35 protein-coding genes (1 of these 35 running past the window's edge) are annotated in these 57,671 nt (G+C 73.6%); 23 read left to right on the top strand and 12 right to left on the bottom strand.

The genetic code is table 11. The annotated features are described in order from the left end of the window. Nucleotides 1-1,209, top strand: partial view of a cytochrome P450 family protein gene (locus POF43_RS13770; protein WP_282704572.1) — the 3' portion only. Its footprint begins 42 nt before the window's first position; only the last 1,209 of its 1,251 coding nucleotides appear in the window; the start codon falls outside the window, past its left edge; its stop codon occupies nt 1,207-1,209. 378 nt (nt 1,210-1,587) lie between these two features. Here POF43_RS13770 and POF43_RS13765 read toward each other — a convergent pair whose 3' ends face one another. Continuing rightward, the gene (locus POF43_RS13765; protein WP_271322804.1) at nt 1,588-2,424 is read right to left on the bottom strand and encodes an SDR family oxidoreductase; all 837 of its coding nucleotides are present in this window, start codon (nt 2,422-2,424) and stop codon (nt 1,588-1,590) included. A gap of 76 nt (nt 2,425-2,500) precedes the next feature. On the opposite strand from POF43_RS13765, the gene POF43_RS13760 reads away from it, so the two are divergent. Further along, entirely contained in the window at nt 2,501-2,941 is a 441-nt protein-coding gene (locus POF43_RS13760) for a MerR family transcriptional regulator (protein ID WP_271314971.1), read from the top strand. 185 nt (nt 2,942-3,126) lie between these two features. Here the strand turns inward: POF43_RS13760 and POF43_RS13755 are convergent, their stop codons facing one another. Continuing rightward, nucleotides 3,127-3,936 (bottom strand): LysR family transcriptional regulator, encoded by an 810-nt coding sequence (locus tag POF43_RS13755; RefSeq protein ID WP_271322805.1) that lies wholly within the window; start codon nt 3,934-3,936, stop codon nt 3,127-3,129. Nucleotides 3,937-4,003: 67 nt separating this feature from the next. On the opposite strand from POF43_RS13755, the gene POF43_RS13750 reads away from it, so the two are divergent. Further along, the gene (locus tag POF43_RS13750) at nt 4,004-4,894 is read left to right on the top strand and encodes an NAD(P)H-binding protein (RefSeq protein ID WP_271322806.1); all 891 of its coding nucleotides are present in this window, start codon (nt 4,004-4,006) and stop codon (nt 4,892-4,894) included. Then, nucleotides 4,891-5,580, top strand: coding sequence for an SDR family NAD(P)-dependent oxidoreductase (locus POF43_RS13745; RefSeq protein WP_271322807.1), 690 nt, complete (start codon nt 4,891-4,893; stop codon nt 5,578-5,580). The genes POF43_RS13750 and POF43_RS13745 overlap by 4 nt, the downstream gene beginning before the upstream one ends. Before the next feature lie 107 nt (nt 5,581-5,687). Here the strand turns inward: POF43_RS13745 and POF43_RS13740 are convergent, their stop codons facing one another. Together POF43_RS13740 and POF43_RS13735 are read right to left on the bottom strand one after the other, a co-directional pair. Continuing rightward, the gene (locus tag POF43_RS13740; RefSeq protein ID WP_271322808.1) at nt 5,688-6,878 is read right to left on the bottom strand and encodes an FAD-dependent oxidoreductase; all 1,191 of its coding nucleotides are present in this window, start codon (nt 6,876-6,878) and stop codon (nt 5,688-5,690) included. Between the two features lie 194 nt (nt 6,879-7,072). Then, a complete protein-coding gene (locus POF43_RS13735; RefSeq protein WP_271322809.1) occupies nt 7,073-7,789 on the bottom strand; it encodes a TetR/AcrR family transcriptional regulator in 717 nt (238 codons plus the stop codon). 559 nt (nt 7,790-8,348) lie between these two features. Here POF43_RS13735 and POF43_RS13730 point away from each other — a divergent pair. Next, nucleotides 8,349-8,540, top strand: coding sequence for a hypothetical protein (locus tag POF43_RS13730; protein ID WP_271322810.1), 192 nt, complete (start codon nt 8,349-8,351; stop codon nt 8,538-8,540). Then, nucleotides 8,537-9,298 (top strand): (2Fe-2S)-binding protein, encoded by a 762-nt coding sequence (locus POF43_RS13725; RefSeq protein WP_271322811.1) that lies wholly within the window; start codon nt 8,537-8,539, stop codon nt 9,296-9,298. Before POF43_RS13730 ends, POF43_RS13725 begins: the two co-directional genes overlap by 4 nt. A 117-nt stretch (nt 9,299-9,415) precedes the next feature. Here the strand turns inward: POF43_RS13725 and POF43_RS13720 are convergent, their stop codons facing one another. After that, a complete protein-coding gene (locus tag POF43_RS13720) occupies nt 9,416-10,717 on the bottom strand; it encodes an FAD-dependent oxidoreductase (RefSeq protein WP_271322812.1) in 1,302 nt (433 codons plus the stop codon). A gap of 630 nt (nt 10,718-11,347) precedes the next feature. Between POF43_RS13720 and POF43_RS13715 the strand changes: the two genes are divergently transcribed. The 13 genes from POF43_RS13715 to POF43_RS13655 all read left to right on the top strand — a co-directional run bounded on the left by POF43_RS13715 (nt 11,348) and on the right by POF43_RS13655 (nt 45,194). Then, a complete protein-coding gene (locus POF43_RS13715) occupies nt 11,348-11,968 on the top strand; it encodes a helix-turn-helix transcriptional regulator (protein ID WP_271315689.1) in 621 nt (206 codons plus the stop codon). Between the two features lie 150 nt (nt 11,969-12,118). Next, nucleotides 12,119-16,117 (top strand): type VII secretion protein EccCa, encoded by a 3,999-nt coding sequence (gene eccCa, locus POF43_RS13710; RefSeq protein ID WP_443732101.1) that lies wholly within the window; start codon nt 12,119-12,121, stop codon nt 16,115-16,117. 58 nt (nt 16,118-16,175) lie between these two features. Beyond that, nucleotides 16,176-17,570 (top strand): type VII secretion integral membrane protein EccD, encoded by a 1,395-nt coding sequence (gene eccD / locus POF43_RS13705; protein ID WP_271322814.1) that lies wholly within the window; start codon nt 16,176-16,178, stop codon nt 17,568-17,570. Nucleotides 17,571-17,583: 13 nt separating this feature from the next. After that, nucleotides 17,584-18,921: a type VII secretion protein EccB gene (gene eccB / locus POF43_RS13700; protein WP_271322815.1), complete on the top strand. Its 1,338-nt coding sequence runs from the start codon at nt 17,584-17,586 to the stop codon at nt 18,919-18,921. A gap of 4 nt (nt 18,922-18,925) precedes the next feature. After that, complete coding sequence (locus tag POF43_RS13695) at nt 18,926-22,468, top strand: hypothetical protein (protein ID WP_282704570.1); 3,543 nt, start codon at nt 18,926-18,928, stop codon at nt 22,466-22,468. Continuing rightward, nucleotides 22,465-25,932, top strand: a complete 3,468-nt coding sequence (locus POF43_RS13690) for a right-handed parallel beta-helix repeat-containing protein (protein ID WP_271323690.1) — start codon at nt 22,465-22,467, stop codon at nt 25,930-25,932. The genes POF43_RS13695 and POF43_RS13690 overlap by 4 nt, the downstream gene beginning before the upstream one ends. Before the next feature lie 149 nt (nt 25,933-26,081). After that, nucleotides 26,082-26,417 carry a WXG100 family type VII secretion target gene (locus POF43_RS13685; RefSeq protein WP_271312404.1) on the top strand — a complete coding sequence of 112 codons (336 nt, stop codon included), beginning with the start codon at nt 26,082-26,084 and terminating at the stop codon, nt 26,415-26,417. A gap of 56 nt (nt 26,418-26,473) precedes the next feature. After that, nucleotides 26,474-26,761: a WXG100 family type VII secretion target gene (locus POF43_RS13680; RefSeq protein ID WP_271312405.1), complete on the top strand. Its 288-nt coding sequence runs from the start codon at nt 26,474-26,476 to the stop codon at nt 26,759-26,761. Between the two features lie 6 nt (nt 26,762-26,767). After that, entirely contained in the window at nt 26,768-27,331 is a 564-nt protein-coding gene (locus POF43_RS13675) for a hypothetical protein (RefSeq protein ID WP_271312406.1), read from the top strand. Nucleotides 27,332-27,463: 132 nt separating this feature from the next. Then, the gene (locus POF43_RS13670) at nt 27,464-30,292 is read left to right on the top strand and encodes a hypothetical protein (protein ID WP_271323691.1); all 2,829 of its coding nucleotides are present in this window, start codon (nt 27,464-27,466) and stop codon (nt 30,290-30,292) included. 86 nt (nt 30,293-30,378) lie between these two features. Further along, nucleotides 30,379-30,828 (top strand): YbaB/EbfC family nucleoid-associated protein, encoded by a 450-nt coding sequence (locus tag POF43_RS13665; protein ID WP_271323692.1) that lies wholly within the window; start codon nt 30,379-30,381, stop codon nt 30,826-30,828. A gap of 93 nt (nt 30,829-30,921) precedes the next feature. Continuing rightward, entirely contained in the window at nt 30,922-31,290 is a 369-nt protein-coding gene (locus POF43_RS13660; protein WP_271323693.1) for a WXG100 family type VII secretion target, read from the top strand. Continuing rightward, nucleotides 31,287-45,194, top strand: a complete 13,908-nt coding sequence (locus POF43_RS13655) for a WXG100-like domain-containing protein (RefSeq protein WP_282704569.1) — start codon at nt 31,287-31,289, stop codon at nt 45,192-45,194. Before POF43_RS13660 ends, POF43_RS13655 begins: the two co-directional genes overlap by 4 nt. Nucleotides 45,195-45,226: 32 nt before the next feature. Here the strand turns inward: POF43_RS13655 and POF43_RS13650 are convergent, their stop codons facing one another. Next, nucleotides 45,227-46,585, bottom strand: a complete 1,359-nt coding sequence (locus POF43_RS13650) for an acyltransferase (RefSeq protein WP_271322308.1) — start codon at nt 46,583-46,585, stop codon at nt 45,227-45,229. A gap of 306 nt (nt 46,586-46,891) precedes the next feature. On the opposite strand from POF43_RS13650, the gene rfbH reads away from it, so the two are divergent. Continuing rightward, complete coding sequence (gene rfbH / locus POF43_RS13645; protein WP_271322307.1) at nt 46,892-48,193, top strand: lipopolysaccharide biosynthesis protein RfbH; 1,302 nt, start codon at nt 46,892-46,894, stop codon at nt 48,191-48,193. 76 nt (nt 48,194-48,269) lie between these two features. Here the strand turns inward: rfbH and POF43_RS13640 are convergent, their stop codons facing one another. Next, nucleotides 48,270-49,478 (bottom strand): macrolide family glycosyltransferase, encoded by a 1,209-nt coding sequence (locus tag POF43_RS13640; protein WP_271322306.1) that lies wholly within the window; start codon nt 49,476-49,478, stop codon nt 48,270-48,272. A 53-nt stretch (nt 49,479-49,531) separates the two neighbouring features. Then, nucleotides 49,532-50,137 (bottom strand): dTDP-4-dehydrorhamnose 3,5-epimerase family protein, encoded by a 606-nt coding sequence (locus POF43_RS13635; protein ID WP_271312414.1) that lies wholly within the window; start codon nt 50,135-50,137, stop codon nt 49,532-49,534. 185 nt (nt 50,138-50,322) lie between these two features. Between POF43_RS13635 and POF43_RS13630 the strand changes: the two genes are divergently transcribed. Continuing rightward, the gene (locus POF43_RS13630; protein WP_271322305.1) at nt 50,323-51,306 is read left to right on the top strand and encodes an NAD-dependent epimerase/dehydratase family protein; all 984 of its coding nucleotides are present in this window, start codon (nt 50,323-50,325) and stop codon (nt 51,304-51,306) included. Between the two features lie 22 nt (nt 51,307-51,328). On the opposite strand, the gene POF43_RS13625 is transcribed toward POF43_RS13630, so the two are convergent. The 4 genes from POF43_RS13625 to POF43_RS13610 all read right to left on the bottom strand — a co-directional run bounded on the left by POF43_RS13625 (nt 51,329) and on the right by POF43_RS13610 (nt 54,781). After that, the gene (locus POF43_RS13625; RefSeq protein ID WP_271312416.1) at nt 51,329-52,090 is read right to left on the bottom strand and encodes an AfsR/SARP family transcriptional regulator; all 762 of its coding nucleotides are present in this window, start codon (nt 52,088-52,090) and stop codon (nt 51,329-51,331) included. A 20-nt stretch (nt 52,091-52,110) separates the two neighbouring features. Then, a complete protein-coding gene (gene rfbB, locus POF43_RS13620) occupies nt 52,111-53,133 on the bottom strand; it encodes a dTDP-glucose 4,6-dehydratase (RefSeq protein WP_271312417.1) in 1,023 nt (340 codons plus the stop codon). A 118-nt stretch (nt 53,134-53,251) separates the two neighbouring features. Further along, entirely contained in the window at nt 53,252-54,499 is a 1,248-nt protein-coding gene (locus tag POF43_RS13615) for an activator-dependent family glycosyltransferase (RefSeq protein ID WP_271312418.1), read from the bottom strand. 45 nt (nt 54,500-54,544) lie between these two features. Then, nucleotides 54,545-54,781 (bottom strand): ferredoxin, encoded by a 237-nt coding sequence (locus tag POF43_RS13610; RefSeq protein ID WP_271312419.1) that lies wholly within the window; start codon nt 54,779-54,781, stop codon nt 54,545-54,547. Nucleotides 54,782-55,059: 278 nt separating this feature from the next. Between POF43_RS13610 and POF43_RS13605 the strand changes: the two genes are divergently transcribed. Together POF43_RS13605 and POF43_RS13600 are read left to right on the top strand one after the other, a co-directional pair. Continuing rightward, nucleotides 55,060-56,292, top strand: coding sequence for a cytochrome P450 (locus tag POF43_RS13605; RefSeq protein WP_282704568.1), 1,233 nt, complete (start codon nt 55,060-55,062; stop codon nt 56,290-56,292). An 87-nt stretch (nt 56,293-56,379) separates the two neighbouring features. Beyond that, nucleotides 56,380-57,573, top strand: coding sequence for a cytochrome P450 (locus tag POF43_RS13600; RefSeq protein WP_271312421.1), 1,194 nt, complete (start codon nt 56,380-56,382; stop codon nt 57,571-57,573). The last annotated feature ends 98 nt before the right edge of the window (nt 57,574-57,671 follow it).

The following is a 57,671-nucleotide window of genomic DNA, read 5'->3' as shown; positions in this document are numbered from 1 at the left end:
ACCGCCCGCGCCGCCCACGCGGAGGCCGCCGCCCTGCGCGCCGAGGGCCCGGCGGTGCTCGTCGAGCTTCCGGGCGGCGTCCGGGCCTGGTCGGTCACCCGGCACAACGTCATCCAGGCCCTGACCGGGGACCCGCGCGTCTCCCGGGACTTCCGCCAGCACTGGCCCGGCCTGGCCGACGTCCCCGAGGGCTGGCCCCTGGCGCCGGTCGCCCTCCAGCAGAACTTCCTGAACGCCTACGGGACGGAACACCACAGATTACGCAGGAGTGTCGCGCCGTCCTTCACACCGCGGCGGGTGGAGGAGATGCGCCCCCAGGTGCAGGCGACGGCGGACCACCTGATCAGCACCCTCGCCGAACTGCCGCCCGGTGAGAGCGTCGACCTGCGCAAGGCGCTGTCCCTGCCGCTGACCATCACGGTCATCTGCGACCTGTTCGGCGTCCCGGACTTCCTGCGCGGACCGCTGGGGGCCGCCATCGACGCGGTACTGGACACCGCGGCCGACCTGGAACGCGGCCTGGCCATCCAGACCGAACTGCACCGCCTGCTGACCCGGTTGCTGCGCCACAAGGAGTCCCACCCGGGCACGGACCTGACGAGCGATCTGATCACCGGGTCGGCGGCGGACGGGCCGCCCCTGTCGGAACCGGAACTGCTCGACACCTTCTTCCTCATGCTCGGCGCGGGCTACGAGACCGCGGTCAACCTCATCACCAGCGCCGTCCACGCCGCGCTCACCCACCCCGAGCACCTCGGCGCGGTCCGCGAGAACACCATCGGCTGGGGCGACGTCATCGAGGAGACACTGCGTCACCAGGGCCCGGTGAACTACCTGCCGATGCGCTACGCGGTGGAGGACATCGACCTGGGCGACGGCGTGCTCATCCGCCAGGGCGATCCGATCATCATCGCCTTCGCCGCCGCCGGACGCGACCCCGAACTGCACCCGCAGAACCCCGACGAGTTCGACCCCACCCGCGCCAGCAAGGAACATCTCGCCTTCGGCCACGGCCCGCACTTCTGCCTCGGCGCGCATCTCGCCCGGCTGGAGGCGCACATCGCCCTGGCCACGCTGTTCACCCGCCTGCCCCACGTCGCCCTCGCCCACCCCGAAGAACCGCCGTCCCCCGTCCCGTCGTTCATCGTCAACGGTCCCTCCTCCCTGCACGTCGTCCCGACACCGGCCGCCGCCGGACAGCGGGAGTGAACCGCCGATCGCGGCCCGCCCCGGCGCGTTGAGGCGGCACTCCCGCGTACGCGAGCGCGGTCCCCGGTACGCGAGCGCAGTCCCCGGTGCGCGAGCGTGGCACCGGGGCCGATCGCCGCACCGGGAGGGTGTCCGCGGCCGGGTGCCCGGCGCCGGGGCGGCATCCGGCTGCTGCGGCTGTCCGGCGGGCGGGCGGCCTGCCGTCCGGCGGCGAAGGCGTGCGAGGTGCGCACGGCGGTCGCCGGTCGCCGGTCGCCGGTCGCCGGTCGCCGGTCGCCGGTCGCCGGTCGCCGGTCGCCGGTCGCCGGTCGCCGGTCGCCGGTCGCCGGTCGCCGGTCGCCGGTCGCCGGTCGCGTAACGGGAGGTTGACGGTCGCGGTTACGCGAGCTCGTCCGTCACGACGGAGTACGCGACGTCGCGATGCGCCTCGTGTTCGGCGAGCCGGGCGACGAGGGACGCGCGCACGTCGTCATAGGCGTCGGACCCGAGCGGGAGCCGCAGCGGCGCCGCGCCGGTGTCGACGAGGTCGATGATGGCCTTCGCGATCTTCTGCGGGTCGTTGGGGAGGGTGAAGTCGCCGCCGGTGATCGCGCGCCGCACCTCGCCTGCCGGGGTGTCCTCGTATTCCGGCATGACCGGCGCGGTGGCGAGGGAGGAGCCGAACCCGGTCGGCGTCGCACCGGGCTCGATGATGGTCAGCCCGATGCCGAACGGGGCGATCTCGCGGGCCACCGTCTCGCAGAAGCCCTCGATCCCCCACTTCGAGGCGTGGTAGTAGCTGAAGTTCGGGTAGGTGGCCTGGCCGCCGGCGGTCGAGACCTGGAGGATGCGGCCGCGTCCCTGGGCGCGCAGATGCGGCAGCGCGGCGCGGATGACGTGGATCGAACCGAGCAGGTTGGTGTCGATCACCCGTCGGATCTGCTCGTCGGCCGCCTCCTCGACGGAGGCGAAGACGCCGTAGCCCGCGTTGTTGACGACCACGTCGATCGTGCCGAGCGCCTCGAAGGCGTCGTCCACGACCCGGTGCGCCTGTGCGGCGTCGGTGACGTCGAGCACGGCGGTCCACAGGCGGTCGCCGTGCTCGGCGCGCAGGTCGTCCAGCGCTTCGGGCCGGCGCAGGGTCGCCGCGACGCGGTCGCCGCGTGCCAGCAGGCGCTCGGTGAGCAGACGCCCGAAGCCGGAAGAGGTGCCGGTGATGAACCATGTGGTGGGCACGGTGTTCCTTTCGTCGGTTACGTCATGGACGCTAGGAGTTCGAGTCGACTTGAAGTCAACCTCGTACCCTGGAGGCATGACGACTGAGGAGACCGCCCTGAGTATCGGCAAGGTCAGCGCGCTGACCGGCCTGACCACGCACACCCTGCGCTTCTACGAGCAGGAGGGGCTGTTCGCCGCACCCGTACGGCGCAACGCGGCGGGGCGGCGGGTGTTCACCCAGGAGGAGGTGGAGTGGCTGAGGGTGTGCACCAAGCTGCGCTCGTCCGGGATGCCGCTGCCCGAGATCCGCCGCTACGCCGATCTGGCACGGGAGGGCCCCGGCAACGAGGCCGAGCGCTTCGAGATCCTGCGCCGGCACGAGGCCAGGGTGCAGCAGCAGGTGGCCGACCTCCAGGAGGCCCTCGGCATCATCCACACGAAGGTCGAGATCTACGCCCAGCACCTCACCGCCGGCACGGCCGACCAGCTGTGGCGGGACGGACCCGAGTGCGGCCCGGCTGCCGACGCCGGGTAGACCACGGTCGCCGCGGGGTTGCGGGGCCGAGGGTGCTGCGGGGACCGCGGGAGCCGCGGGGCTGCCGGCCGTGCTGGTGGGTGCGCCGGCACGCTGCCGTCCGTGGCCCGGCCGCCGAGGCCGACCACCGACCACCAACCACCGACGGCTGACGGCTCACGGCTCACGGCTCACGGCCGAACCGCTCAGGCGTTCCGCAGCGTCGTGGTGGCGACCTCCAGGAAGTCGCGCAGCAGCTTCTCGCGCCGGTCCGCGAGGGCGACCAGGCACGTCTCGATCCCGGGGACGTCCGCGACGGGGAGGTGGACGAGGTCGGGGCGGGAGTAGGAGCGCGCGACGCTCAGCGGGACGAGCGCGACGCCGTGCCCGGAGGCGATGAGCTCGAACTTCTCCTCGAGTGACGACGTCCGCCGCGTCGGCGTGTCGAGCATCCGCTCGTCGGCGAGGTCCGCGGAGGTGAGCTCGCCGCGGCACGCCAGCGGGTGCGCCGCGGGCAGGCAGGCGACCCTGGGCTCGTGGCCGATGGGGATGGTGTGCAGCCCCGAGTCGTCGAACGGCCGCCGCAGGTACCCCACCTGGGCCCGGCCGTCCCGCAGCGGCGCGTCCTGCTCCCACCAGCGCGTCGGGACGACGTCGGTCCGGACCTGGGGGTGGCGTCGGGTGAACGCCCGGATCGCGTCCGACACGTGCAGCCCGGGGGAGAAGGCGACGACGAGCCGTTGGACGCTGCGGCCGACGTCGTTCACGCGTCGCACCGCCGCCGCGACGGACGCCAGGATGCCCTGCGCCTCCTCGTAGAGCTGCTTCCCCGCGGCGGTCAGCTCCACGCTGCGGGTGGTCCGCACGAGCAGCGTGCACTCCAGCTCCTGCTCGAAGGCCCTGACCTGGCGGCTGAGCACCGGCTGGGTGATGTACAGCTGTTCCGCCGCCCGGCCGAAGTTGCGGTGCTCGGCCACCGCGACGAAGTAGCGGAGCTTGCGCAGGTCGAGATCCATGCCTTCAGGGTATCAATCGCCGGGAAGGGCATTGGACGCCGCAGGTGGTGGCGCCGAGACTCGAAGCATGATCGTCATCACCACTCCCACCGGCCAGATCGGCGGCCGGCTCCTGGACATCCTGCTCAACGAGGCCCCCGCCCGGGGTGAAGAGCTGCGCGTCATCGTGCGCGACCCCGGGAAACTGCCCGCCCAGACCCGCGACCGCGTCGACGTCGTCACCGGCTCGCACGGCGACGCCGAGGTCGTCGACCGGGCCTTCACCGGCGCCGACGCCGTCTTCTGGCTCGTCCCGTCGAACCCGCGGGCACCGAGCCCGGACGCGGTGTACTCCGGGTTCACCCGCACCGCCGCGGAGGCGTTCAGGACCCACGGCGTGGGACACGTCGTCGGCGTCTCGGCGCTCGGCCGCGGCACGCCGGCCGCCGGCCGCGCCGGGCTGGTGACGGCGTCGCTGGCCATGGACGACCTCATCGCGAGTACCGGGGTGGCCTACCGGGCGCTCGCCAATCCGACCTTCATGGACAACCTGCTGCGGCAGGTGGCGCCGATCCGCGACCACGGCGTGTTCACCGACACCGTCACCGCCGACCGCAAAGCCCCGGCGGCCGCCACCCGGGACATCGCCGCGGCCGCCGCCGGCCTGCTGCTCGACCGCTCGTGGACCGGGACGGGCGAGGTCCCGGTGCTGGGCCCCGAGGACCTCTCGGCGGACGACATGGCACGCATCATCTCCGACGTGCTCGGCCGCCCGGTCCGCTACGAGCGGCAGTCGCTCGACGACTTCCGCGCCGTACTCCACGGGATCGGGAACGCGATCGCCGACGGCTACGTGGACATGATGCGCGCCAAGGACGACGGCCTGGACGACGGCGTGCGGCGCACCCCGCGGACCGCGAGCCCGACCACCTTCCGCGCCTGGTGCGAGGAGGTCCTGAAGCCGGCGGTCCTGGCATGAGCACCAGGACCGCGCTCATCGTCGGGGCGTCCCGCACCCTCGGGCTCGGCCTCGCCACCGAGTACACCCGCCGCGGCTGGGACGTCATCGGGACCGTCCGGGGCGGTGGCCGCACCGGTCTGCACGAGCTGGCCGAGGCGTCCGGGGGCAGCGTGACAGTCGAGTCGCTGGACATGACGAAGCCGGACCGGATCACCGCGCTGCGCGACCGGCTGGCGGAGCGCACCCTCGACCTGCTGTTCGTCAACGCGGCCATCACGAGGGGCGACATCCCGATCGGCGACGTGCCGGAGGAGATGTTCACCGAGGTCATGGTCACGAACGCGCTCAGCCCGATGCGCGTGGTCGAGTCCTTCCGCTCGCTGGTCGCGCCGACGGGGACCATCGGCGTCATGTCCTCGACCCAGGGCAGCGTCGGTCTGAACACCAACGGCGGTCAGGACGTCTACCGCGCCAGCAAGTCCGCCCTGAACCAGCTGATGCGCGGCTACGCCGCCCGGCACACCGACGCCGCGCACACCCTCCTGCTCATCTGCCCCGGGCACGTCCGCACCGAACTCGGCGGTCCGGACGCACCGTTGAGCATCGACCAGTCCGTCCCGGGCGTGGTGGACACGATCGACCGCCACAGCGGCGAACCGGGCCTGAGATTCCTCAACCACCAGGGCCGGCCGGTGCCCTGGTAGGGGCGCCGGCCAGGAACGCCGTCACCAGGGCGCGGGCGAGATCCGCCGCGAGGACCGTCATCTCCTGCCCCGGAAACGGGATGCGGGCGCGGGAACGGGGCGCGGTGTCAGCCGGTCCGGTCGCGCAGGCGGTCGTACCGGGCGAACTGGTCGAGCAGGGGCTGCGGGGCGGTGTCGCTGAAGCACAGGACGAGGTTCGCGGCGGACTCGGCGGCGGCGGACTCACCGCGCGGGAACAGCGCCTGCTCGTAGGCGGCGAGCGCCTTCTCCTGCTCGTCCGGGTGGGCGGCGAGTGCCAGGGCGAGTTCGGCGCCGTCGAGCATGGCGAGGTTGGCCCCCTCGCCGGCGAAGGGGGACATCAGGTGGGCGGCGTCGCCCAGCAGCGTGACCCCGGGTGTGCGGTCCCAGCGGTGGCCCACGGGCAGGGCGTGGACCGGCCGCGCGACCAGCGTGCCGTCGGCGTCGACGACCAGCGCGCGCAGGCTGGGATGCCAGTCGGCGAAGTGCTCCAGCAGCGCGGCCTTGGCGGCACCGGTGTCGCCGGTGCCGACGCCGGAGGACCACTCCTCGGGCACGGTGAGCGCGGCGTAGACGTGCAGTCGGGCGTCGGGCTCGCGGTGGGCGAGGAAGCCCTTGCCGGCGCCCAGCGCGAAGAGCATCCCGCCGCCGATCAGCTCGGCCGCCTCGCGGTGGCGGGTGTCGGCGTCCCGCAGGTCGAACTCCACGAAGGACATCCCCGTGTACCGGGGGACGTCCCGCGAGACCAGGGGCCGGATCCGCGACCAGGCCCCGTCGGCCCCGACCAGCAGGTCGGTGGTGAACCGCGTCCCGTCGGCCAGGCTCACCTCGTGCCGCCCCGGGCCCAGCGGGCGGGCGCCGGTGACCTTGCGGCCCCAGCGGACGGTGCCCTCGGGCAGTGCGCCGAGCAGCAGGTCGCGCAGCTGCCCGCGCTCGACCTCGGGCCGGCCGCCGTCGCCGTCGTCCTCCTCCCGCCGGCCCACCACGGCGTTCCGGTCGAGGACGCGCAGGGCCTCGCCACCGGGCAGGACCAGCGCCCGGAACTCGTCGTACAGGCCGGCGGCCCGCAGGGCGACCTGGCCGGAGTCCTCGTGGATGTCGAGCATCCCGCCCTGCGGACGGGCGGTCGCGGAGGCGTCGAGGTCGAACACCGCGGCCTCGATACCGTGGGCGTGCAGGACCCGGGCCAGCGTCAGACCGCCCAGTCCGGCGCCGACAACGGCAATCGGGTGGTGCTCGGCCTCGGGATGCTGGTCGGGGCTGGGGTGCTGGTCGGTCATGGGGGCGCTCCGTGTGGTGAAGGTCGTGGGGCCGGGAGAGGCGGGAGATCGTGACGTCGCGGCAGTCGTCAGGCCGAAGTCGTCGGGCCGGGAGATGCGGGAAGCCGGGGGCGCGAAAGCCGGGAGGCCGTGCCGCCCCAAGCCCGTGAACGGTGGGTGCCGCCCCAAGCCCGTGAACGGTGGGTGCCGCGGGCTCAGGACCGGCGGCCGGGCGGGCCGGTGGTGTCGGGTACCGGCGTGGCCAGGAGCCCGCTGATCAGCGCCTGGAAGCCCCAGGTCAGGCGGGCGGGGCCGGTACCGCTGAGCAGGGTGTCACCGAGAGCGGCGATGTGCGGATGGCGGTCCGCGGAGGCGGCACGCAGGACGCCGGTCAGCGCGTCCCAGTCGTCCTGGGCGCCGGCGTCCTGGTCGCGGGTGGACTGCTCGGCGGCGGTCGAGGTCGCGAACAGCAGCAGCAGGTCCACGCCCCAGGCCGCCCGGGCCGGGGCCACCCCGCCCTCCGCCAGCAGTGCCAGGACCGCCTCGACCAGGTCCAGGTAGTGGTCGCCGCTGGGGCGGGCCACCAGCGCGGAACGGGCCAGGGCCGGGTGTTCGAACAGCACCTCGATGTACGAGGTGAGCACCCCCAGCAGCCGGTCGCGCCAGTCGCCGCCGGCGCGCCCGGCGGACAGGTCGACCGCGCCGAGCAGCTCGTCCAGGATCGCCGCGTGCAGTTCGGCGGTGTTGGCGACGTACACGTACAGCGAGGCCGGACCGGTGTCCAGCTCCTGCGCCAGGCGCCGCATGGTGACCCGCTCCAGACCCTCGGAACGCATCACCTCCACGGCTGCGGCGACGATCCCGGCGCGGGTCAGCGCGGGCTTGGCGGGCCGCTCGCGACGGCTGCGGGGCTCCTTGGCGTCTGCTCTCATGACCCGACGGTAACGAACATGTTCGTTACGAGCAAGTTCGACGCGAACGCGTTCGTCAGACAACCGGACGCCGAGCGAGGGGGCAGGGAGTCTTCGCCGCGCCTCCCACCCGGCGGGCTCGTCGCGCCCGTATCCCGGCTCGCTACGCGCCGCTCGACGCGGACGCCGCCCCGCGCGATCGCCTGACGGGTCGGCGGACCACCGACCGGTCGCGCAGCACGTGGGCAAGCACGGATCACGGATCGCGGGGAAACCGCGGCCGATCCTCGGCACGGCAGAGCCAGTTCGGCGCGGCGTCGGTACCCGATGACGACGCGGCGTCGGTACCCGACGGCGGTGACGAACCCCAAAGGTGGGACCTTTGGCGGCCGTTGACGCCCCCCGCAACGCGTCCTTAGGCTTTCGGGACCAGTGGTGGCACGAGAAAGCCGGTGGGAATCCGGCGCGGTCGCGCCACTGTGAACGGGTCACCCCGAAGCGGGGACCCGAAGCCGGGCACTCCGCCGTCACGGCGCTCCAGCGTTTGAGGGACGCACGATCCCCTGAAGGAGACGTACTCGTGAGCAGTTCGTCCGCACCCGGCCTCCCCGCACCGGTCGCCCCGCCGGCGTCCGGAGCGGTCCCCCGGCCGGCCGACGGCGCCCCGGCCGCGCTGAGCCTCGCCCCGCCGGCCGACCGGCTCCTCCAGCCCGTCGGCAGCGCGGCGCGGCGCACGGCACCCGTTCGGCCGGAAACGGCCACCACCGCATGACGAACCCGTCGGCCGCGGTCCCGGACGAGATCGCGGCGCTCGGCCCGTACTTCGCCTTCGCCTCGCACGACGGCGGCAGCGCGCCGGGCGGACCGTGGCGTGTGATGAACGAGGTGGTCGACGGGCGTTCGCCGGCGCTGCGCGACCGGGTCACCGCCGTCCGCGGCCACCTCGCGGCGGGCGGCGGCAGGCCACCGCAGGGCGTGGAGCTGCGGGTCGCCGCGTCGGTGGCCCACCTCGGACTCACCGCACGGCTGATCTCACCGCTCCTGGCCCTGACCGCGCTGTACGGGCGACCGCCGCTGCTGGACCTGGCGCGGACCTGGTGGCAACCCGAGCTCGGCGGGGTCTTCCCGCTGTCGTTGCCCCGGTGGACGGCCGGCCCCGGAACGCCGCGGGACGACGCCGGGGCCGTGCTCGACGGTCCCGTCCGTCAGCTGGTCGACGCCGTCGCCGCCGTCCCCGTCTCCCGCCACATCCTGTGGGGCAACGTCGCCTCCGCCGTCAACGGCGCCGCCACGGTGGCCGGCGCGTCGGGCACCGACCTGGGCCGGCGGGTGCGCGAGACCGCGACGAGGCTGCTGAACCATCCGGACCTGCGCGACGCGCACACCCGCTCCGGTGCGAACGGCGCCTTCCGCCGCGGAAGCTGCTGTCTGATCTACCGCGCCGCACTCAGCGCTCCCGGCGCGCCCGTCCCCGCGGGAGCCCTGTGCGGGGACTGCGTGCTGGCCGGACGCGTCGGGCGGAACGGCTGAACCGGTCCGGCCCGCCGACGAACCGCCTGAGTCCCGCAGGTCGTCCGCCCCGCTCGCCCGTCCGCCCGCACCCCACCGCCGGGGGCACGAGCGGACGGCATCCGTGACGGGGACGCCTCAGCGCTGTTCGGGCAGCGGGTTCTGGGCCATCCGCTGTTCGCCCGTGCGCGCCGCTTCCCGTACGACGGAGAATCCGTAGGCGGTCATCTCGCGCTCGTAGGCGGTCAGGGCCTCGGCCAGGGAGGTCCGCCCGTCGGCGGCCTTGGCGAGTTCACGACCGAGCAGGACGCCGTCGCGCATCGCGATGTTGGCCCCGCGGCCCAGGGTGGGCGTCATCGCGTGGATCGCGTCGCCGAGAAGGGTGACGTTGACCGGCGTGTCGAGCGCGGCCGGCACGCTGGTGCGCATCTCGACGAGGAAGAACGAGGCCGGGTCGGCGCGGCGCACGAGTCCGGCGGCGCCGGCCGGCCAGTCCTGGAGGGTCCGCGCGGCGATCTCGCGCAGTTCCTCCCCGGAACGGGCGCGCGCCGTACGGCCGGTGTCGGAGGCGGAGGCGGGGTCCGGGGCGGAGGCAGGGGCGGGGTCGGTGTCGGAGACGGTGTCGCTGTCACCGCCGGCGAAGAACTCGTGGCGACCGCCGACGATGCACACGACGTAGTCGTCCTGGTGACGCATCGGGATGCCGGGGGCGTGGCGCTCGGCGGCCTCGGTGGGGGATGTCGCGAAGCGCACGGACCCGAGCCCGAGGAAGACCTTCCGTTCGTCGGTGGCGACGGTGAAGATGTCCTTGAGGGTCTCGGCGGGCACGAGCGGCTCGGCCGTGGCCATGGGCAGGCGCCCGTAGATCGCGGTGATGCCCGCGTCGACGGTCTCGCAGTACGGGGCGCGTTGCCTGCGGACCGCCGACCGGATGCCGTCCGCCCCGACCAGGACGTCGCCGTGCGCCGTCGACCCGTCGGCGAAGAAGGCGGTCACGCCCTCGGCGGTGCTCTCGTAGCGTTCGAGGGTCCGGCCGAAGTGCACGGCGTCGTCCAGGCCGGCGAGCAGGATCTGGCGCAGGGTCGCCCGGTCGACGTTCGCGTGGACCGCCGTGCCGTCGTGCCCCGGCCACACGTCGCCGTGCTCGTCGTGGGTCGGCAGGCGCTTGATGACCGACAGGTCCGGCGCCAGGATCGTGGTGAACGGCTCGGTGTACTGGGCCGTCGCCTCGAACACGGCACGCAGGTCGTCGGGGAGGACTTCCCGGGCGGCGTTGATCGCGTCGGCGTCCAGGTGCAGGCGGTAGCCCTGCGGACGGTCCCAGGGGCTCGCGTCGCGCTCGAAGACCGCGACGTCGATCCCGTGGCCCCGCAGCGACCGGGCGAGCGTCAGGCCGCCGAGACCGGCGCCGGCGATGAGGACTCTCAGCTGTGCAGACATGGTGGTCCCTTGTTCGAGATGCAACAAAGGACGCACGGGTGGCCTGCGACCAGGCGCTTGTACGAACGCTCTCGCGTTACCCGGACTACCTACCGGGCAGTGACTTTCGTACGTCGCCGCCGACGCTAACGACCGGCTGACGCGCTCGTCAAGTCACCCGTCCGTGGCGCGAACGGCCGCCGGTTCACGCGACGCGCCAGCGTGCGCGGGGCAGGTTCCGGGCGAACGCGGCGCCGGCGACCCGGTGCTCGCGGTGGTCGCCGTCCCCCGCCGTACGGGCCGCGTCCGGTCGACCGTCGCGCGGTGCGAACGTGCCGGCGCGGGCGGCGGGCGGGGCCGGCCGGGCGGCGGCGTGGCCGCGGTCTCGCGCGGACGTGGCGGAAGGCCGACCGGTTGCGTTCCGGGCCGGTTCGGGGGCGACGCGGACCGCGCATTCGGCACGAACGGGCAAGTAGGGGCCCCGATGGGGCATCCGGCGACCGGATGATTATATGAATAGGCCACGTACTTCGAACGGCCACGCGGCGCAGCTCAGCAGGGCTTCGCCGCGGGTTCGTCGCACCTGGGCGCCGGTCGCGCCCCCTCCGCGACGCCGGCCCTCCTTGACCTGACCGAACGAGTGGGAGACGCATGGGCGCGGTGAGTGTGGCGGTGCACGCCGCCGATCCGATCACCAGGCACGCGCTGGTCAGTTTCATCCAGCAGAAACAGCAGTTCGTGCTCTCCCGGCTGGGGGACCCCGGAGCGGCCGACGTGGTGGTGGTCGAGCTGCACAACGCCGACAACCAGGCCATCGAGGGCCTGCGCCGCCTGACCTTCCTCGGCACGAGGTTCCTGGTGCTGGTCAACGGCACCTGGAACGCCGACCTCAACACCGCGCTGGAGGCGGGGGTGCGGGCCGCGATCCTGCGGCCGGACTTCGCCTGGCAGCGGTTCAGCGACGCGATCCGGGCGGTGAGCGAGGGGCACGGCGACCTGCCGTCGGCGTTGCAGGGGCGGTTGATGGACCAGTTGCAGCGCACCAACCGGGAGGTGCTGCAACCGCGCGGGCTGACCGCGTCGGGGCTGACCGTGCGGGAGATCGACGTGGTGCGGCTGGTGGCCGACGGCACCGACCTCAAGGACATCGCCGAGGTGCTCGGTTACTCGGAGCGGACCGTCAAGAACGTGCTGTACGGGCTGATCAAGCGGCTGGGGCTGCGCAACCGCACGCACGCGGTCTCCTACGCCATCCGCAACGGGGTCATCTGAGGCGCGGGCGGGGGCCGGACGGCAACAACAGGCAGCCCGGGCTGCACTGACAGGCAAAGTCGCCCGCTCGCGACCGGATCAGGCCGGTACGGCTGCCTATAGTCGGGTCAATGTCATGAACGCGCAGGAAAGAGTTCGCGATTGAGCACCGTGGTCGCCAAGCGTTCCCCGCGCGCCGAGGGTCCCCGGATGCCCGAGGGACAGGTCGAGTTGGCGGAGCCGCCCGTGCTGGGCGAGCCGGCCGGCGCCGACTTCGGTTCGGCACTGATGTACCTGCCGATGGGCATGGGCACCGGGGCGATGGTCCTGATGTTCTCCATGCGCGGCGGCGGCCCGACGACGTACATGATGTCGGGGATGATGGGCGTCGCCATGATCTGCATGACGCTGACGCAGATCGGCCGCACCTCCGGGGAGCGGCGCCGCAGGATGCGGGCCGAACGCCGCGACTACCTGCGGTACCTCGCGCAGCGGCGCCGGCAGGCCCGGCAGGCGGCGGAGCAGCAGCGGGCCGCGCTGCTGTGGGACAACCCGGACGTGCGCGACCTGTGGGCCGTGGCGGCCGGCGACCGGCTGTGGGAACGGCGGCCGGCGCACCCGGACTTCGGGCGGGTGCGGATCGGCCTGGGCCGGCGGCGGGCGGCACTGGAGTTCGTACCGCCGCAGACCAAGCCGGTGGAGGACCTGGAGCCGCTGGCGGCGGTGTCGCTGCGCCGGTTCACCAAGGCCCACCAGAGCGTGCCGCAGTTGCCGATCCCGGTGGCGTTGCGCCGGTTCACCAGCGTGGAGTTCGCCGGCGGGGGTGAGGCGGCGCTCGGCCTGATGCGGGCCATGGTCGCCCAGCTGGCGGTCTTCCACTCCCCCGACGAGCTGCGGATCGCGTTCCTGGGCGGCGAGAGCGGCCGTGCCGAGTGGGACTGGCTCAAGTGGCTGCCGCACAACGGGCATCCGGCGGAGCAGGACGACGCCGGGCAGGCGCGGCTGGCGGCCGAGGACCACGACACGCTCATGGATCTGCTGGGCACCGAGGTGCGCGACCGCCCCGACCACGACCCGGACGCGGCGCCCGGTGCGGGCGAGCCGCTGGTGGTGATCGTGGCGCAGGGCGTGGCGGTCCCGGCGTCGTCGCGGCTGCTGGCCGGCGGGCTGCGCAACGTGGTGGTGCTGGACGCCACCGGTGCGATGCCGGGCGGCCCGAAGGTGCTGCGGCTGGTGGCGCGGGACGGCTCGGTGGAGTTCCCGTCCGGCGACGAGGCGGTGACGGCGGACGCGGACGCGCTGAGCCGGCCGGGGGCGGAGTTCCTGGCGCGGCGGCTGGCGCCGATCCGTACCGGTGGCAGCGTCGACCTGGCGGACGCGCCGCTGGAGTCGGACTTCGACCTGACGGCGCTGCTGGGCCTGCGCGACCCGCGCACCTTCGACGTGCAGGCGACCTGGCGGCCGCGGCTGGCGCAGTCGGCGCGGCTGAAGGTGCCGCTGGGGGTGACCGAGGACGGCGAGGTCGTCGAGCTGGACCTGAAGGAGTCGGCGCAGGGCGGCATGGGGCCGCACGGATTGCTGATCGGCGCGACCGGTTCCGGCAAGAGCGAGCTGCTGCGGACGCTGGTGATGGGCCTGGTGGCCACCCACTCCTCCGAGGTGCTCAACCTGGTGCTGGTGGACTTCAAGGGCGGTGCGACGTTCCTCAACATGGACCGCCTGCCGCACACCTCGGCGGTCATCACCAACCTGGCCGACGAGATCCACCTGGTCGACCGGATGCGTGACTCCATCAACGGCGAGATGATCCGCCGCCAGGAGCTGCTGCGCGAGTCGGGGTACTCCTCGCTGTTCGACTACGAACGGGCGCGGGGGGCCGGCGCGGACATCACGCCGTTGCCCTCGCTGCTGATCATCGTCGACGAGTTCTCCGAACTGCTGGCCAGCAAGCCGGAGTTCGTCGACCTGTTCGTGTCGATCGGCCGGCTGGGCCGCTCGCTGGGCGTGCACCTGCTGCTGGCGTCGCAGCGGCTGGACGAGAGCCGCATCCACAAGGTCGAGGGCCACCTGTCGTACCGGCTGGCGCTGCGGACGTTCTCCTCGATGGAGTCGCGCAGCGTCATCGGGGTCTCCAGCGCCTACGAGCTGCCGTCGGCGCCGGGCAACGGGTTCTTGAAAGTCGACACGACGAACCTGGTGCGGTTCAAGGCCGCCTACGTCTCCGGCCCGGCGCCGGAGCCGGTGAGCGAGGCGGAGGTCTCGGCGCGCGAGGCGCGGGCGGAGCAGGAGGTCACCCCGTTCGACCTGCGGCGGCAGGGCCGTTGGCTGTCGGAGCGGCTGGAGGAGGAGCTGGCGGAGCTGGCCGCCCGTTCCCGGCGCCCGGCGCACCGCGACGAGCCGGCGGCGGCCGGCGCCGGGGCCGGGGCCGAGCAGCAGAACGAGGAGAGCCTGCTGGAGCTGCTGGTGGGGCGGCTGGAGGAGAGCGGTCCGCCGGCCCGCCAGGTGTGGCTGCCGCCGCTGACGTCCTCGCCGAGCCTGGACCAGCTGCTGCCGGGCATCGTGCCGGACCCGGTGCGCGGCATGAGCGCGGTGGACTTCCCCGCGACCGGGGCGCTGCGGATGCCGCTGGGCATGGTGGACCGGCCGTTCGAGCAGTCGCGCGACCTGCTGGCCGCCGACCTGTCGGGCGCCGACGGCCACGTGGGCCTGGTGGGCGCTCCGCAGACCGGCAAGTCGACGATGCTGCGCACCTTGATGCTGTCGCTGGCGCTGACCCACACCCCGCAGGAGGCCCAGTTCTACTGCCTGGACTTCGGCGGCGGCGGCCTGGTCTCCACGGCCGGCCTGCCGCACGTGGGTTCGGTGGCAACCCGGCTGGAGCGCGACCGGGTGCTGCGGACGGTGGCGGAGCTGACGTACCTGCTGGAGAAGCGCGAGGCGGAGTTCACCGAACGCGGCCTGGAGTCGATGGCGGCCTACCGGGCGCTGCGGGCCTCCGGGGCGATCCAGGACGCCTACGGTGACGTGTTCCTGGTGATCGACGGCTACTTCACGCTGCGGCAGGACTTCGAGGACCTGGAGCCGCGGGTCATCGAACTGGCCGCGCGCGGGCTGTCGTTCGGCATGCACGTGATCATCTCGGCGGTGCGCTGGTCGGAGATCCGGCCGCGGCTGCGGGACATGCTGGGCACCAAGTTCGAGCTGCGGCTGGGCGATTCGATGGAGTCGGAGGTCGGTTCGCGGATCGCGGCGGCGGTGCCGCACCAGCCGGGCCGCGGCCTCACACCGGCCGGGCACCACTTCCTGTCGGCACTGCCGCGGCTGGACTCCTCGTCGCGCACCGATGACCTGACGGCGGCCACCAAGGCGGCGGTCGCCGAGATCGACACGTTCTGGACCGGTCCCCCGGCGCCCGGGGTGCGGCTGCTGCCGACCCGGTTGCCGGTGGACCGACTGCCGTCCGCCGAGGGCGATCTGCGGTTCTGCCTGGGCCTGGACGAGCAGCGTCTCGAACCGGCCTGGCACGACTTCCGCGCCCAGCCGCACCTGATGGTGTTCGGCGACGGGGAGACCGGCAAGACCAACGCGCTGCGCCTGGTGATCCGTTCCATCGTCGAGCGCTACACGCCCGAGCAGGCCCGCATCATGGTGGCGGACCCCGGGCGCGGGCTGCTGAAGTCGGTGCCGGAGGAGTACCGGGTCGGCTACGTGGTCGACGCCGACGCGCTGGGGCAGTTGGCGAACAACGCGGCGATCTCGGTGGGCAAGCGGGTGCCGGGCCCGGAGGTCACCCCGGAGCAACTGGCCCGCCGGGACTGGTGGAGCGGGCCGCTGCTGTTCGTGCTGATCGACGACTACGACCTGTTCTCCGGCACGCCGGGCGCCCCGTCGCCGATGACGCCGCTGGTGCCGCTGCTGGCGCAGGGGCTGAACATCGGCATGCACCTGGTGGTCGCCCGCAGCACCTCCGGCGCCATACGCTCGATGATGGACCCGGTACTGCGCCGGCTGTGGGAGCTGGGCAACCCGGCGCTGCTGTTCTCCTACCCCAAGGAGGAGGGCAAGTTCCTCGGCGAGGCCAAGCCGCGCACCCTGCCGGCCGGCCGCGCCCAGCTGGTGACCCGCCGTTCCGTCAAGCTCGTGCAGACCGGGTGGGTGGACGCCCCGTGACCGTCCCCGCCGCGCGACCGCACCGCACATCCCCACGTACCCGCAACGGAGCCGCCCGATGACCACTGCGTACGCCGCGGCCGACTCCGGGCCCCGGGTCTGCCGGATCACCGTCGTCGGCCCCGAGGGCCGGGCCGATCTGGCGGTGCCGGCCGGCACCCCGCTGTCCGCGCTCATGCCGGTGCTGGTGCGGCACGTCGCGCCGGGGCCGGCCGAGCCGGGCACGCCGTGGGTGCTGCAACGGCTCGGGGAGGACCCGCTCGACCCGGACGGCACGCCGGACAGTACGGGCCTGCGCCACGGCGACCTGCTGTACCTGCGGCCGGCGCCTGCGGTGTTGCCGGCGTTGCAGTTCGACGACATCAGCGACGGGGTGGCGCTCACCGTGGGCGCGTTGCCGGGCCGGTGGCGGCCGGCGCTGACCCGGGGGCTGGCGCTGGCGCTGGCGGTGGTGGCGCTGGCGGCACTGGCGGCGGCGCTGCTGGGCGCGGGGCCGGGCGCGCGGTCGGCGGTGCCGGCCGCGGTGGCGGCGCTGGTGCTGGGCGCCGGGTGCGTGGCGGCGGCGCGGGCCGGGGCGAACCGGGGCGCGGCGGTGACGGCGGGGCTGGGCTGTCTGGGGTTCGCGGCGCTGGTGGGGCTGACGTTCCGGCACGGGCCCGGCGGCGGTTACGCGCCGGGGCTGCCGGGGCTGCTGGTGGCCGCCGGGTGCGTCGTGGTGTGCGCGGTGGCGCTGCTGGCGCTGCGGGCGCTGCCGCCGGAGATCCCGGGGACCGCGCTGCTGACGGCGGTGGCGGCCGGGATCGCCACCGGGCTGATGACGGTGGTCGGCTGGCACGGCGGGCAGGCGGCGACCGTGGTGGCGGTGGCGATGTTCGCCGGCGGGCACTTCGGGCCGCGGCTGACGCTGCGGCTGGCCCGGCTGCGGGTGCCGCTGCTGCCGCGGGACGCGGAGGAGTTGCAGCGCGACATCGAACCGGAGCCGCAGGAGCGGGTGGAGCGGCGGGTGCGGATCGCCACGCTGTGCCTGGACGTGATCAGCCTGTCGTCGGCGTTCGTGTACGTGGCGGGCGTGTGGTTCATGACGCACGCGGACGGCTGGATCGGCTGGGTGCTGCCGCTGCTGTTCTGCGCGGCGGTGCTGCTGCGCTCGCGGGCGCTGACCGGCACGTTGCAGCGGCTGCCGCTGGTGGTGGCGGGCGCGGTCGGGCTGGTGACGCTGCTGCTGGTGCGGCTGGCGCCGGACGGTCCGGACGCGCGGATCGCGGTGACGGCGGTGCTGCTGGCGGCGGTCGGCGGGCTGCTGGTCGCGGCGTGGCGGCTGCCGTCGGGGCGGCTGCTCCCGGTGTGGGGGCAGAGCGGCGACACGCTGGAGATGGTGACGGCGATCGCGCTGCTGCCGCTGCTGTTGCAGGCGTTGCACACCTACGCCTACTTCCGGTCGCTGGCCGGCTGAGGGGGCGGGCGCGGTGCAGACACGGCGTGATCATCTCCAGGCCTACCAGTTCGCCACCGGGCGGCTGTCGAGCGCCCTGGTCAGCGGCGACCCCGGGCGCGGCGAGAGCCCGCTGAAGCGGACGGCGCTGGGCACCTTCCTCGGCGCCTGCGTCGTGGTGCTGCTGTGCGCGGGCTTCGGCATCTACGGGCTCGTCTCGCCCGGCGGCAACACCTCCTGGCGCACCGCGGGCACCGTGGTGGTGGAGAAGGAGACCGGGACCCGGTACCTGTACACCGGCGGGAAACTGCGTCCGCTGCGCAACTGGGCGTCGGCGCTGCTGATCGTCGGCAAGGGCGCGCCGGTGACGTCGGTCTCGCGCAACTCGCTCGGCGCGACCCCGCACGGCGCACCGGTGGGCATCGACGGCGCCCCCGACTCGTTGCCGGCGGCGGCCGGCCTGCTGAACGGGCCGTGGACGCGCTGTCTGCGGCCGGGGGTCGGCGACGGGCAGGTCGTCGACTTCGCGCCGGACGGCACCGCGGCGGTGCCCGCCGGGCGGCAGGTGCTGCTGTCCGGGCCGGGCGGCAAGCGGTACCTGCTGTGGCGGGGGGTGCCGTATCCGGTGCCGTCGCTGTCGGTGCTGGTGGCGCTGGGGCTGGACGGGGACCGGGCCGTCGCGGCGCCGGCGGACTGGCTGGCGTCGCTGCGGTCCGGGACGCCGCTGACGGCGCCGATGATCTCCGGTGCGGGCCGCCCGGCCGGGAAGGTCGCCGGGCGGCCGGCCCGGGTCGGCGACCTGTTCACCACGGCGGTGGCCGGCGGCGTGCACCACTACGTGCTCACCGCGCACGGTTTCACGCCGGTCGGCGCGACGGCGGCGGCGCTGCTGGCGGCGAAGCCGGGGGCGACACCGGCGCTGCGGGTGTCGGCGCAGGACCTGGCGGCGGTGCCGGAGGCCGCTTCGGGGCTGCCGGCCGACCCGCTGCCCGACGTGCTGGACGCACCGCAGGCGGCGCTCGGGCAGCGGGCGGTGTGCCTGCTCCAGCGGTCGCAGGGGGCGAAGCTGACGACCCGGGTGGTGCTGGAGGGCGGTGCGGCGGCCACCGGGCGTTCACCGGTGCTGGTGCCCGCGCTGCACGGCCTGGTGGCGGTGGACCGCGACCAGGAGCTGGCCCAGCGGTCGAGCCCGGCCGCGTACCTGATCACCGACCAGGGCATCGCGTACCGCGTCGACGACCAGGCCTCGGGACAGGCGCTCGGTCTGGGCAGCGCGCCGGCGACGGCGCTGCCGGCCGGCCTGCTGCACGACCTGCCGCACGGCCCCGGCCTGGGGATCGGGGCCGCCCGGGCCACCGTCGGGGGGAGTTGAGGCCATGCGCCTGAAGACGAGGACGGGGCGCACGGCGGGTTCCGGGCAGCGCTGCCAGCTCACCCCCGCCGGCCACGCCCTGCTGGTCCACCCCCGGGGCGAGCCGGACGGCGCGGCGCTGGCGTTCGCCCGCGGTCTCGCCCCCGACGCGCAGCACACCCTGGTGGTGGCCGACGTGCCGTTCGACGCCTTCGACGCGGCGTGCGAGGGCGTCGCGCGGGCGCTGGCCAGGACCCGGGGCAGTCTGCGGCTGGTTCCGGTACGGGCCACGCCGCCGCAGACCCGGCGGGCGGGTGCCCGGCTGGCGGAACTGCTGGGCCGGCTGGTGGTCGTACCGGACGGCGAGGCGCTGCCGACCGCGGGCGGCGGGCTGTTCGTGCCCAGCGACCGCGGCGCCGGCTGGCTGCGGTACCGGCCGGGGCGGCAGCCGGACCGTGACTCGCAGCGGTTCCCCAAGCCGCGCTGGGAGTTCTCCACCTTCGACCGGCCGTGGGTGACCAGCGACCACGGCGTCGTGGAGCCGGTGCCGAGCGGGGTGTGGGTCCGCAGCCCCGATCCGGCCGCGTTCGCCGCCGGCCGCCAGTGGCTCATCGACCGGCTCCCCAGCCATCCCGACATCCTGACCGTGGTCCTGGGCACGCCGGGCGGTCCGCCGGTGCCGTTGTCGGACGTCGCCCGCTTCTGGGAGACGGTGCTGCCGTCGGCGCGTTCGTGGGTGCGGTTCGTGCACTTCGGGCCGGTCGCGCGGCGGGCGATGGACACCGCGCTCGGCCAGGAGCTGGCCGACACCCTCCAGCAGCAGGTCGTGCTGTACGCGGGCGTGCCGGTGGGCCGGCGCACCGGGCTGGACTCGCCGGACGTGGCGGTGCCGCGGGCCGACGGCTCGCCGGGCCGCCGCCCGTTCGTCAGCGAGCTGATGTACTTCCCCCGGGCCGGCCAGGAGGCCGCCCCTCCCTTGCTGTTCGGGGTGCGCGACCCGCTGTTCGGGGTGCCGCGGGTGTCCACCGGGCTCTACGAGTACGCGGCCGACGCGGTCGTGGAGGTCGTGCAGAGCGGGCTGTGGATGCGCCCGCCGACCGAGCCGGCCAACGCCGACGAGGTACGCCGGGTGCCGGCCGACCCCGGGTACGCGGCGATCCTGTACGACCGCGGCACGCCGCAGACCGCGGAACGCATGCGGGCGCTCGCGGAGGACCTGCTGTGGCGCATGCCGCCCGACAGCCGCGAGGGCTTCACCGTCGCCCCCGCCGACGAGCCCGGCCTCACCACGGACTACGCGCACCTGTGGCCGGCGGCCGCCGCGACGGCCGGCGCCGGCCCCGGCACGTGGGCGACGGACTCCGCGGCCGGCCCCCGCCCCTGGTCGGCGCCCGCCCCCGGCACGCCGGCCGCTCCCCGCGCGCGCACCGCCGAGGAGGCTCCGGCGCTCGCGTCGCTGGACCCCGACGAACCGGCGACGACACCCGGCGCGACCCCGGCCGCGCGCCCCGCCCCGGCGCCGCCCACCACCGCGCTGACGCAGTCCGGCCCGGCGACCCCGGCCGCCCGCACCCGCACGGAGTCGGCCCCGGGCCCGGCACAACCGGCGACGCCGACCACGGAAGGGGGAGGCTTCGCCACGGAAGAGGGCTTCGCCACGGAACGGGAGGGCTTCGCCACGGCACCGGCGCCGGGGCGGGGCACCGCTGCCGCGGCGGAGGCAGCGCTGGCGTCGGAGGCACGGCTGACGTCGGAGGCATCCGCTCCCGGAGCACCGCTGACGCCGACGGACTCCGCTCCCGAGGCCCCGCTCGCGTCGGAAGCACCGCTGGCGTCGGAGGCATCCGCTCCGCAAGCACCGCTCAGGCCTGAGAGTCCCGCTCCCGGAGCACCGCTGGCCCAGGAGGCACGCCCGACGCAGACCGGCCGCTCCCCCGAGGCCCCGCCGACGCCCACGGACCCCGCTCCGCGAGCACCGCTGACCCCGACGGGCCCCGCTCCCGAGGCGCCGCCGACGCCGACCGCTCCGGCCCCCGAAGCTCCGCCGGCCCCGGCGGCCCCCTCCCCCATGGCCCCGCCGCTCGCGCGGCTGCCGTTGCCCTCGGTGACGCCGACTCCCGTGCCGGGCGGCGCCGTTCCGTCCCCCGATCCGGACGCCGACCGTGGGCCGCGTCCGCCGTCGCCGGGGCCGGGCGGTCCGACGCCGGCCGGGGTTCCGGGTCGGCCGACGGGGTCGGTGACCGTGCCGGCTCCGGGAGCGCCGGACCTGGTGAAGGCGCTGGTGCCGCCGGTCGTGGTCAACACGCCTGCGGGTGGGGGGAGTTCGGCTCCGGTCGCGCTACCGCCCCGGCCGGACGAACCGTCCTCGCCGTCCCCGGCACCCGCGCCGGGGACAACCGACGCCAGTCCCGGCACTGGCCCCCGTCCCGCCTCCGTCAACCCACCCGCGGCGCCGCCCGGTTCACCGACCGGCGACGTTCCCGCCGTACCGGCGCCACCCGACCCCGCACCGGCCACGCCTGCGCCGCCCGCACCGGCCGCGCCCGCCGGCCGGGTCGGTGCGCCGCGCATCCGGCTGGAGTCCGGGCCCGCCGACGGTGCGCGGGAGGCGGCGCCGGACGCCGCGCCGGACGCGTCGCCGCTGCCGGGGCTCGTCCTGCCGGCGGCACCGGTCCCGCCGGCGGCCCCCGCCGCGCCCCGGGTGGCCGGGGTCCGCGTGCAGCCCGTTCCGAAGGCGGCGGCGTGTGCCGTTCCGCAGGAGCGGGGGACCGAGCAGGAACGGGACTGGGTGCGCAAGGCGTTCAGCGCGCAGTACAACGCGGTGGCCGGGACGGTGTCGCGGGTGCTGTCGGAGTCGCCGGGGCTGCGCGGCGGTTCGCGCGGTGAGGCCAGTGACGCGGTGACCGAACTGGCCGCCGTGCGGCTGTACCTGGCCGGTGACAGCCGGGCGGTGGACGACGCGGTGCGGGCGGCGGCGGCCGGGCCGCACGTGCCGTTGGCGCGCTGTGTCTCGGCGGGGCTGCGCAGGCTGCCGTCGTACCGGGGCACCGCGGTGCTGCGTGCCCGGGTGACCGCGGCGGAGCGGGCCTGGTTCCGGGAGGGGCGGCTGGCGACCGAGTGGGCGTTCTGCACGGCGTGGACCGGCCCGCCGCCGGTCGGCGAGGACGGCGGCGAGGACGGCACGGAGTTCATGATCTGGTCGATGACGGCCCGGCGCACCCATCTGCTGGAGCCGGCCGTGCCGGACCGGGTGATCTTCCCGCCCGGCACGGTGTTCAAGGTGTTGCGCGCCTCGGACGGTGAATCGCCGGTGCTCATGCGGGAGTTGTCGCCGTCCGAGATCGCCGGGGACGGTCGGGTCGACGTGCGGCCGGCGCCGCTGGACGAGATCGCGCTGGACGGGATGGAGCGCGCCGCCGCCGAACTGCGGAACGCGGCGGCCGGTGCCGGGAGCCCGCGGGCGGAACGCACGGTGTGGGGCGGGGCGCCCGGACTGCTGTCCGCGGTGCCCGGCCGGACGGACGGGACCGGGCCCGTACAGGGGACCGACAAGGGAGCGACGTTGTGACCAGGCAAGTGCTGTCGGTCTCGCCGGACCGGCCGGGGGCGTACCGGTCGATCAGCGGGGCGCTGGCGGACGCCGCGGAGGGCGCGCTGGTCACCGTGGGCCCCGGGCGGTACGAGGAGACGCTGCACATCACCCGGCCGGTGACGCTGGCCGCCGAGGGGGCGGGCGGCGAGGTGCTGGTGCACGCGCGGTCCGGCAGCACGGTGGTGCTGGACGCGGAGGCGGTGCAGTTGTCCGGGCTGACGCTCAGCGGCGGTGACCGGGAGGCGCCGGTGCTCGACGTGCGGCGCGGTCAGGCGGCACTCGACGGCTGCGGGATCTCCGGCGAGGCGTGGGCGGCGGTGCTGGCCTGGCAGGACGGTGTGGTGGCGCTGCGCGGCTGCCGGGTGACCAACGCGCAGGGCGCCGGGATCGTGGTGACCTCGGCGGGCGGCAGTGTGGTGGAGCGGTGCGAGATCACCGAGGTCGGCTCGTCGGCCGTGGTGGTCGCCGAGCACGGGCGGCTGACGCTGCGGGACTGCTCGCTGGTGCGGGCCCGGGGCAACGGGCTGTGCGTCAACGGCCAGGGCGGCGCCGTCGTGGAGTCGACCCGGATCGACGGCAGCGGCAAGCCGGCGATCGCGGTGGAGCAGTCGGGCGCCGCGGACCTGCGCAAGGTGACGGTCACCGGCAGCGCCGCGCTGGACGCCTATCTGACCAGCACCGGTGAAGTGGCGCTGACCGCATGCGAGTTCACCGGGTCGGCGGGTCAGGCGGTGCACATCGCGGGCGGCACGCCGGTGCTGCGCGGGTGCGTGGTGTCGGACGCCGCGCGGGTCGGGGTGCAGGTGGCGGCGGGCGGCGCGCCGCGGCTGGAGGACTGCGAGATCTCCGGTTCGCCGGTGGGCCTGCTGGCCGGGGCGGACGCGCGGGTGACGGCGACCGGGCTGGCGGTGCGCGACGCGCGGACGGCGGCAGTACGGCTGACGGACGGCGCGGTGGCCCGGCTGGAGCGGCTGACGCTGGCGGGCGGCGCCGGGCTCGTGGTGGAGGACGGCGCGGAGCTGACCGTACGGGAGGCCGGGCTGGCCCCGGACGAGGGCACCGGGATCGACGTGCGGCGCGGCGGGCGGGCGCTGCTGTCGGGGGTGCGGTTGCGGGCGCCGGGCGGCACCGGGCTGGCGGTGGAGGGCGCGGCGCGGGTGGAGCTGGACGGCTGCGCGTTCCAGGACTGCGGTGTGCTGGTCGGCGCGGACGGTGAACTGGCGGCACGGGACAGCGAGTTCACCGGTGCGGACGGCGACGGGGTCCGGGTGGCGGGCGGCGCGCTGACCGGCGTGGGCTGCCGGGTGACCGGTGCCAAGGGCCACGGGGTGAGTCTCCAGGCGTCCGGGCGGGCCGAGTTGACCAACTGCGTGGTGTCGGACAACGGCGGCGACGGGGTGCGGTGCGACACCGGCGAACCGGTGCGGGTGCACGACTGCGAGGTGCGCGACAACGGGGGTGTACCGGTCAACCAGGTCCGGGCGGACGGCGGTTCGCTGTCGGTGGAGCGGGTGGACACCGGTGGCGGGGCGGCGCCGGCCCGGACGGTGGCGGCGGCCGCCGGCGGCGGGGCGGGCGGTGGCGCGGCCGCCGGGGCGCCGGACGCCGGCCCGGCGCGGCACGCGGGGACCGGTCCGCTGGCCGAACTGGAGGCGCTGGTCGGCCTGGAGAGCGTCAAGCGCGAGGTCACCGGTCTGATCAACCTGAACAAGATGACCCAGCGGCGACAGGAGATGGGCCTGCCGATGCCGCCGATGAGCCGGCACCTGGTGTTCGCCGGGCCGCCCGGCACCGGCAAGACGACGGTGGCGCGGCTGTACGGTGCGGTGCTGGCGGAGCTGGGCATCCTGGGCCGCGGCCACATCGTGGAGGTGGCGCGGGCCGACCTGGTCGCGCAGATCATCGGCGGCACCGCGATCAAGACCACCGAGGTGTTCAACAAGGCGCTCGGCGGCGTGCTGTTCATCGACGAGGCGTACACCCTGACCAACCAGTCCCGGGGCAACGGGCCGGACTTCGGTCAGGAGGCGGTCGAGACGCTGATGAAGCTGATGGAGGACCACCGCGACGAGATCGTGGTGATCGCAGCGGGCTACTCCCAGCAGATGGACCAGTTCCTGGCGTCCAACCCCGGCATGGCGTCGCGGTTCGCGCGGTCGGTGGAGTTCCCGAACTACAGCCCGGCCGAACTGGTCACCATCGTGCGGGGGTTGTGCGCCAAGCACTACTACGAGCTGGCACCGTCGGCGATGGAGGGGCTGGACCGGTATTTCGAGGACGTGCCGAAGACCGACACGTTCGGCAACGGGCGGGTCGCGCGGCAGGTCTTCGAGGAGATGATCAGCCGGCAGGCGTCCCGGCTGGCGACCGCTCCGCCGCTGGACGACAGCGAGTTGAGCACCCTGATGGGCGAGGACGTCGTCACGGTGGCGCCCGAGCCGTCGGCGGACTCCGGGGCGGGCGGCGGCGCGCTGCCCGACTCCCCCGGGCTGCGGGCGCTGCGCGGCATGACGGGCGTGCGGCAGGCGAGGGAGGCGCTGCTCGCCCGGCTGGCGAACCTGGCCGGCGGCCGGCGGGGGGCCGACGGGATCTCGGCGGCCGCGAACCTGGTGGTCGAGGGCCCGCCGGGCAGCGGGCGGCGGGCGCTGGCCGGCGTCTACGGGCGCTGCCTGGCGGAACTGGGCCTGCTGGGGACGGGGGTGGCCCGGCACGTGCCGCTGTCGGCGGTGCCGGCCCGCTGGCCGCGGCAGCCGGTGGTGCGGCTGGCGTCGTTGCTGGAGGAGGCGGAGGGCGGTGTGCTCGTGGCCGAGCTGGACGCGGCGTTCCACGACCGCTCCCCGGCCGAGGTGGCCGCGGTCCTCGGCGCGATCACGGCGCTGGCGGCCGAACCCCGGCGTTCCGTCGTGGTGTTGAGCGGTACGCCGCAGCACCTGATGGACGTGATGCGTGAACACACCGAACTGGCGGCGGCGTTCCCCCAGTACGTACAGCTCGGCCCGTACACCGCCCAGGAGTTGACTGAGCTGACGGCACGTCACCTCGCGCGGTTCGGGTTCCGGCTCGACGACGGGGCGGCGGGCGCGCTGACGGGGGCGTTCACGACCGCGCCGGTCAGCGGTGGCGTGTGGCAGGCGCACCGGCTGGCGGAACGGCTGGCGTCGTCGGCCCGCTCGCGCACGGTCACCGCCGCCGACCTGCCGCGCTTCGCCGCCACGCCGGGGCCGTCCGGGGCCACCCCCGTGGCCGGTGCCGCCGGTACCGCCGCCGGGACCCCGGGTACGGCGACGGGCCCGGGCCCCGCCACCGGTGCGGATGCCGACCCCGGCACCGGCACCGGCCCGAGCCCCGCCGGTCCCGCCGCGCCGACCGCGAGCGCCGCGGCCCCGGGGGCGGGTGGGGCACCGGCCCAACGGCGGCCGGAAACCGCCGTACTGGGGTGACCGGAGGGGACACAGAGGCAGAACTCCCCGCACGCGCGGGCACCGACGGGCGGGATCACTTCCCCGGGCGCACCGGACCCCACCAGCATGGGAACACGTCACCCCCCTGAACGGCTCCGGCCGGCACCGCACGCGAGGAGAGGATCCCCATGGCTTTGACGTCAGTCGAACTCCAGGGAATGACCGCAGCGCAGTCCACGTTCCAGACCGCACTCGACGAGGCGACCAACTCGTACTCGCAGATGGACGGCCAGATCGAGGGCCTGCGGGCGAGCTGGACCGGCGAGGCCGCCACCATCTACGGCAACGCGATGCAGGAGTGGCTCCAGGACTTCACCAAGGTCAACTCCGCACTGCGCACGATGCTGGAGAAGCTGTCGGCGAACACCAACGTGTACGCCAACACGCACGAGAACACCCAGCAGGTGGCCAACCAGGTCGCCCAGCAGATCGGTTCGGGCGCCGTCGGCCTGCCCGGCTTCTGACGAACCGTCACCCACTCGCCGTTCACGCCCGGACCGCCGCGTAAGGAGCACCACGCATGACCACGTACACCGTGCAGATGGAGCAGGTCGACTACATCGTCGGCGAGATGAACTCCATCACCCAGCGCATCAACCAGACGCTCCAGGAGCTCGACAACCAGTCGAAGGTCAACCTGAGCGAGTGGACGTCGGACGCCCAGCAGACCTACGCGCAGGTCAAGGCGCAGTGGGACTCCGCAGCCGCCGACATGACGCAGAAGGCCACCTCGGCGACCCAGATGCTCGGCAACATCAACGAGTACTACTCCAACGGTGAACGCCAGGGCGTCTCCCTCTGGGGCTGATGAGCGATGACCTACGGCACTCTGGACGGCACACTCCCCCCGGCGAACACCCCGCCACCGCACCAGGCCCAGCAGTACGGCGGCGGCACGACCGTCCCGCCGGGCCACGGCACCTTCACCAGCTCCGACCCGTTCACCCCTCCGGCGGTGCCGGGCGGTTCCGGCGCGAGCGGCCGGGGCACCTCGGTGGACACGCCCACGATGAACCTGTTCGCCGACAACATCGACAAGCTCATCGCGCCGACCCAGCAGGCCTCGCAGAAGCTGGGCGGCACGAGCGTGGCACCGGGCGCGTTCTACCACGCGGACGCGATGCGCACGAAGGTCAACGGTCCCAACGCGGACGACGGCCTCAAGGAGAGCTACGTCAAGGTCCTGGCCGACCTCGGGCAGGGTCTCGGCGACCTGCGTGACGGCATCAGGTCCCTGGCGCAGAAGTACTCCACCGTCGAGGACGCCAGCACCATGACGTCGACCGACCTGCAGAACGCGCTCCAGGCGACCAGCGGCGACTTCACCACGCTGATGACCGACTCGGGCGGTCAGGGCGGCGGCAGCACGACCACCTGAGGTGGCGCCGCCACCCCCGGCGACCGCCGGCCGGCCGGGAACCGGGCCCCGGCCGGCGGTCGCCCGCATGGCGAACACGGGGGCGGGCGGCGCGACTTCGTACCAGGCGCGAGCGGAGAGCTGAAGCGGACCATGAGCGGCACGGACTACAACAGCGGTGGTTTCAACCAGGGCGACGACGGCGCCGTCTTCGGCGATCCGGGCACCGATCCGGGCACCATCTCCGACTACGACACCTGGGACTGGAAGCAGATCGAGGCGGCCATCAAGGGCATGTCCGCCGGCGTCGCCGACTCCGGGAACGAGGACCACGCCCAGTCCGTCGCCTCACCGCAGTCGATCCAGGACGCCGCCGACGCCTTCTACGAGGTCCAGTTGGTGCTGGCCGGCATCGCCGAGTCGCTGGCCAACCAGGGCAAGGCGCTGGCCGGTGACAACGGCCCGTGGAAGGGCGACGCCGCCGACGCCTTCCTCGACATGATGAACACCTTCTCCAAACAGGTCGCCGCCACCGCCGACGTGCTGTCCGGCGGCAGCACCGGCCAGCACTCGGTTCCGCAGCAGCTCGCGGACAACGCCGCCAACCTGACCAACGCGCAGAACAAGATCGGCGAGATCGACGCCTGGTACGCCAACCAGGCCACGCTGATGGGCGTCACGCCGATGAGCAACGGGCTCATCCCGATCAGCAAGAAGCCGCAGCTGGTCAAGATGATGACCAACGACATGCGGGCGGTGCTCAAGAGCCTGGCCAGCGAGTACCAGGTCACCATCGACACGGTCCGCTCCCCCACCCCGATCACCAATCCGCTCGGCAACGGCCCCCAGGACAACGATCCGCAGCAGCAGGACCCGGCGGACCTCGACGACCAGCCGGACATGGCCGGGGTGGACCCGGAGATGCCCCGCTCGCTCACCGCCGACCCGCAGTCGACCCCGCAACTGCCCGCCGACCTGGCGAGCCGGTTCCCAGGCGACCTCGCGACCGGTGACGACCCCGGCGCCGGCCTCAACAGCGCGATGACGCCGATGGACCTGGACAAGGCCCTCAACCCGGACTCCGCCCTGTCCCCCTCCGCCTTCCCCGGCGGTCTCGGCACCGGCGACTCCGGCGGCCTGCCGCTCAGCGACAAGCTGGCGACCGACCCCTCGGCCTTCGACGACGCGGCCCCCGCGTCGTTCCCCGGCAGCGACGGCGTCGGCGACGGCATCCCGGACGCCTTCCCCGGCGGCCTCGGCACCGGTACCGGTACGGGCCTGGACGACGGCATCGACACCCCGTCGCTCAAGTCGCTGTCCTCACCCGGCCTGGACGACGCGGAGCCGGAGTCCTTCCCCGGCGACCTGGCGACCGAGTCCGGTGCGCCCGAGGGCCTCGACACCGCCGGCCTGGGCGGCATGCCCGGCCTCAAGAGCCTCGCGACGGACACCCCCGGCCTCGACGGCGAACCGGAGGCGTTCCCCGGCGGCGACGAGGTCGGCGACGGCGTCGGCGGGGCCGGCGGCATGCCCATGTCGCCCGGCATGGGAGCCGGCGGCGCCGGACAGAGCGGCGCACTCGACCCCAGCGACGCGTCCGGGCTCCTCGACTCCGACGCCGAACCCTGGACCGGATCGCCCGACACCGACGCCGACATCACCCCCGGAACCCTCCCCGGCTCACCCGGACTCGACCTCCCCACCGACGAGGAATCGGAAGCATTCCCCGGCAGCGACGAGGTAGGAGACGGCATCGGCGGCATGCCCATGACGCCCGGCATGGGAGCCGGCAGCGCAGGACAGAACAACACCACGGACCCCAGCGACGCATCCGGGCTCCTCGACTCCGACGCCGAACCCTGGACCGGATCGCCCGACACCGACGCCGACATCACCCCCGGAACCCTCCCCGGCACACCCGGACTCGACCTCCCCACCGACGAGGAAGCGGAAGCATTCCCCGGCAGCGAAGACGTCGGCAACGGCATCGGCGGCATGCCCATGACGCCCGGCATGGGAGCCGGCGGCGCCGGACAGAACAACACCACGGACCCCAGCGACGCCTCCGGACTCCTCGACTCCGACGCCGAACCCTGGACCGGCTCCCCCGACACCGACGAGATCACCCCCGGCGCGCTGCCGGGAGTCGCGGCGCAGGAGCCCGCGGGGTGGACCGTGGGGGCCGACGGAGTGCCGGTCGCCGTAGCGCCGGAAGCGGGCTCGACGGGGATGCCCATGATGCCCGGCGCGGCGGCTTCGAGCGCCGGCCGGGAGGACGAACGCAGCGACGCCTCCGGGCTGTTGGAGCCGGACGCGGCGCCCTGGACCGCCGGCGGCGCGGACACCGCGGACGACGAGGTGGGCAGCGCCGTCGGGGCCGTGGCGGGTGCCGGCCCGGCGCTGGGCGGACTGGTACCGCTGCTGGGCGCGGGCGCCGGGGAGGCGTTGCCCCGGACCGCGCGAGCCGCCGCCTCCGGCGATGACGACGGCGAACAGGCCGAGCCGGAACCGGAGTTGCCGGACGACCACGTCGCCGTACTGGACGTGTCGGGGGACGCGGGTGAGGACACCGCCGCGTGGGACCTGGCCGGTGCGGCGTTCGTACCGCTGCTGTGGTCGGTGCCGGTGGAGGACGAGGCCGAGGTGCGGGCGCCCGGATACACGACGGAGGACAACGGCACGTGGGGCGACCGCCCGGCCGGTGAGCCGGGCGGCGGTGAGGCGGCGGACGGGCCCCGGCTGTCGACCTGGCGGCCGACCCGCGCACCGGCGACGGTGACCCCCGACGCGGCCCAACTGCTGGCCGTCGGCAGCCCGTTGTCGTGCGCGGCCGGCGCGGACGACGAATGGGACGAGGAGCTGGAGGAACCGGCGGAGGAGACGGAGGAGGAACCGGCCAGGCGCGGCATCGCCGACCTGCTGGTGCAGGAGGGCGACACCTGGGGGTCGGCCGCGACCGACGGCTCCGGTGCCGTCGTCTGAGGCAGGGACGTTCCGGTGACCGACGCAGCAGATCCGGCGGTGCCCGGCGCACCGCCGCGACAGACCGCACGACGCGAGGAGAGCACGTGACCACCCCGTACGACCAGGGGATCGAGGACCTGATGGCGCTGTACCGCAAGCAGCGCCAGGAGGCGAAGGAGACCCGGCGCCGGATCAACGAGATCACCGGGACCGCGACCGCGCCGCGGCAGACGGTCAAGGTGACGGTCACCGCGCAGGGCGAGGTCACGGCGATCGAGTTCCCGACCGGGGCCTACCACCGGATGACGCCGAAGGAACTGTCGGAGGCGATGCTGACCACGATCGCCCAGGCGCGGGCGGCCGCGCTGGAACAGGTCGGCGAGCTGACCTCGCTCACCCTGCCGCCGGGGGTGAACGCGGCGGACCTGCTCCAGGGCAGGGCCGACCCGACCCTGCTGCTGTCGGAGGACCCGACGATGCCGGACTCGGTGCGCGAGTACATCGAGCACGGCAGGCCCGACATGCCCACCCCGCCCCGCGGCAACCCGAGTTGACCGCGGCGGGGGAAGCGGACGGCGGTCACCCCGCAGGAGCTGACGGTACGTCAGTGACTTGGCGGCCCGGTAACGACGAACGAGGAGGCATCGATGGCTGACGGCACGTTCTCGGTGAACACCGAGGGACTCCACCGGCAGTTGCCGTACGTGGAGAATCTGGCGGAGCGGTTCCGCGGCATCGGCACCAGCTTGCAGGGGCGGCTGGGCGAGCTGGGCGAGTGCTGGGGCGACGACACCACGGGGGAGCAGTTCTTCGGCCAGTACGAGGCGCCGCGCGAGCAGATGTTCCAGGGCATCGGGGACTCCGCCGACGTGCTGGACAGCACCGCGCAGGGCATCGACACGATGGCCCGCAACTACGAGCGGCTGGAGGACGAGAACGTCACGGCCGTGCGGTCGCTGGCGCCGCGTTCCGCTCCGCAGGAGAGCGGCGGCGGGGAGAAGTCCGGCAAGCCGTGAGCATCAACCTGCCCCCGGAACTCGCCTGGGTCGCCAAGCTCGCCGTCGGCCAGTCGTGGCCCAAGGGCGACGAGGACAAGCTGCGTTCCCTGGGCGAGGCGTGGGACGACGCCGCCCGCCAGCTCTCCGCCATCAGCGAGGAACTGGGTCCGGCCACCAACGGTGTCCTGGAGAACCTGGGCGGCTCGGTGGCCGACCAGTTCGGCGACTTCGTCACGCAGTTGCAGTCCAACCTGCCCGACATGTCCACCGCCGCCGGGCAGTTGGGCGAGCTGGGACGCAACACCGGGGTGCAGGTCGAGTACGCGAAGTACATGATCCTGGCCCAACTGGTCTGGCTGGCGGCCGAGATCGCGGAACTCGCCTTCTGGGCGCCGGAGGCGATCCCGGTGGCGGTGACCTCCGCGCGGCTGATCGTGCGGATGCTGCTGCGCCGGCTGCTGACCTCGATCGCGATGGGCGCGGGGTTCATGGTCTTCATGGACGCCGCGATCCAGGGCATCCAGTTCCTCAAGGGCGACCGGACCAAGTGGAGCACGGAGAACACCATCCAGGCGCTGGAGTCCGGGGCGATCTCCGGGGCCATCGGCGGGGTGTTCTTCGGCGGCGCGAGCGTCTTCAAGCCGAAGTTCGCCGGTTCGCTGGGCGGCAAGGCCGTCCTCGGCGGGCTGACCGGAGTCGTGAGCACCGCCGCGCTGGGCGGCGTCTTCGGCGGCGACGACGAGGACTTCGGCGCGTCGGCCAGCGCCGGCATCATCGGCGCCCTCGGCGGGGGCGGCGGACGGCGCCGCTTCGGCGACGGCGGCCACACCGAGGTCGACCCGGTCGACCTGCACCTGCCGCCGGTCGCCGACTTCCACCTGCCCGACGTCGACGGTACCGGCAAGCCGTCGCTGGACGACTTCGGCGGGAACGGCCCCTCCGCCGGCTTCGGCGGCCCGCACGACGGCGCCGGCCAGGAGAAGGGCTCGCCCAGCACGTTCCCCGCCCCGGCCAGCAGGCCGAGCACGTCCGCGGCCACGGGCGGCAGGCTCGGCACCGTACCGTCCTCCACCGTCGGCGAGGACGACGGCGGCGACCGGGACACCGGCGAGGACGACCGGACGACCGCCGGCGACCACGCCGAGCCGATCACCGGCCAACAGACCGGCACGCCACAGGACGTGGAGGCGCCACCCCAGGTGGCCCTCACCGGCGAGAACGACGGCGGCCTGCCCGGCTTCGGCACGACGCTCACCTCCGGCGGCCCCGGCGAGCACGGGGACACCTCGACCGAGGCGGCGCCGACGCCGGTCACACGGACGAGCGTGCCGCCGGTCGTCACCGCGCGCGACACCCCGTCCGCCACCCTCCCCGGCCGGCCGAACGACACCACAACGGTGTCCCAGCCGCCCCCGGTCCGCACCAGCACCCCCGGCACCGGCACCTCGCACACCGGCCCCGACGGGATCGCCCCCCGCGCCCCGCGCAACGCCATCCCGTCCGGCACCTCCACGAACGCCGCGCCGCCGCAGCTCACCCACGTCGCGGCCCCGCCGACCGACCACACCTCCGCGCCGGCCCCGGAACACGTCTCTACGCCGCCGGACGACCACGTCTCGGCACCGCCGCCGCAGGAGCACGTCTCCGCGCCGCCTGCCCAGGAGCACGGCGCGCCCCCGCCGACCCAGGAGCACCTCTCCGCGCCGCCCCCGGAGCAGCGCACCGGCACGTCCGCGGACCAGCAGCACACGAACGCGCCCCCGCCCGACCAGCGCAGCACCGCGGCACCGGCCGGGGACCATGCCACCGGCGACGCGGAGCACCTCACCCTGCCGGACGCGCCGCAGCACGCGCCCGGCGGGCCGCAGGGGACCGTGACACCGGCGCAGCCGCACACCGTGCCGCCGGCCACCGAGCACCGGGTCGGTGAACACCCGGACACCGCGACGCGGTTGGCCGCGCTGACGGTGCCGACGCGTGAACCGGGGGCGGGGAACGGGCCGTTGGACAGCGCGCCGCGGCCGCCCGAGGGGACACCGGTGTCGCCGGGGGTCCGGGTGGAGCAGCGTGCGGCGGACCTGGACCGGGCGGCGCGAGGGTCCGGCATGCCGGACGAGGTCCGGCAGGACTACCTCTCATCGATCCGCTCGGCGTCCGACGCGGGCGACTGGAACGAGGCCGGACGCCAACTCACCGGGTTCCGGCAGCACATCGGGCTCAGCTCGACCAACAGCCGTTACACGGACTTCCGTTCGCACGCCGACGCCGGGTTCGAACCGATCGGCGCGCTCGGCGGCTCACGGAACGCCTGGCAGGCGCACGTCGACGCGGTGGAGACGGCCCGCCGATCCGGCGACCCCGACCGCCTCGACACCAGCCTGCACGCGTACACCGCGTACGTGGAGAGCCACGTTCCGCCGGAGTCGCCGCACGGCGGTGGCGGCCCACGACCGGACAGCGGCGCGGCCGACGAGCTGCGCCACCGCATCGCCACGTCGAACGACCCGGACCACACCGTGCGGCTGCGACAGCAGCTGGACGACCTGCGGGCGAACGAGGAACTCCAGGCCCGCCTCGACGCCCTGCGCGACGATCACCCGGCGCAGCCCGACGACGACCTGCACGACCTCCAGCAACGCCTGGACCAGCTGCGCTCCACCTCCGCGCCCGGCACCGGGACCCCGCACGAGGAGAGCACGCCGCCGCCGCACGACACGACCACCGGAGAGCACGGCACCGGCGATCACGGCACGAGCACCGCGGAGCACGGCACCGGCGACCGCTCCCCGTCACCCTCGCCGTCCCCCTCCCTGTCGCACGGCACCGAAGGCGACACCCACGGCACCGGCGACCTCGGCGACCGGATCAGGGCCCTGCGTGAGCCCGGCGACGACCAGGAGCGCGACCTCCTCCAGCGGGTCGACAGCGCCACCACGCCGGAGGACTCCGCCCGCGCGCTGGCCGACCTGCACGCGCACCGCGAGGTCCGGCAACTCCAGCAGCGGCTGGACACGTTGCGCGACGAGACCCCGCCCGAGCACGTTCCGACCGAGCAGGAGCTCAACGACCGCCTCGACGCGCTGGGTCACGGTGAGAACGATCCGCGCACGGCCGAACTGCGCCAGCAGGTCCGTGACGCCCCCACCCCGCACGCCGCACACCGGGCCCTGGACGACCTCGCCGCACACCAGCGGCAGCGAGAGCTGGCCCGGCAGGCGCAGGTCCGGCAGCTCACCGACCGGCTCGACACGCTGGGCGACCGGCTCAACGACCACCTGCTGAACGGCCGTTCCGGCGACGCGGCGGACGTCCGCGACACCGTCAACCACGTCCGGCGGCAGCTCCACGCCGCCCAGACGCACGACGAACGCGTCAGCGGCCTCGGCGACGAGGCCGACCGCCCGCTGCCCGCGCCGCCGCCCGCGCCCGGCCACCTCGGCCGCCTGACCGACGGCGCCGCGGCCGCCCGCAACGGCGACACGGCCGACCAGCTCTCCGCCCTGCCCGGCACGCCGACCGCAGAACCGGTCACGCGGGCGGGCGGCGCCGGCCGTCCGGCGGAGCCCGTCCCCGTTCACGAGCAGCCGCCGCACCGGACCACGAGCACGTCCTCCTCCGGTGCCGGAACCCACACCGGCGCCGGCCACCGGACCGTTCCCGCACCGCACCAGCGGTCCTCCGGCACCCCGTCCGACGAGCACGCGAGCCGGAGCGACCACGGCGACCACGGCGACCTGACACTCCAACGCCCGCCCGCCGAACGGGAGTCGACCGCCGGGAACACCTCGCACGACCCCCGTCGCGAACCGGTGCCGACCACCGACGGCCTCGACGCGCTGCACGCGCAGACCCGGCCCACGCACCAGCCGACGCACGAGGAACAGCACCAGCCGCACCAGCCGCCCGAACAGCGGACCGCCCACCAGCAGGCCGACGACAGCGCGTCCGAGCACGAGCGGACCGGCGATCACGGGTCCGACCACCAGCAGAGCGGCGGTGAGCATCGCACCGGTGACCACCGGAGCGGCGGCGGTGGGCGGGCGACGCCGCCCACCATGCGTCCGGACCGCACGCCGCGCTTCGTCGTGCGCTCCGGCTTCGATCAGCGCCGGTTCACCTTCGGCGACCGGACGTACACCGATCTGACCGTGAAGATCGCCTTCCGCGACGACCCCGCCGTGCCGTACGACCGGGCCGACCTGTGGAACCGGATGCAGCAGGGCGTCGAGGAGTACTTCAACAAGCCGGATTACCGGTTGCCCGACGGCGACCACCTGCACGTGACCGTCGAGCCCGCGAAGGACGGCGAGAAGCCGCACCTGACCGTCGACGTCACCGGCGACGACCACGGCATGGACCAGCGGACCTGGAGCCCGCACGCCCAGCCGATCGCCTACGCGCACGAGATCGGGCACCAGCTCGGCCTGCGGGACGAGTACCGGGACGCCACCGGACCGCACCGGCCGCACATCCCGGGAAGCCTGCTCGGCGACTTCAACCGGCCCTCCGAGCACGGGCTTTCGCAGGGCGGCCTGCGGGACCGGCACCTGCACCTGCTGGGCGCGCTCACCGCCGGTCACGGCGAACTGAACCCGCCGTCCGGCGACCACACCGCGACAAGCGGCTCCGGCGCGGGCACCGACGCCGGCACCGGCCACCACAGCGGTGGCTCACCCGAGGCGGTGACGCCCAAGGCGCCCTCCAGCACGGCGCAGGCCCCGCGCCCGTCGGCCTCCGCCGAACGGCCCGCTGCCTCCGGCACGCTCCACGACCACCTGCCGGAGAACGAGTGGTGGAAGTTCTACATCGACCCGAAGAACCACGCCGAGGCGCAGTCGCGCTTCCCCGACAACCCCGGCTCCCTCTACGACAACGACCGCTCCCCCGGCTTCCAGCAGGGCATGGTCGCCGCCTACCAGCGCTTCCTCGGCGACCCGGACACGGCCCACACGCCGATGAACGCCGCCTCCTACCAGGAGATGCACGGGCTGGCCACCAGCAACCTCGGCCGGAACCTCGACTGGTCCGGCGGCCGCCCCACGCACTTCCCGCTGCGCGGTGAGCACCTCGCCCCGGACATCTTCGACGAGATGATCGGCGACCGGCCGCTGGTCTACGACATGACCACCCACGACTGGTCGAAGCCGCGCCCCGACCCGCAACCGGTCACCATTCTCACCAAGTTCATGTTCCCCAACCCCGTGCTGTCGACCAACTACCGCCGCGGTGAGGCGCCCGGGCTGGTCGACGACGTCTTCACCCGGCACTACGCCGAGGTCGGCCGGCCCGGCGCCGGCGTCGACGACAAACTCGCCGCCATCGCCAGCACGGTCCGCGCGCTGCACGTCATCCACCCCTTCGAGGACGGCAACCTGCGGCTCAACGTCCAGATCCTGCTGCCGAAACTCCTGCTGGAGTCCGGCTTCAGGCCCCTCGTGCCCGACGACATGTACACCCTCTTCCAGGGCCGGATGTCCGTGCCCGACATGGTGGGTTCGCTGGTCAGGAACGGCGCCACGGACACCGTGACGCCGCATCAGGGCGCGGCGGACACCCCCGGCCCCTCGGTGGCACCCCGGCTGCCGTCCACCACCGCCACCGACGGCACGGGGCAGCCCACCGCACCGCACCAGCCCGTCCCGACGACCGGCGGTGCGGGAGCACACCTCGGCGACGACCCGGCCTGGCAGCACAGCCGCGCGCAGGCACCGCCCGAGACCCGGCAGCACACCTGGGTCGACCCGGTCTCGGACCCGACCCACCCGGTCGACCCGGCGTCCCTGGACACGGCGGAGGAGCCGCACCCGTCCGACGTGGCGGAAACACCCCACGGGTCCGAGGCGGTGGAAACACCCCCCGAGTCCGACGTGGCGGAAACATCCCACGTGCTGGAAACACCCCACCCGTCCGACGCATTGGAAACACCCTCCCAGGACCTCCCGTACCAGGACGACGCCTCACTCACCCCCACGCCGCCGGTCTCGCACACGCCTCCGGTCTCGCACACGCCGCCGCCGGTTCATACTCCGCCGGCCGTTCACACCCCGCCGGCCGAGGTCCACACGCCTCCGGCCGTCCGTACCCCGCCCGCGCTCCACACTTCGCCCACCGACACGCCCGAGCACGGGCAGCTCATGGCCACCCCGCCGCCGCACCACACCACCGACGCGTCACCGGTCACCGACCACCACTCCGCGACCGAGGACATCGCCACGACCGTCCCGCTGCCGTTCCACCCCGGCGGGGAGGGCGAGTCGGCGCCGGAGCACCCGCCGGCGCCGGTGCTGGACGGGCGGCACACCGCGACGCTCGCGGGCAAGAAGATCACCGAGGAGCCCGGGCCGGCGGCGGTGCGTGGCCGGATCGGCGACCTGCTGGGCGGCCGGCGCGGCGACACCTCGGTGCGGCAGGGCCTGGACGGCAACCTCGACGACGCCAACTTCCGTGAGCAGCACCACCGGATGGTCAACGGCGGCTGGCGCTTCGGCATCCGCGTCGACGGCAAGCCGTACGAGGTGCGCGTGGACGCCACGCCCAGCCCGTGGCACCTGGACGCCGACCGCGACTCCGGCAAGGAGAACGACGGCGACGGCTTCCAGGTCCCGTCGAGGACCGAGCACGTACCGGAGCCTCGCAAGACCGAACTGACCACGTCCGAGGGCGGGTTCGACGCGGCGCCGACCTACATCGGCACCGTCGACCCGACCCTGGTGGGCCTCGGCACGGTCTCCGTGCACGTCGGCGGCGGCAGCCACGGCACCGGCACGACGCACACGGTGACCACCGGCACCGAGAACGCGGTCGCGCTGACCGGGAAGACCGACAGCTACACCTCCGAGTTCACCTACCACGTCACCGTGCTGGACGACCACGGCCGCCCGCTGCCGATGCCCGGCGGGCCAGGCACCGTTCAGCGGCCGATCACCGGCCAGGTGCGCGCCGACGTTCCCAGGCCGGCCCGCACCGACACCAACGGCCCGCGTTCCTGGCCCGGTTGGCACCCCGGACCACGGCCGGAGGACGAAGGGGCCGGCTCCCGGGAGGGGCAGCCGCTGACCGTCACCGGTCTGGACACCGCCCGGGACGCCGTCTTCCAGCACCTGCCGGCCGAGGCCCGCCCGGACGGCACCGCGCACCAGGACATCGAGGACTTCCTCGGCGAGCCCAACGTCATCAACCACTTCGAGCACGCGGCCGGTTGGGGCCTGACGTCGAAGCCGATGACGTTCAGCGACGGCTCGACCGGCCACCTGCGACTGACCGTGGAACCGGGGCACTCCGACGTGCTGGACACCGTCGGCCACAAGAGCACGCTCGGGTCGAACGCGAAGGGCGAGCACGCCAACAGCCGCTCCGAGAACAGCTCGTGGTCGCTCGGCGGCAGCGGGGGCGCGTCCGGGCAGGTGTGGAAGTCGCCGCACGACGGCGAGACCAAGTGGCTGACGGGCACCGCCGGTTACTCCTACGGCAGTTCGCTCTCGCACGGATCGTCGTCAAAGTACTCCGCGTCGTCGTCCACCTCGCACGAGGCGTCCGGCAACGCCGACCTGGTCTCCACCGACGTCCGGTTCCGCATCCAGCTGATCAAGGACACCTTCTCCCCCCGCACCGACGGCCTGCACGGCACCGCCGTCCAGCACATCGGCCCCGCGGACCCCCAGCAGGAGCAGGGCCACGGGGACGGCGAGGAGCAGGAGGGCCGTCCCGGTCACGTCGTCATCGACATCGAGCCGGTCCACCCGCCGGCCGGCCACGTCCTGCGTGCCGTCCCGCACCCGCCGGCCCCGGCGACCGCCCACCACGGCAGCGGTGAGCCGTCCACCGGCACGCGGCCCGCCACCCCGCACACCGCGCCCGCGCCGCCGACCGGGGCGGTGCTGCGCGGTCCGCTGACGCAGCAGCGCACGTCGTTCCTGCACTTTCCGGGGTCGGCGGAGCTGGCCGACCACATCACCGGCGAGGCGTGGCGGCAGGCACCCGGTCTGCTGCCGCCGCCGCGCGACGTCGACGCCGGCGGCCACCGCGTACCGCCGCAGGCCGTCGACAACCTGCGGACCCTGCACGAGCGGCTGTCGGCGTCGGCCCTGCGCGGCGCCGGCCCCGACCTGCTGGACGGCACGTACCGGATCACCCTGGACAGCTCGCACCTGCCGGGGCTGAGGGCGAGGACGTACGAGGTCCTGGTGCGGGCCGACCCGGGCGAGGGGCACCACCTGGCCGGCGGCACCTCGACGGCGAAGGACGGGCAGAAGCGGTCCTTCTCCTCCGAGGCGTCGGTCACCCGCGGCAGCAAGCACACCGTCAGCGGCAGCGGCAACCTGCGCGGTTCGCTGGACCACTTCGACGTCCAGCGCGGCTACCTGCTGGCCAACGCCGACGGCTCCTACGCGCCGTCGCACGGGGTGACCACCGGTCACGAGACCGAGACCAGCCGGGAGTTCAGCCTGGAGGGCACCGGCGACACCTACGGCTACCCGGTGTCGTACGACGTGCTGGTCGGCGAGGCGAAGGAGGGCGACCCGACGACGGCGGTCTCCACGCTGCCGGTGTCGCCGCACGCGCAGCAGGTGCGGACGGTCCGGCCGGGCGGCCACCTGACCGTCGAGGTGCGCCCGCCGCAGGACTCGCCGACCGCGCCGCGGCACCCGGCCCTGGACCACCTTCCCGCCGCGCACACGATCCGCCACGTCGGCGACCGCGACGACTTCCGGCAGCAGGCCGCGAGGGCGCTGCACAACGCCTACCGCCACCGCGCGGGACACCAGGAGGGCGACGGGCACCAGGTCACCGTTCCCGACCTCGGTGCGGCGCTCGACGCGTTCGGCGGCCACGACCAGCTGAAGGCGAACATCTCCGCCTCGCACAGCGGCTGGACCAACACCGGTGACGAGCACGTGGGTTCGGGCCGCAACCGGGACACCGTCGGCCTGTCGGTACGCACCCGCCTGGACGGCTTCACCTACCGCGAGACCCTGCCGGGCAAGGGCAGGCTCGACGTGGAGACCACGTCCAGCACGTCCGTCTCGGTGGCCGGCAAGTCGTCGCTGTCGGTCCGCGGCGGCGTCGGCGGCGACTTCCTCAAGGTCCCGCCCACCCCGCACGACCCGCACCGCTCCAGCTACCAGGTGCGCGGCGGCGTCAAGGCCAAGGGCTCGTACGGCGGCAGCGGCGGTGAGACGTCCAAGCAGAAGGCGACGTCGTCGCTCAAGACGTCCCACGAGGGCACCTGGCACGTCTACGAGGCCGACGCGCACCTGACCATCGTCGGCCGGGTCACCGACGCCAAGGGCACCACCACCCACGGCGAGCCGACCCACAGCGAGCACCGCGTCCTCGTCCTGCTCTCCGACGACGACGTCCGCGCCCTCGGCGGCGGCCGGCACGAAGGACAGCAGAACGAAGGGCGGCGGGGCGATCAGGGGCTCGGAACCCGGGACCGACCGGGCGGCGGGCAGCGCACCGGTGAGGACGGCACGCCGCCCGAGGAGCGGACGGGCGAGCCCGACGACAGCCTGGCCCCGCCGCCCGAGCCGCGGCAGGCGGTCCTGCTGGAGAACGGCGTGACCGGCGGGACCCGCATGCGCTTCGGCGACACGGACGGCATCCTGCGGGAGATCGACCGGCAGATCCGCGGCCCGCAGGCCGACGACGCGGTACCGCGGGCCGCGCTGCCGTTCGCCGACACCTTCTCCCCCGACCACCTGGCCGCGCACCCCGACGACCTGCTCGGCAAGGGCATCCTGGCCCAGCACGTCGAGGAGACCCGCACCAACCGCACGGTCACCGAGGTCCTGGTACGCGGCGTCCCGCAGGACGGCTGGCGGGACGAGGGGCAGCGCTCCGACGCCGAGACCACCCGCAAGACCGGCTTCTCGCAGACGGTCAAGGGCAGTTCGGGCCGCAACTGGTCGCTCGGCGCCGAGGGCAACTTCCGCGCCTCGGTGCGCGGGCCGTCCGACAAGGAGCACTTCGGCAACGCCACCTGGGCGCCCGGGGTGGGCGGCGAGGGCAGCCGCAACTCCGGCGCGGACTCCGGGCTGACCACCGAGGTCGGCCACAAGACGTCGAAGTTCGGCGGCAGTTCGAAGTTCAGCACCCACATGCGGTTCGAGGTCACGGTCACCCGCCGCAACGAGTACCAGCGCTTCCACCACCTGCCCGAACGCCCGCGCGACGTCGTACCGTCCTGGCGGGTCGAGGCGTGGGTGCCCACCTCGATGACCCGGGCGCCCGGCACGCCCTCCCCCGCCCCGCACACCGCGCCCGGCACCCAGCAGCACGGCCTTGGGGTGACGGACGGCGGCAACACCGTCGAACTCCAGCAGATCCCCGCGCACTCCGCGGCCGACCGCGCCCAGTGGCAGCAGTCGCTCGACGACGGCCACGACCTCATCGGCTTCGACCACTCCGGGGACCTGCTGGACAACGCCACGACCGCGCTGACCACCCCGCGCCCGTGGGGGGACGGGGTGCTGGGCCGGATGGGTTCGGCCTCCTCGTCCCTGTGGAACGCGGGCACCGGCGCCGCCGGACGGCTGGCCGGCGGCCTGACCCCGGCGGCGGCGCGGCGCGTGCTCGACAGCTTCGTCTACGACTCGCGCCTGGACGCCGGCAACCCGCTGCGCACCGAGCAGCGGCTGCCGCTGGAACAGCAGACGTCACTGCGCCAGGCGTTCTCCCCGCAGACGCTCCCGACCGTCTTCCACCAGCTCAAGACGCCCGCCGGCTACCGCACGGTGCCGCTCGGCCAGGACGGCAGGACCGGACTGCGATCGGTGATCGAGCCGACCGGGCCGGCCGAGGAGATCGGCGAACGGCCGGACGGCGGCGACGAGATCACCGTCAGGACCGAGGGCGAGTCGTCCACGTCGGCCGGCACCGCGTACAACTGGAACGTCACCCCCAGCGACGGCTTCGCGGTGACCGGCGACCCCGCCGTGGTCGTGCCGTTCCCCGGCGCCAACGCGGTCAAGTTCGACCGCGACGAGAGCCTGGAGAGCAAGGCGCCGGTCACCCTCGCCCCCGGTGTCACCGGCCGCCCGCTGGCCCCGCCGGCCATGCCGCACGGCAAGACCGCGGAAGAGCCCGGCAAGGCCACCGTCAAGGGCCCGCAGTCCCTCATGCGCCAGCCCGTGCGCGTCACCACCGTCAAGTACGACGACGACGGCACCTACGGCACCCCGGTCCCCACCGACGGCCACGTCTACTACTGGACCGCGAAGACGGCACCCCCCGAATCGCCCGTGGACACCGCGTCGCACACGGATGACCGGACGGTGAGCGACCAAACGGTCGGTGATCGGACGGTGAGTGACCAGGACACCGGGGACCACGGCAGCGAGGACCAGACGGTCGTCGACCACACCGTCGGCGACCACGGCACCGTCGACCAACCCCCCGTCGACCACGCCACCGTCGTCCCGCGGCACGGCGCCGGGGACCGGGGCGGCGCCGGAGGCGACGGGCATCCGGGTACGGTCACGCCCCAGCAGGCGCGAACGACGTACGGGATGCCGCAGAAGAACTTCGACAAGTTCCGCCAGAAGGCCCGGGAGCGCAACCTCGTCATCGACGTGCGGCCCACCAACCCGTCGGCGCCGCACTGGCTCGACAAGGGCATGCTGCCCAAGCCGAAGGACATCAAGGCCAAGACGATCAACGACACCGACGTCCGCCTCGGCGCCAACCCCGAACACATCGGCCTCGTCGGCTACTTCGAGCCCACGCTGCCCCGACGCGGCGCCCTGGACGACGACTCGTCGTGGAACACCGTCGAGTCCCGTCACCACCAGCGCCTCGACGAGTTCAACGAACTCGCCCCCACCTTGCGGCACTTGGCGGAGCAGGACCGCTTCCGGGTCCGGGACGGGCTCATCGAGGGCAAGGACGACAGCGGGACCTGGAAGCCGATCACCGGCGACCACGACATCTTCGATATCTCCACCCCCGGCGGTTCCCGACTGAGCCCGACGACGTACGAGAACACCTGGCAGGACATGAAGGCCAGCGACATGGCCGTCATGCACGGCGCCCACATGTACTGGGAGGCCCCCCGCAGCCCGTTCAGCGAGAAGGTCTTCAGCAAGATCGTCGACTCCCACCGCGGCCCGGACGGCGAACCCCTGCTGCGCTTCACCCCCGACAACCACAACGCCACCCTCGTCTTCTCCCGCCACCCCGGTTCCACGGACACCGGCACCGTCAACCACGGCACCGAAACGCCCGACCTGACCACCGTCAACCACCCCACCGGTCCGCCTGACCTGACCACCGGCGACCACCAGAGCCTCCACCAGCACGACCACCGGGACGACGACCAGCACGACCACCGGTCCGACGACCAGCAGGACGACCAACTCACCGACGGCGAACGTGACTTCGGCGAGCGGGTGGCCGTGCCGGGTGACGGGCGGTGTCTGTTGTACTCGGCGCTGGCGAGCACGCCTGCGGAGTTGTGGCCGCACGCGCTGATCGAGCGGGCCGGGACGGGCGGGCAGCACGGCGACGCGCACACGCTGCACGCGGGCGTGCTGTCGGGCGTCGACCGGCGGGCCGGACGGGGGAATCGGGTGGCACCGGACTCGGTGCTGGGCCGGAGCGCGGAGGCGCTGCGCTCCCTGGTGCTCGACCACGTCCTGTCGACGCCGCGCGAGGAACTGCCGCAGGACGTGGTGCTGTCCTACCACGAGAGCCAACAGGCCACGATCGCGGCGCAGTTCGCGGGCGCCGACCGTGACGCGCTGTTGGCGTCGCTGCGTGCGCGGGGGGTGGAGTCGGTACGGTCGCAGGACTGGTTTCCGCCGATGACGCTGCGCCGGATGTATCTCGACGCGCGGATCGCCGAGTTGACCGACGAGCAGGATGTGGACCCGGCGACGGCGCGGGCGATCGCGGAGGCGCAGGTGCCGGTGCGGACCGTCCAGGGCCTCGGCGGACCGCAGTTGACGGACGACGCGCTCTCACCGCGTGAGCAGTTCGACTACCTCCAAGGACGCGGCGGCCCGATCCCGCTGGAGAGCCTGCCGGACCACGGCCTGCGGGTGGCGGCGACCCAGACCGCGGTCCACGGCCCGCTCACCGAGCCGGAGTTGCACGGCCTGGTCAACGCCATCAGCAACTGGGACCCGCACAACCAGGGCTGGGCCGACGACGCGGGTGAGATGTTCCCCGGGCTGCTGGCGCACGCACTGGGCGTACGGTTCCGGATCGTCCAGCCCACCGCGGACGGTCCGGTCGCGCGGGCGGTCGTGGGTCCGCGCGGCGCCCCGCTGGTCGACCTGCACTACAACGGGCACAACCACTACGACGCGTCCACGCGGCCCGCCCCGGTCGGGCACGGGCGGCAGAACGGCCACCCGAGCGGGCACGCCCCCGGACCGGCCCCGAAGCACCCGCAGAACCCGTCGCATTCGCAGTCGCCGTCTCCGTCGCACGGACCGACGCGGAAGCCGTCGGCCCACGGGCCGTCCGGCACGCCACCGCCACCGCCGGCCGCCCGGGTGCAGCGGGTCGGCGGCGGGACGTTCCCGTTCGACGGCGAGACCGCCGCCCTGTCGCCGGCCGCCCTGAAGTCCCTCGACGGCGCGGCACGCCAGGTCGCGGAGCTCGCCGTCGGCAGCGTGGAACGCGGTGGGCCGGTACCCGTGCTGACCGTCGAGGGGCACGCCGACGTCGTCCGGGACGGCCTGCGGCACTTCGGGCTGTCCGTCCGGCTGGCCCGGCAGCGCGCCGAGGCCACCGCAGCCGCGTTCCGGGCCGCGCTGGCGACGCACCTGGCCGCGCTGCGGGCCGCCGGGCGCGCCGACGTGCCGGCCGACGCCGTCAGCGTCGTTCCGTCCGCCGCGGCCGGACCGCCGGCCACCGGCGGCCCGGTACCGGCCGGCGCCGTGGTGACGGTGGGCATGCCGGTGCCGGCGCCCTGACCCGGCGGGCCGGAGCTTCGGCTCGGCTCGGCTCAGCTCGGCTCGGCGTAGGCGTGCAGGCGCCGGTCCCAGTGCGGGTCGTCGAACGCCTTGGCCACCTCGCGCGGCAGGGTCAGCTGCACGTCGCGGCCGGCGTCGTCGTCGGGGGTGGCGTTGATGCGGAAGGTCCAGGGGATGAGGTTGGGCGGGTACTGGCACCAGAAGGGCCGGCCGGTGCCGAAGTCGATCCGGTAGACGGGGAGTCTGCCGAGGTTGTTGACCGCGACGGTGCTGTCGAACGCCTCCAGCGCCATCCGGCTCATCACGCCCTTCACCCGGCCGGCCCGGCGCTGGGACTCCAGGAAGCCGATCTCGTCGTGCATGACGGCGCCGGTCACGCCGTCCAGCGACTCGCGCAGCACGGTGGCCACGGTGGACAGCGGGGCCGCGCGCAGTTCGCCGGCGGCCATGCCGGGCCGGACGTTGGTGACGACGTTGCCCCAGTAGGCCTCGGGCAGGTCGCCCTTCAGGGCGGCGCGCGCGCCGATGACGATGCCGAGGCGTTCGCGGCTGTCGGCGGGCCGGTCGCGCAGTTCCGCGGCGACCTGCCACAGGTGGGCGGTCAGCGCGTCCGCCGACGACACCCACTTGCCGGTGCCGGCGAGCCCGGCCTGGGCGTTCTCCTTGATCGCGCCGATCTCGCCGGCGGTGAACCGCATCCCGACGGTCCGCATCCCGGTGGCGCCCTTGTTGACCCGCCACAGGAAGGCGAGCTTCTGGCGCCGGCCGACCACCGCGTACTGGTCGCTGTGCTCCTCGGCGCCCGGTCGGGCCAGGGAGGCCAGCGAGTCGAGCACGGCCCGGTCGTGGCAGGGTGCCGGGTGCTCCAGCCCCAGGTGCTCGGCGGCCCAGTGCTGCATGAACGTCATGTAGGCCGTGCCGTCGACGACGCTGTGGTTGATGCCGACGCCGAGCGCGCAGCCGCCGCCCATCCGGGTCAGCTTCACCGTCAGCACCGGCTCGTCGTGCCCGACGGCCATGAAGGGGTTGACGTTGCGCAGCAGGCGCTTGTCGACCGTGCTGTCGTAGTCGTAGTCGGGCAACGGCGCGTCCGCGTCGGCTTCGACGAAGACCGCGCCGGCGTCGTTGCACACCACGCTCAGTCCGCCGTCGGCGTCACGGGCGAGCCGCCCGGTGAGCAGCGGATAGTGTGCGAGCGTGCGCGCGAGCGAGGCGCGCAGGGCCGCGCCGTCCAGGGCGGTGCGGTAGAAGAACACCCGTGATGTCGCGAACGTGCCGGTGAGCAGGTCGAGGACGCTCAGCCGCACCCGTTCCCCGGAGGCCGACCCCGCCCGCACGATGAAGGAGGGGCCGCGGCTTCTGGAACGCGCGGAGCGGCGGGCTGTACTCATGCGACACGGCTCCCTGGATCATCGGGCGAACGACGCCGCGGGCGTACCCGGGCATCTGCCGTTCCAGCATCGCCTCCGGGGCACTGAGGTTTTCCCTAGAGCGCGCCGGGCCGCACGCCGGGTGCCGCGGGCGCCAGGTGGCGCGCGTCCTTTTGGTGGTTCCCTAGAGTTCCGGGCCCCGACTGGATCGGGCGGCCGACAGGTGCTGATGTGGACCCGTCCAACCGAACCGGACACCGGGGAGCGGTCGCCGACGGCCGCGCAACGCCGAACGTCCCCGCTGCTACCCACAGGAGGCCGCGGCCGATGGGGAACGACAAGACCGAGATCCTCGACCAGGTACGTGCGTACCACCAGAACAACGTGACGTCGGGATTCATCCCGGGCGTCACGCCCGTCATGGCATCAGGCGCGGTGCTGGACGAGAACGACCGGGTCGCCCTCGTGGAGGCCGCCCTCGACATGCGCATCGCCGCCGGGGTCAGCTCCCGGCGTTTCGAGCGGGCGCTGGCCAAGTACTTCGGCCTGCGCAAGGCGCACCTGACGAACTCCGGATCGTCGGCGAACCTGCTCGCGGTCAGCGCGCTGACCTCCCACCAGCTGGAGGACAGCAGGCTGGTGCCGGGCGACGAGGTCGTCACCGTCGCCGCGGGCTTCCCCACCACGGTGAACCCCATCCTGCAGAACGGCCTGGTGCCGGTCTTCGTCGACGTGGAGCTGGGCACCTACAACGCCTCGGTGGAGCGGATCGAGCAGGCGATCGGGCCGCGCACCAAGGCGATCATGATCGCCCACGCGCTCGGCAACCCCTTCGCCGTGCAGGAGATGGCCCAACTCGCCTCCGACCGGGGCCTGTTCCTCATCGAGGACAACTGCGACGCGCTGGGCAGCACCTACCGCGGGCAGCTGACGGGCACGTTCGGCGACATGGCGACGGAGAGCTTCTACCCCGCGCACCACATCACCATGGGCGAGGGCGGCTGCGTCCTGACCGACAACATGGTGCTGGCGCGGATCGTGGAGTCGATGCGCGACTGGGGCCGGGACTGCTGGTGCGAGCCGGGCGAGGACAACCGCTGCTTCAAGCGGTTCGAGCAGCAGATGGGCACCCTGCCGGAGGGCTACGACCACAAGTACATCTTCTCCCACATCGGCTACAACCTGAAGTCGACCGACCTTCAGGCGGCGCTGGGGCTCAACCAGCTGACCAAGATCGACGACTTCGGCACGGCGCGGCGCCACAACTGGGCGCGGTTGCGGGCCGGGCTCGACGGGGTGCCGCACCTGCTGCTCCCGGAGCCCACACCGGACAGCGACCCGAGCTGGTTCGGCTTCGCCATCACCGTGCTCGACGACGCGCCGTTCGCCCCCAAGGAGCTGATCGACCACCTGGAGTCGGCGAAGGTGGCCACCCGGCGTTTCTTCGCCGGCAACCTCACCCGTCACCCCGCCTACCAGGAGCGGGAGTTCCGGGTGAGCGGGCCGCTGACCAACAGCGACACGATGGCCGAGGCCACCTTCTGGATCGGTGTCTTCCCCGGGCTGACCGACGAGATGCTCGACCACAGCATCGCGACCCTGACCGAGTTCGCCACGCGTCACCGCTGACCGGACCGGCTGCGAAAGCGGCCCCGCTCCCCCGATGAGGGGGAGCGGGGCCGCTTTCGGCGTGCGGCCGGCGGGTTCAGCCGCGCGGCTGCGGGGCCCAGGCGCGCAGCCGGTCCGCCGCGCCCGCCGCGCCGCCGGCCTCGCGCACCGCGGTGCGCACCTCGGCGAGGCGGCCGGCGAGGTCGGGGTCGGTGGTCAGCGCGTCGACCGCGTCGGCCAGGGTGTCCGGGGTGAACCGGTCGGGCAGTACGGTCCGGCCGACCCGCAGTTCCTCCAGCCGCCGCGCGCTGATGGCGAGTTCGTGCGCCTGGGGCAGGGTGACGACGGGGGTGGCGTAGTACAGCGCCTCCATGACGCTGCCCATGCCGCCGTGGCAGACCAGGACGTCGGCCCGCGGCAGGACCGCCGGGTGCGGCAGCCACGCGTGGATCTCGACGTGCTCGGGTACGGGGCCGAGCCGGGCGGGGTCGACGCCGCGGCCGGTGGTCATCACCACGTGCCAGCGTTCGCTGTCGAACGCGTCGGCGCAGTCCTGGAGGAATCCCGGGCGGGCGACGGACTCGGTGCCCAGCGACACCAGGGCCAGCCGCTCGCTGTCACGGGCCGGCGTCCAGGCCGGGCCGGCGTACTCGGTGACGGTGGGGCCGGTGAAGGCGTAGCTGTCGTCGAAGATGTCGCCCTGCATCTGGAACAGCTTCGGCAGGAAGACCAGGTTGCGGTCGTCCCACTCGTTGGCGAAGCGTCCCAGGTCGGCGTCGGCAACGCCGTTGGTCCGCACGAAGTCGACGACCGCGTGGGCGCCCTTGACCATGACCGGGTTCTCCGCGTCCCACATCTGCGCCCGCAGGGAGAAGGAGTCGTTCGCCGCGTGGCTGGGGAAGAACTGCACCGACACCGCGCCCAGCCGGTAGGCGGTCATGCGGGCCGCGATGACCGACTCGAAGTCGTAGAGCACGACGTCGGGCGGGTCCTCCTGGAAGGCGGCCATGGCGAGCGGGTAGACCTTGTCCATGGTTTCCATGAGCAGGGCGTAGCCGTCGGCGGCCAGCTGGTCGGGGGAGGGAACCGCGGCCCGGTAGAAATCGCCTCGCTCGGAGTCGTAGACCACGGCCCGGGCGCCCGTACCCTCGACGAGGGGGGCGAAACGGCGGTCGATCACGAATGTGACGCGATCTCCGCGGGCCATCAGTTCACGAGCGGTCTGCAGCACCGGATTGACGTGACCGAAATCCGGGAAAACGAAGACAGCGAAATGGAGCGCCTTCACATCGGTGCGCTGGGACATGGTCGTCACCTTCGTTCCGACCGCGCCCGGGACGGGCCCGGTCCGTGTGAGGTTCAGGAAGTGCCACGGAGCGCGGCGTAATAGGCCAGGCATGCCTCGTAGTCGGGGAGCAGGCCGGTTTCGCGGGCCCGGGCGACCGACATGGCGCCGGCGTCCTTGGCCGACATCAAAGGGGCGTCCGGCAGGTCCCACGGCAGGTTCAGTTCGGGGTCGAACGGGTCGATGTCCAGTTGGGTGCCCGGGACGAACTCGGTCGAGCACAGGTAGGAGACACAGGTGTCGTCGGTGAGCGCGAGGAAGCCGTGGACCAGCCCCTCCGCCACGAAGACGGTGTCGCCCGACTCCGCGTCGAGCCGGTTTGCCTCGTACACCCCGTAGGTCGGCGACCCGGTGCGCAGGTCGACCACGATGTCGAGCACCGCACCGCGCACGCAGCAGACGATCTTCGCCTGGCCGGATGCCAGCAAGGTGCCGTGCAGACCGCGCAGGGTGTTCTTCCGCGACACGGAGTAGTTCACCTGGGTGATCGGGATGGGACGCCCGATTTCCTCGGCGAGTTCGCCGTGCCGGAAGGACTCGTAGAAATTTCCTCGCGAATCGGTGAACTTGTGCGGCGTGATGCGGAACGCGTCCGGTACCGCCATCTCTCGAACCTTCATGATGGTGCCAACGCTATGGCGTGTAATTCCAGCCTCGTTGAAGGACCGCTCCCGGGACGCTCGAGTCCATTCATTCTGGATGAGCCCACGATAGGCGACTGGAATGGTTGAGCTGTAGCGCCCCGGCAGTGCATGCGTGGTTCGCGTGCGCGCCGCGCCGGGACGGGATCTGTGAGGAGGCTGGCATGGCGGTGGTCGATGGGCATCGGCTCGCCGTGGCGACGGACGAGGCACCCCGGCGGGTGATCGTCATGGGCGGCACCGGCTTCCTGGGCCGTCACGCGGTCGCCGCTTTCGCGGCCGCGGGCGTGGACGTGCTGGCCGTCTCCCGCCAGGCGACCCTCGCCACGGCCGGCTGCCGCTCCTGTCACCTCGACATGTTGGACGGCAGCCCCGCCGAGCTGGCGCGGATCATCGACGCCGAGCGTCCGGTGGCGGTGGTCAACGCCGCCGGTGTGGCGTGGTCACCGTCGCCCGAGCACATGGAGCAGGGCAACCACCAGCTCGTGGAGTGGCTGCTGTCGGCGCTGGACCACGCTGCGTGGAAGCCGCGTCTGGTGCACCTGGGCTCCATGCACGAGTACGCCCCGCAGCCGGTGGGTTCGTCGCTGGACGAGTGGGGTTCGGTACGGCCCACCACGCAGTACGGCCGTACGAAGCTGCTGGGCACCCGGGCGGTGCTGGAGGCCGCCGCGGCCGGCCGCACCGACGCGGTCGTGCTGCGGCTGTCGAACGTGATCGGCGCGGGTTCGCCGCCGAACAGTCTGCTGGGCCGGGTGGCCCAGCAGCTGAAGGAGGCGTCCCGCACCTCCGGGCCGGCCGTGATCCGGGTGGCGCCGCTGCGGGCGCACCGCGACTTCGTGGACGTACGGGACACTTCCGAGGCCATCATGTGCGCGGCGACGGCACCGATCGGTGCCCGCCGGGTGTTCAACATCGGGCGCGGCGAGGCGGTTCACGTGCGGTCGCTGGTGGACCAGCTGATCGCGGCGAGCGGTATCGCGGCCGAGGTGGTGGAGGAGGACGCCGGCGGTTCGACCAGGCCGCCGACGGATCCCGACTGGATGCGGGTGGACATCCGGCTGGCCCGCCGGCTGCTGGGATGGTCGCCGTGGCGGGGGCCGGACGTCTCGGTGCAGGAACTGTGGAAGGCGACGATGTCGGAGTGACCGGTGACCGGTGACCGGCGGGTCAGCCGGGCAGCAGGCTGAGGTCCGCGGTCGACTCCTTGCCCTCCAGCACGTGCTGCTGGATGCGCTGGATGCCGGGCGAGGGGTCGAGCCCGAGTTCGTCGCGCAGCACGGTGCGCAGCTGCTGGTAGACCTGGAGTGCCTCGTCGCGCCGGCCGCAGCGTTGCAGGGCGATGATCAAGCTGCCCTGGAACCATTCGTGCAGCGGATGGGCGCAGGCCAACTCCTTGAGTTCGCCGACCAGTTCGCGGTGCAGGCCGAGGCTGAGCTCGGCGCTGACCCGCAGTTCCATGGTGTGCATGTGGCGTTCCTGCAGGCGCATGGCGTGCGCCTGGAGCAGCGGGCCCTGGATGACGTCGGCCAGCGCGGGCCCGGTCCACAGCGCCAGGGCGGCGTTGAGCAGTTCGGCCGCCGTGCGCGGGTCGCCCTCGCGCAGCGCGGCCTGGCCCCGGGCGGACAGTTCGGCGAACTCCGCCTCGTCGCACTCGCCCGGCCCGACCCGCAGCAGGTAGCCGGCGGCCTTGGTGACCAGCGGTCCGTTGTTGTCGGCGGGGTCGCCGTTGGGTTCCAGCAGCTTGCGCAGCAGGTAGACGTAGGTCTGCACGGTGCCGGTGGCACTGCGCGGCGGCCGGCCCTCCCACAGTTCGGTGGCCAGGGCGCTGAGCGAGACGTGTTCGTTGCGCCGGGCGATCAGGACGGCGAGCACCTGGCGCACCTTGGGCGCGCTGGGTGTCGTCGTGCGTCCGCCGGCGGTGACCTCCATGAGGCCGAGTGTGCGGCACCTCAGCATGCTGGCGCCCCCACAACGTTCTCCTCGGCGGGCAGCGCGGCCCGCTCCCTGAGCGACTCCCACCAGTCGCGGTTGTCGCGGTACCAGGCCACCGTCTCCGCCAGGCCCTCGACGAAGTTCTTGCGCGGGGTGTAGCCCAGCTCGGCGTGGCTCTTGCTCCAGTCCACCGAGTAGCGCAGGTCGTGCCCCTTGCGGTCGGTGACGTACTCGATCCGGTCGTGGGAGGCGCCGCAGGCCTCCAGCAGCAGGTGGGTCAGCTCCCGGTTGGTCAGCTCGGTCCCGCCGCCGATGTTGTAGACCTCGCCGGGGCGTCCGCCGGTGCGCACCAGCTCGATGCCGCGCACGTGGTCGTCGATGTGCAGCCAGTCGCGGATGTTGAGGCCGTCGCCGTACAGCGGCACGTTCTTGCCGTCGAGCAGGTTGGTGACGAACAGCGGGATGAGCTTCTCGGGGAACTGGTGGTGGCCGTAGTTGTTGGAGCAGCGGGTGACGCGCACGTCGGTGCCGTGGGTGCGGTGGTACGACAGCGCGATCAGGTCGCTGGCGGCCTTGGACGCGGCGTACGGGGAGTTGGGGCTCAGCGGCGTGGTCTCCGCGGTGGAGCCGGTGCTGATCGAGCCGTAGACCTCGTCGGTGGAGACGTGCACGAAGGTCTCGATGCCGTGCCGGTGGGCCGCGTCCACCAGCACGTGGGTGCCCAGGACGTTGGTGCGGACGAACTCGGCGGAGTCGGAGATGGAGCGGTCCACGTGGGACTCGGCGGCGAAGTGCACGACCTGGTCGTGTTCGGCGACCAGCCGGCCGGTCTCCACCGGGTCGCAGATGTCGGCGATCGCCAGGGCGAAGCGGTCGGACCCGCGGACCGGGTCCAGGCTGGAGGAGCTGGCCGCGTAGGTCATCTTGTCCAGGACGGTGACCGAGACGTCGGGCGGGCCCGAGGGACCGAGCAGCGTCCGTACGTAGTGCGATCCGATGAAACCGGCGCCGCCGGTTACCAGGATTCTCGTATGAGTCATCTGGGCTGTGGCGCGCTGAACCCCAACGGGGTCATCGCGCCGGCCTCCTTCCCTCTGTGAGCAGTGCGGGACGGCGCGCGTGCCGTCCTGATCCGTGCGGTTGCCGCGTCGGCGGCGTTCAGCGGCTCATGGCGATACGCTCCAGTTCCGCCACCGTCTCATACGGCGTCGGCATGGCGGCCGACTCGTCGCTCAGCCGCTTGGCGTTGACGGCGAAGGTGGCGTCGTCCAGCATGCGGCGGGTGTGGTGGACGACCTTCTCCGGGGTGACCTCGCTGTGGTGCAGGAAGACTCCGGCCCCCTCGCGTTCGAGGGTGCGTCCGCGCATCTCCTGGTCGGCGACGTAGGTGGACAGCGTCAGCTGCGGTACGGCGTTGACCAGGGCGGTGGAGAAGGTCCCCCAGCCGCCGTGGTGGATGACCAGTGAGCAGCTGGGCAGCAGGGTGTGCAGGGCGACGCCGTGCACGGCCCGGACGTTCTCCGGCAACTCCCCGAGCTGGGCGCGCTGTTGCGGCATGAGGGCCGCGACCACCTCGATGTCGAGGGCGGACAGGGCGGTGAGGATGTCCGGGACGCTGATGTAGTCCCCGCCGTACGCCTCGGTGTTGGTGCGGCCCAGGGTCAGGCACACCCGCGGGCGCTTGGGGGCGTCGCGCAGCCAGTCCCACAGCACCGCGGGGCCGTTGTAGGGCTGGTAGCGCATGGACACGGTGCGCAGCCCGGTGTGCGGACGCAGCTTGGGCGGCAGGGTGTCGAGGGTGAACTGGCCGTTGAGCAGTTCCTCGTCGCAGACCACGCCGAACGGGGCTCCGCGCTCGTCGATCCATTCGGCGAGCGGGTCGGTGCGTTCGGCCGGCGGCTGCTGGGCGTGCAGTTCGACGAAGGTGCGGCGGGCCTGCGCGTAGACGTCGGCGCACCACAGCAGGCGGGCGTGGGCGGCACCGCAGGCCCGGGCGGCGATGGCGCCCGCGTAGGCGAGCGGGTCACGCACGACGAGGTCGGGCCGCCAGCTGCGGGCCAGTTCCACCATGTCGTCGATGACGGGGTCGTTGTAGCGGGCGAATCCCCACGGCACGCTGATCTCGTAGCGGCGGCGCATCGCGGGCCAGTCGACCTGCCCGGGAGCCAGCCGGCTCCAGTTGGCGACGTCGGCGTCCTGGCTCTCGCGCGAGCCGGACATGTCGGAGTGGATGCCGTGGTCGCGGCCGACGGGCGCCGCGATCAGTCCGGCCCCGGTGATGGTGTCGGTCAGCGAGGGCTCGTTGGCCATCAGTACCTCATGGCCGGCCGAGGTCAGGGCCCAGGCGAGTGGCACCATGCCATACAGGTGCGCCGACTCGGACAAGCCGGCGAAAAGCACGCGCATGGATTCTCCTCGTGGTTCACGGGAGGACGCGGCGACGAGCCGCGGTCACCCCTCCAGGACGGTGATGGCGCTGAGCGGACAGGCGTCGCGGGCTTCGCGGACGGACTCCGCGAGATGGGGCCCGGGGTTCTGGATGAGCAGGACCGCGTGGCCGTCCTGCTCGTCCTGGTCGAAGACCTCGCCGGCCGCGAGGACACATTGGCCGGTGCCCAGGCACCTGTCGTGGTCGATGACGATCTCCATGCGGCCCTTCTGCGGTGTCCGGTGGGATGGGATGCCCATAGTGCGGCGGTCACGCGGTGTTGCGGAGCGGTGGGGGCCCGGTCTGGTGATTCCTCCAGACATCGGCCCGGCCCGGGGCGGCCGGCCGCCGTGCCGCGGGGACTCGGTGAATCCCTAGAGTTCCGGGTCCGGCGCTGGCGGCCCGCTCGCGGGCCGTGCTGGGGTGGGCCGACGGACGGCCGGCGGGAACGCCGGCCCGAGGTGTGAGAACGGCCCCGGCCGTACCGGGCACAGGAGAGCCCCGGCCGTACCGGGCGCAGGAGAGGGGAACCCTGGTGGTGCACGACGACAGCCTGAACCCGCCGGACACGCCGGAGGCGTCCTCGCCGGCCGCGGACCACGGGCCCGGCAAGGTGCCCACCGTGGACCCGGACGGCGGGACGACCCTGCTGGCCTGGCTGGAGCGCAAGCGGCGCGAGTGCCCGGTGTGGTGGGACGACTCCGAGCACGTGCACGTCTTCGGTCACCAGGACGTCCAGGCGATCCTGTCGGACCCGGCGACGTACTCCTCCGACACCGTGGGCCGGCTGTCCGGCGGCAAGCGCAAGGCGCCGCGCGGCACGCTGCTGCTGCTCGACCCGCCGCTGCACGGCAAGATGCGGCGGATGGTGAGCCGGGCGTTCACCAACAACCTGGTCGCGGCCCTGGAGCCGTGGATCACCGAGCTGACCGGCGAGCTGCTCGACGCGGTCGACGGTGACCGGTTCGACCTGGTCGACGCGCTGGCCAACCCGCTGCCGGTGACCGTCATCGCCGGAATGCTGGGCGTGCCGCAGTCCGACCGGGACCTGTTCCAGAAGTGGGCCGACCAGCTGCTGTCGACCGACCCGGACGACCCCGACAGCGTGAAGCAGATGGAGGAGACCGCGGTCGGGATCTCCTCCTACCTCCAGGACTTCATCGACGCGCGCCGCAAGGAGCCGCAGGACGACCTGCTGGGCACCCTGGTGCACGCGGAGATGGACGGCGAGCACCTGGACGACGAGGACATCGCGAGTTTCTCCACCCTGCTGCTGCTGGCCGGGCACATCACCACCTCGGTGCTGATCGGCAACGCCCTGCTGTGCCTGGACGCCACCCCGGGGCTGCTGGAGCGGGTGCGCGCCGACCGTTCGATGATCCCGGCGGTCGTGGAGGAGACGCTGCGGCTGCGCCCGCCGTTCACCCGCATCGAGCGGGTCACCACGCGGGAGGTGGAGCTGGGCGGCCGGACGGTGGGCCCGGACACCCTGGTGCACCTGTGGCTGCTGTCGGCCAACCAGGACGGCGCCGTCTTCGAGGACCCCGCGGCGTTCTCCCCGGGCCGCTCCAACGTCCGGCAGGCCGCGTTCGGCCACGGCATCCACTACTGCATCGGCGCGGTGCTGGCCCGGCTGGAGGGCCGGGTGGTGCTCAACGCGATGCTGGACCGCTTCTCGGCGATCCGGGTGGACCCCGAGGCCACCTTGTCCTTCCACGGCACCAACGTCTACGGCGCCCGGCACCTGCCGCTGGTCGTCGAGCGAGCCTGACGCGGGCGGACGCCGCCCCGCACCGAAACCCACCGCGCCCCGGACGGACCGGACGGAGTAGAGATGAAGACCAGGCCAGAACCTCCCGTGATACCCAGTGAACGTGGCAAGTGCCCGTTCGACCCGCCCTCGGAGTACTCGCGGCTCCGCGAGAAGGACCCGATCAGCCCGATCACCTTCGAGGTGGCGCCGAACGACCGCGCGGGCTGGCTGGTCACCCGGCACGACTACGTGCGGCAGATCCTCGCCGACCCGCGCTTCAGCCACCGCAACGAGCTGCTGGCCCACGTGGTCGCGCCGCCGTTCCCCATCCCGGAGTACAACCCGCAGCCGTCACCGCCCGGGGCGTTCGCCAAGACCGACAACCCCGAGCACGCCAAGTACCGGCGGCTGCTGGCCGGGCACTTCACGGTGCGCCGCATCCAGCAGCACGAGCCGGAGCTGGCGTCGATCATCGACGGCGTGCTGGACGAGATGGAGGCGTCGGGCTCGTCGGCCGACCTGCTGAAGGTGTTCGCCGAGACCATCCCTGCCCGGTCGGTGTGCTCGCTGATGAACGTGCCGCCGGAGCTGGTGGCGGACATGTCCGAGCACTTCGGCGCGCTGATGAAGCTGACGTACACGATGGAAGAGTTCATCGGCCACATGGAGGCCATCGACGCGGTCTTGCGCGACATGGTCAAAAAGCGCGCGGCCGAGCCGATGGACGACTTCTTCGGCCAGCTCATCGCGACCGGCGAGCTGACCGAGGACGAGCTGGTCAACCTCGCGGTGCTGACCGTGGGCGGTTCGCTCGACACCACGCCCAACATGCTGGGCCTGAGCGTCTTCGCGCTGCTGGAGCACCCCCAGCAGCTGGCGCGGCTGCGGGCCCGCCCCGACCTGTACGAGACGGCGGTCGACGAGCTGCTGCGCTACCTGACCATCTCCCAGATGGGTTCCAGCCGGTGCGCGCTGGAGGACGTGGAGATCGGCGGCCGCACCATCAAGGCCGGCCAGACGGTGGTGCTCTCGCTGCCGTCCGCCAACCGCGACCCCTCGGTCTTCCCGGCGCCCGACGAGCTGGACGTCGCCCGGCTGCCGCGCAAGCACCTGGCGCTGGGCTTCGGTGCCCACCAGTGCCTGGGCCAGCACCTGGCGCGCTCCACCATGCGCATCGCCCTGCGCAAGCTCTTCGACCGCTTCCCGTCGCTGCGGCTGGCGGTTCCGGCCGACGAGGTCCCGCTGCGCGACCGCGCGGTGCACTACGGCGTCGACGAGCTGATGGTCGCCTGGGACTGACCGCCCGGACGGCAGCCGGTCGGCGCGAGCCGCTGGTGCTGCTGGTGGACGACGCCCAGTACGCCGACGCGGCCACCGTGCAGTTCCTGTCCTTCAGC

Origin of the sequence: Streptantibioticus silvisoli (assembly GCF_027947535.2) — a bacterium.
Classification (GTDB): Bacteria; Actinomycetota; Actinomycetes; order Streptomycetales; family Streptomycetaceae; genus Streptantibioticus_C; species Streptantibioticus_C silvisoli.
Note: the sequence above shows the minus strand (reverse complement) of the source record. Positions and strands in the feature narration are given on the sequence as shown.

What these genes read in the sequence shown, in the direction of transcription:
- POF43_RS13760 (WP_271314971.1), top strand. Translation starts at nt 2,501, where the DNA reads ATGACGACTGAGGAGACCGCCCTGAGTATCGGCAAGGTCAGCGCGCTG.
- POF43_RS13755 (WP_271322805.1), bottom strand. Translation starts at nt 3,936, where the DNA reads ATGGATCTCGACCTGCGCAAGCTCCGCTACTTCGTCGCGGTGGCCGAG.
- POF43_RS13750 (WP_271322806.1), top strand. Translation starts at nt 4,004, where the DNA reads ATGATCGTCATCACCACTCCCACCGGCCAGATCGGCGGCCGGCTCCTG.
- POF43_RS13745 (WP_271322807.1), top strand. Translation starts at nt 4,891, where the DNA reads ATGAGCACCAGGACCGCGCTCATCGTCGGGGCGTCCCGCACCCTCGGG.
- POF43_RS13740 (WP_271322808.1), bottom strand. Translation starts at nt 6,878, where the DNA reads ATGACCGACCAGCACCCCAGCCCCGACCAGCATCCCGAGGCCGAGCAC.
- POF43_RS13735 (WP_271322809.1), bottom strand. Translation starts at nt 7,789, where the DNA reads ATGAGAGCAGACGCCAAGGAGCCCCGCAGCCGTCGCGAGCGGCCCGCC.
- POF43_RS13725 (WP_271322811.1), top strand. Translation starts at nt 8,537, where the DNA reads ATGACGAACCCGTCGGCCGCGGTCCCGGACGAGATCGCGGCGCTCGGC.
- POF43_RS13720 (WP_271322812.1), bottom strand. Translation starts at nt 10,717, where the DNA reads ATGTCTGCACAGCTGAGAGTCCTCATCGCCGGCGCCGGTCTCGGCGGC.
- POF43_RS13715 (WP_271315689.1), top strand. Translation starts at nt 11,348, where the DNA reads ATGGGCGCGGTGAGTGTGGCGGTGCACGCCGCCGATCCGATCACCAGG.
- eccD (WP_271322814.1), top strand. Translation starts at nt 16,176, where the DNA reads ATGACCACTGCGTACGCCGCGGCCGACTCCGGGCCCCGGGTCTGCCGG.
- POF43_RS13695 (WP_282704570.1), top strand. Translation starts at nt 18,926, where the DNA reads ATGCGCCTGAAGACGAGGACGGGGCGCACGGCGGGTTCCGGGCAGCGC.
- POF43_RS13685 (WP_271312404.1), top strand. Translation starts at nt 26,082, where the DNA reads ATGGCTTTGACGTCAGTCGAACTCCAGGGAATGACCGCAGCGCAGTCC.
- POF43_RS13680 (WP_271312405.1), top strand. Translation starts at nt 26,474, where the DNA reads ATGACCACGTACACCGTGCAGATGGAGCAGGTCGACTACATCGTCGGC.
- POF43_RS13675 (WP_271312406.1), top strand. Translation starts at nt 26,768, where the DNA reads ATGACCTACGGCACTCTGGACGGCACACTCCCCCCGGCGAACACCCCG.
- POF43_RS13670 (WP_271323691.1), top strand. Translation starts at nt 27,464, where the DNA reads ATGAGCGGCACGGACTACAACAGCGGTGGTTTCAACCAGGGCGACGAC.
- POF43_RS13660 (WP_271323693.1), top strand. Translation starts at nt 30,922, where the DNA reads ATGGCTGACGGCACGTTCTCGGTGAACACCGAGGGACTCCACCGGCAG.
- POF43_RS13650 (WP_271322308.1), bottom strand. Translation starts at nt 46,585, where the DNA reads ATGAGTACAGCCCGCCGCTCCGCGCGTTCCAGAAGCCGCGGCCCCTCC.
- rfbH (WP_271322307.1), top strand. Translation starts at nt 46,892, where the DNA reads ATGGGGAACGACAAGACCGAGATCCTCGACCAGGTACGTGCGTACCAC.
- POF43_RS13640 (WP_271322306.1), bottom strand. Translation starts at nt 49,478, where the DNA reads ATGTCCCAGCGCACCGATGTGAAGGCGCTCCATTTCGCTGTCTTCGTT.
- POF43_RS13635 (WP_271312414.1), bottom strand. Translation starts at nt 50,137, where the DNA reads ATGAAGGTTCGAGAGATGGCGGTACCGGACGCGTTCCGCATCACGCCG.
- POF43_RS13630 (WP_271322305.1), top strand. Translation starts at nt 50,323, where the DNA reads ATGGCGGTGGTCGATGGGCATCGGCTCGCCGTGGCGACGGACGAGGCA.
- POF43_RS13625 (WP_271312416.1), bottom strand. Translation starts at nt 52,090, where the DNA reads ATGGAGGTCACCGCCGGCGGACGCACGACGACACCCAGCGCGCCCAAG.
- rfbB (WP_271312417.1), bottom strand. Translation starts at nt 53,133, where the DNA reads ATGACTCATACGAGAATCCTGGTAACCGGCGGCGCCGGTTTCATCGGA.
- POF43_RS13615 (WP_271312418.1), bottom strand. Translation starts at nt 54,499, where the DNA reads ATGCGCGTGCTTTTCGCCGGCTTGTCCGAGTCGGCGCACCTGTATGGC.
- POF43_RS13610 (WP_271312419.1), bottom strand. Translation starts at nt 54,781, where the DNA reads ATGGGCATCCCATCCCACCGGACACCGCAGAAGGGCCGCATGGAGATC.